Below are 57,671 nucleotides of genomic sequence, written 5' to 3' on the forward strand. Positions count from 1 at the left end.
AGCGGCGAGACCCGGCCACCAGCTCACAGCGGCATCGCCCCCGGCCGCGCAACGGCCGCGCCCCGGGCACGGACCCGACCGGCCCCCACCAGCCCGCCACCGCACGGACAGCAGGCCGCCGCCCACAGCCGTACGGCAGGCCCCCGCCGCTCCCTGCCCCGGGGCCCGCGCCTCCCCACGCCCGTACGTTCCACCACCCGCACCCGCCGCTCCCACGCGAAGCCGCGCCCCCAGCCCACCGGCACACGCCCGCCGCCACGACGACACCCGACCCCACGCCCCGTACACCCCACCGACAACCGCACACCCATACCATCTCCGCCCCTCCCCACCGGGCCACACCGGACGCCAGTACCCCTTTCGAGTTCGAATCGTTGGGCTCTTCGGCCGCCCCACCCGAAACCCGGGACAAGCTGGCATGTCCACCCCCGCGCACCCAAAGGACCCGCCCATGCCCACCCCGCCCCTCGCCGGAGGCACCGCAGGCCCCACCGCACTGCGCCCCCTCCTCGACACCGTCCTCACCGCCCTCCACGACGGCGCGGCCCGCCGCGGCGGCCCCCTCCCGGCCGGCGGACCCGACACCGTCACCCCCCGCACCCGCAGCGCCACCCACCCCCTCATCCCCGACCACGGCACCGGCCCCCACCAAGCCCTCCGCAACCTCGTCACCGCCCTCGCCGAAGGCGCCGCAGACCCCGCCCACCCCCACTGCGCCGCCCACCTCCACACCCCGCCCCTCGCCCTCGCCGCAGCAGCCGACCTCGCCGCCAGCGCCCTCAACCCCTCCATGGACTCCTGGGACCAAGCCCCCGCCGCCTCCACCCTCGAAGCCGACCTCACCACCGCACTCGCCACCGAGATCTACCCCCACACCCCCTCACCCGACGCCGTCATCACCACCGGCGGCACCGAAGCCAACCAACTCGCCCTGCTCCTCGCCCGCGAACGCCACGGACCCATCCAGACCATCTGCGCCACCAACACCCACCACAGCATCGCCCGCGCCACCTGGCTCCTCGGCCTCCCCGAACCCGTCGCCATCCCCGCCCCCACCGGCGTCATGGACCTCGCAGCCCTCGACGAAGCCCTCACCGAACTCCACCGCCCCCACCTCGTCGTCGCCACCGCCGGCACCACCGACACCGGCGAAATCGACCCCCTCGACGCCATCGCCGACCTCTGCGCCACCCACGGAGCCGAACTCCACATCGACGCCGCCTACGGCGGCCCCCTCCTCTTCAGCCCCACCCACCGCACCCGCCTCCACGGCCTCGACCGCGCCCACAGCGTCACCCTCGACCTCCACAAACTCGGCTGGCAACCCGCATCCGCAGGCATCCTCGCCGTCCCCGAACACCACCACCTCACCCCCCTCCACCACCACGCCCCCTACCTCAACGCCGACGACGACACCGAAGCCGGCCTCCCCGACCTCCTCGGCCGCTCCCTCCGCACCACCCGCCGCCCCGACGCACTCAAAATCGCCGTCACCCTCCAAGCACTCGGCCGCACCGGACTCGCCGACCTCATCGACCGCACCATCGCCACCGCCCACCACCTCGCCGACCTCATCACCCAACACCCCACCCTCGCCCTCTACGACCGCCCCACCATCAGCACCGTCCTCTTCCGCCCCACCCACGCCGACGACCACACCGTCGCCACCATCCGCCGCACCCTCCTCCACCGCGGCCACGCCGTCCTCGGCCGCGCCCACGCCGAAAACCGCCTCTGGCTCAAAGCCACTCTCCTCAACCCCCACACCACCCCCGAAGACCTCCACGCCCTCATCGACCTCGTCACCCGCACCACCACCAGCCTGCTCACCCACCCCACAGAAGGCGACACACCGCGATGACCGCCCGGCCCACCCCCGAACCCGACCAGCCCCACGACCTCGTCGGCATCGGCATCGGCCCCTTCAACCTCTCCCTCGCCGCCCTCGCCCACAACATCCCCGCCGCCCCCGACGACCCCCGCCCCCTCGCCGCCGCCTTCTACGAACAACGCCCCGCCTTCCACTGGCACCCCGGCCTCCTCCTCGACGGCGCCAGCCTCCAAGTCCCCTTCCTCGCCGACCTCGTCACCCTCGCCGACCCCGGCAACCCCTGGAGCTTCCTCAACTACCTCCGCACCCGCGACCGGCTCTTCCCCTTCTACTTCGCCGAGCGCTTCCACATCCAACGAGCCGAATACGACGCCTACTGCCGCTGGGTCAGCGAACAACTCCCCGGCCTCCACTTCGGCCACCAGGTCGACGCCGTCCGCTGGAACACCGACCGCGCCCTCTTCGAAGTCGACTTCACCCAACTCGACCCCGACGGCGAAGCCCAAGCCCTCGGCCGCACCCACACCCACCACATCGCCCTCGGCATCGGCACCGAACCCTTCGTCCCCGAACCCCTCAAACCCCTCGCCGACGACCCGACCGTCCCCGTCATCCACTCCGCCGACTACCTCAACCACCGCGAACGACTCCTCGCCGCACACCACATCACCGTCATCGGCTCAGGCCAGTCCGGCGCCGAAGTCTTCCTCGACCTCCTGCGCGCCCGCCCCGAAGGAACCGAAAAGATCCACTGGCTCGCCCGCACCCAGGCCTTCGCCCCCATGGAGTACTCCAAACTCGGCCTGGAACACTTCACCCCCGACTACAGCCGCTACTTCCACGCCCTCCCCGAAACCGCCCGCGACGAACTCGTCCCCCGCCAATGGCAACTCCACAAAGGCATCGACGCCGACACCATCGCCGCCATCCACGACGAGCTCTACCGCCGCACCCTCCACGGCGGCTGGCCCGACGCCGTCCTCACCCCCGGCGTCCGCGTCCGCACCGCAGGCCGCCTCACCGGCACCCGCGTCGAACTCCACCTCGAACACACCCAACAAAGCACCCGCTCCCGCCTCACCACCGACGCCGTCGTCCTCGCCACCGGCTACCGCGAACGCCCCCTCGACGCCATCCTCAGCGGCCTCGACCCCTACCTGAGCCGCGACACCTCCCGACGCCCCCGCATCGACGACCAATACCGCCTCGTCCTCGACCCCACCGTCACCGGACACGTCTACGTACAGAACGCCGAACGCCACACCCACGGAGTCGGCGCCCCCGACCTCGGCCTCGCCGCCTGGCGCAGCGCCACCATCCTCAACAACCTCACCCGCGCCACCCCCTACCCCCTCCCCGAACGCACCGCCTTCACCACCTTCGGCCTCACCCCCCAACCACAACGAGTCCCCGCCCAAGCCCAAGCCCCCCTCAGCCGCTCCCGCTGACCCACCCGCCCCGCCCACCGACCCCCAGCGGCCCGGGACACCCCAGAAACCCGGGCCCCACCACACCACCGCAGCGCCCCCGCCCGACCCACCCCACCCACCCCCGCCCCCTGACCCCCGAGAAACAACCAGCGCCCGACGCCACCCCCACCGGCCCCCCGCCGTGCCACAGTGAACACATGACCCCCACCCCCACGCACCAGCCCTACGGCACCCCCACCACCCCCCACCTCACCGTCCGCGGCGAAGCCCACCTCGAAGCCGACCCGGAAATCGCCCACATCACCATCACCCTCACCGCCCGCGGCACCGACCGCCGCACCACACTCGACGACCTCACCCGCCGCAACACCACCACCCTCGACCTCCTCAAGACCTACGGCGACACCATCGAAAAACTCGAAACCGGCGCCCTCGCCATCCACCCCCAACTCACCCGCCACGGCCGCACCGAACGCATCCGCGCCTACCACGGAACCATCCAACTCACCGCCACAATCAACGACTTCACGGCCCTCGGCGAACTCACCGCCCGCCTCGCCGACCACGACCTCACCCGCGTCGACGGCCCCTGGTGGGCCCTGCGCCCCACCTCGCCCGTCCACACCGCCGCCCGCCGCCAAGCCGTCCACGAAGCCCTGCAACGCGCCCGCACCTACGCCGAAGCCCTCAACACCCGCCTCGACGCCCTCCTCGAACTCAACGACACCGGCGTCGACACCGGACCCCACCTCGGCCGCTCGGCGTTCGCCGCCCACGCCATGCCCATCGGAGCCGCCGGCACCGAAGCCGCCCCCATCGACCTCGAACCCGTACGACAGACCGTCGACGCCCAGGTCGAGGCCTCCTTCACCCTGGCCCCCCCGGACCTCGGCTGAACGCTCATCGGAGCACCCAGCCGCACACATTCAACACTTGTCAACAGCCCTTCACCCAAAGGCCGTTGAGGTGTCACACCAAGCCGAATACCTACCCGTTGGTAAGGTTTACGCTCGAACCATGCGCCGAGCAAAAATCGTCTGCACCCTGGGACCCGCGACCGATACATACGACCAGATCAAAGCCCTGGTCGAAGCGGGAATGGACATCGCCCGCCTCAACCTCAGCCACGGCACCTACGCCGAACACGAAGCGCGCTACCACCACGTGCGCAGGGCCTCCGAAGAAGCCGGCCGCAGCGTCGGCGTCCTCGCCGACCTTCAAGGCCCGAAGATCCGCCTCGGACGCTTCCGCGAAGGCCCCGTACTCCTTGAACGCGGCGAAACCTTCACCATCACCGTCGAACCCCTCGAAGGCGACGACCACATCTGCGGCACCACCTACGACGGCCTCGCCGCCGACGTCACCACCGGCGAACGCATCCTCATCGACGACGGCCGCGTCACCCTCGAAGTCACCGACGTCGACGGCCCACGCGTCCACACCACCGTCATCGAAGGCGGCATGGTCTCCGACCACAAGGGACTCAACCTCCCCGGCGTCGCCGTCTCCGTCCCCGCACTCTCCGACAAGGACATCGACGACCTCCGCTGGGCCCTGCGCACCGGCGCCGACGTCATCGCCCTCTCCTTCGTCCGCACCGGACACGACATCCACGACGTCCACCGCATCATGGACGAGGAAGGACACCGCCTCCCCGTCATCGCCAAAGTGGAGAAACCCCAAGCCGTCGACAACATCGACGACATCGTCGCCGCCTTCGACGGCATCATGGTCGCCCGCGGCGACCTCGGCGTCGAAATGCCCCTCGAACAAGTCCCCCTCGTCCAGAAACGAGCCATCAAGCTCGCCAAACGCAACGCCAAACCCGTCATCGTCGCCACCCAGATGCTCGACTCGATGATCGACAACTCCCGCCCCACCCGCGCCGAGGCCTCCGACGTCGCCAACGCGATCATCGACGGCACCGACGCCGTCATGCTCTCCGGCGAGACAAGCATCGGCAAATACCCGATCGAGACCGTACGCACCATGTCCCGCATCGCCGAAGCCGCCGAAGAAGCCCTCCTCGCCAAGGGCCTCCCACCCCTCACCGAACGCAGCAAACCCCGCACCCAGGGCGGCGCCGTCGCACGCGCCGCCGCCGAGATGGGCGACTTCCTCGGCGCCAAATTCCTCGTCGCCTTCACCCAGAGCGGCGACACCGTCAAACGCCTCTCCCGCTACCGCTCACCCATCCCCCTCCTCGCCTTCACCCCCGACAAAGCCACCCGCGCCCAGCTCAACCTCACCTGGGGCGTCGAAACCTTCCTCGGCCCGCACGTCGACTCCACGGACGCGATGGTCGCCCAGGTCGACGAGGAACTGCTGCGCCTCGGTCGCTGCGAGAAGGGGGACATCGTGGTCATCACCGCCGGCTCCCCACCCGGCGTCGCGGGCTCCACGAACCTGGTCCGCGTCCACCACATCGGTGAGGACGACAGCCCGAAGTAGGGCGGCTCAGTATTTCGGCCCGACGTGAGCATCCATGAGCGCGACGGATGCCCGTCGGGCTACGGAGATGTTGAACGGGTCGCTGCCACGGGCCAAGGTCGTCCACTCGACCCCCACGGCGGTAAGCGTGTCGCTGAAGAGCTTGCGAATGTCGTCGGACTTGTTGCTGAAGAAATACCGGGGGTACTCGTAGCGCTTGCGCTCGCCCCGGACGAGGCGCGTGGTCCAGTTGATGACCCGGCAGCCGTCCGAGTGGATGAGGCCGCGGATGAATTCCCAAGGGCAGGCGTCCACGATCTCCTGCTGCCACGCTTCGAGGGAGATCTTCCGGTCGTGCTTCTTGCCGGGGCCGTGCTGGGGGAAGAGGCAGGGCCAGTGTTTGCTGAAGCAGGTGACGTACTGGCAGCCAGCACTCTTCACCCGGCTGATCCTGTTCTCGGGGCGTGCGATGTGTACGGCTTCGACGCAGGCATCGATGAGCCCCGGCCAGGCGTCGGCGCACGCGATGCGGAGGGAGTACACGCCTTGCTTGGTCGCGCTGATGCAGCCGTCCCCGAGGTAGAGCCCCAGCAAGTAGGCGTACGCGGAGGGGTCCTTGATCGCTGTGGGTGTGTCGGCGCACTTCGGGCATGGCTTGCCCCGATTCAGCTCCAGAGGTTCGAGGCGTGTCTGCCAGGATCGGATCGCGGCACGAGATATGCCGATCTGCTTGCTCACGGAATTGAGACTGCGCCCCTGTGCGACCAGAGCCAGCGCTTGCCGACGGGTCCCCCTGTCATACATGTCGTCGAGTTTGCTGCTCAGGCGACTGTCCGGAGTGGGATAAGCCCCCCGGTACTCAGATCAAGTGAAGTTCACCGACTGGCCTTACGCCTTGGAATCCAAGGAAAAGTGCCCCAGGTGGGATTCGAACCCACACTGTCCGCTGTTTGAGAGCGGCCTCTCTAACCAGTTGGAGTACTGGGGCCTTAGAAAGGAAGGGCCATTGCTGCCCTGCGCGTCACTACCTTACAGGAGCTAGGTAGGCTCGTGGGAGCAGCATCTGCCCATACCGAGGAGCCCCGTGACCACCCCCGAGTCGCCCCAGCCCGTAGACGCCGTCGACGACGACAAGTCGCACGTCCCGCCGCTGACGACCCGTGTCGTCATCGCCGAGGACGAGGCCCTCATCCGCCTCGACCTCAAGGAGATGCTGGAGGAGGAGGGCTACTCCGTCGTCGGTGAGGCGGGCGACGGGCAGCAGGCCGTCGAGCTGGCCCGGGAGCACCGGCCGGACCTCGTCATCCTCGATGTGAAGATGCCGGTCCTCGACGGGATCTCCGCCGCCGAGAAGATCGCGGAGGAGTCCATCGCGCCGGTTCTGATGCTCACCGCGTTCTCGCAGCGCGACCTGGTGGAGCGGGCCAGGGACGCCGGGGCGATGGCGTATCTGGTGAAGCCGTTCAGCAAGAGCGACGTGGTGCCGGCCATCGAGATGGCGGTGTCGCGCTTCGCGGAGCTGAAGGCGCTGGAGAGCGAGATCGCGGATCTTTCGCAGCGGCTGGAGACGCGGAAGCTGGTGGACCGGGCGAAGAGCATCCTTCAGACGGATTACGGGCTCTCCGAGCCGGCCGCGTTCCGGTGGATTCAGAAGACGTCGATGGATCGCCGGATGTCGATGCAGCAGTTGGCGGAGGCGCTGATCGCGGACGCCGAGGAGAAGAAGAAGGCGGAGTAGCCGCGTACCGCTGTGGGCGGTGTACGCGGAGGAGGCCCGTGCCCCGGGGTGACCGGGGCGCGGGCCTCCTGCACGTCGTGCGGGCGGTGGGTCAGTCCTCGCCGAGGTAGGCCTTGCGGACCGATTCGTCGTGGAGCAGGTCTTCTCCTGGGCCGGAGAGGACGATCTTGCCGACCTCCATGACGTGGCCCTGGTCGGCGAGGGAGAGGGCGGCCTGGGCGTTCTGCTCGACGAGCAGGATGGTGGTGCCCGCGGCCTTGAGCTCGACGATGGTTTCCATGATCTTCTGCATCATGATCGGGGAGAGGCCCATGGAGGGTTCGTCGAGCATGAGCAGTTTGGGCTGGGACATCAGGGCGCGTCCCATGGCGAGCATCTGCTGTTCGCCGCCGGAGAGGGTGCCCGCTGCTTGCTTTCGGCGTTCCCCGAGGATGGGGAAGAGGTCGTAGGCGCGTTGGACGTCTTTTTCGATGCCTGCTTTGTCGGTGCGGAGGTAGGCGCCGAGGAGGAGGTTCTCCGCGATCGTCAGCCGGGGGAAGATGTGGCGTCCCTCGGGGGAGTGGGCGATGCCCAGGGAGACGATCTTGTGGGCGGGGATGCCGGTGAGGGGCTTGCCTTCGAAGAGGATGTGGCCGCCGAGTGGTTTGAGCAGTCCGGAGAGGGTGCGCAGGGTGGTCGTCTTGCCGGCGCCGTTGGTGCCGATGAGGGTGACGACCTGGCCGGCTTCGACGGTGAAGGAGATGCCTTTGACGGCTTCGATCTTGCCGTAGGCGACGCGGAGGTCCTCGACTTCCAGCAGCGCGGTCATCGGGTGCCCTCCTCGTCGGTGCTGGGTGTGTCGGGTGTGGCGTCCGTGTCTGGGGTCCGGTCGGGGCGGGTGTGGGGGGTGGGGGCGTGTGCTTCGGCGGCTTCGACTTCGGCGGCTTCTTCGGCGCCGGGGGCGCCTTCGAAGGGGGTGCCGAGGTAGGCGGCGACGACGCGTTCGTCGGCTTGGACGTCTCCGGGGGTGCCTTCGACGAGTTTTTCGCCTTGGACGAGGCAGGCGACGCGGTCGCAGAGGTTGAAGATGAAGCGCATGTCGTGCTCGATGACGAGTACGGCGATGCCTTGGTCGCGGATGGCGAAGATGAGTTCTTCGGTGACGCGGGTTTCCTGGGGGTTCATGCCGGCGGTGGGCTCGTCCAGGAGGAGGAGGCCGGGGTCGCTGGCGAGTGCGCGGGCGATCTCCAGTTTGCGCTGGTCTCCGTAGGGGAGGTTGCGCGCGAGGTGGTCGGCCTTGTCCTGGAGTCCGATGAACGTCAGGAGTTCCATGGCGCGTTCGCGGCTGGCGTGTTCTGCCTTGTGGTAGCCGGGGAGGCGCAGGAGGGCTGACCAGAGGCCTTCTTTGGTCCGGGTGTGGCGTCCGACGAGGACGTTTTCGAGGACGGTCATGTTGGCGAAGAGCCGGATGTTCTGGAAGGTGCGGGCGATGCCGGCCTTGGTGACGAGGTGGGGTTTGGGCGGCAGGACGGTGCCTTGGTAGCTGACCTTGCCTTCGGTGGGGATGTAGAGGCCGGTGAGGCAGTTGAAGAAGGTGGTCTTGCCGGCGCCGTTGGGGCCGATGAGTCCGACGATCTCGCCGCTGTTGACGGTGAGGTCGACGCCTTTGACGGCGGTGAGTCCGCCGAAGCGCATGGTGACGCCGCTGGCGTCGAGGACTGTGGTGGTCTTGGTGGTGGTCATGTGGTCAGGCCCCCGCCTTCGTGGTGCCGGCGGTCTTCCGGGTGGGTGGGGTGTCCTCGGCCGGGACGTCGAGCTGGTCGTTCTCGTGGAATTCGAGCTGCTTCCTGCGGTCGGCGACGAGGCCTTCGGGGCGGAAGCGCATCAGGAGCATGAGCGCGAGTCCGAAGAGGAAGAGCTGGTAGTCCTGCATGAACTGGAGTTTGGCCGGGATGAGGTAGAGCAGGGCCGCGCCGACGAGGGGTCCGCTGAGGGTTCCCATGCCGCCGAGGATGACGGCGGCGAGGAGGAAGGCGGAGTTGGGGGGGACGGAGCCGGCGAACTGGTACTGCTCGGGCGTCACGGTGTAGGAGACGTGGGCCTGGACGGTGCCGGCGAGTCCGGCGAGGGTGGCGCCGAGGGCGAAGGCGAGCAGCTTGAGCCGGAAGGCGTTGATGCCCATGGCGGTGGCCGCGGTTTCGTCTTCGCGGATGGCGACCCAGGCGCGGCCGATGCGGGATTCTCCGGAGCGGCGGAAGACCAGGACGACGGCGGCGGTGAAGACGAGCATCAGCAGGTAGTAGTTGGCGGACCTGCCGAGGGTGAATCCGGCGATGTCGTGGCTGATGCCGAAGTCGAAGCCGAAGAGGTTGAGGTCGGGGATGCTGGGGATGCCCTGGGAGCCGTTGGTGAGGTCGGGGCCGCTGACGCCGTTGAGGGCGTTGACGGTGAGGCGGAAGATCTCGCCGAATCCGAGGGTGACGATGGCGAGGTAGTCGCCGCGGAGTCGGAGTGTGGGGGCTCCGATGACGACGCCGAAGACGAGTGATGCTGCGGCGCCGGTGAGGACGGCGGCCCAGAAGGGGAATTGGACGCCGACGGGGGAGAGGGGGGAGCCGGATACGAGGGCGGCGGCGTAGGCGCCGACGCCGAGGAAGGCGACGTATCCGAGGTCGAGGAGGCCGGCGAGGCCGACGACGACGTTGAGGCCGAGTGCGACGGTCGCGAAGATGAGGATGTTGGCCCCGATGAGGGCGTATTCCTCGTTCTGCTGGGTGAAGGGGAAGCAGAAGGCGGCGATGAGCGCGGCGGCGAGGGTGACGTTGCGGTGTTTGGCGGTGAGGTGGGTGATGCGGGCGATGAGGCCTGCGCGGGTGAGGGCGGTGAAGGCGAAGGCGACGCAGATGATGTAGCCGATGAACAGTTCGGCGTATTCGGTGTCGATGCCGTAGGTGAAGACGTGGAGGGCGACGCCGAAGGCTGCGGCGATGATGAGGATTTCGGCCCAGGAGGGGAGTTCCTTGGCGCGTTGGGGTGTGGGGGCGCGGAGGCTGTTGAGGAATCGGTTGAGTGGGGTGGGTCGGGTGGTGTGGGGGAGTTCTTGGTCGTGGGGGAGGCCGAGGGAGGCGGTGACGGCGATGAGTGCGCCGGTTGCGCTGATCCAGGCTCCGGGTTCGAGGTTGACGATGCCGCCGAGTTTGGCGGAGATGGCGCCGATGGTGAAGCCGGTGGTGCCGAGGGTGCCGAGTGAGGCGAGTCGTACGGGGCTGTTGGCGCCGCCGGGGGTGAGCCAGTGGAGGCCCTTGATTCCGTATCCGGAGAGGGTGAGGAGGAGGGTGAGGGCGGCGCTGATGAGGGTGAGGACCTGGAGGCCGCCGGGGTAGCCGGTGACGGTGAGGTTGCCGGGGAATTCGGCGGTCCAGGTCCAGGCGAGGAAGGTGCCGGCGAGGGCGATGGCGGCGCCGGTGGCGGTGGCGGCGCGGGCCGCGGGGGTGGGCAGGGGGAGGAGGGCGGTGTTGGTGGGTGTGGTGTTGGTGGTCATCCGTATCACGCCCGATCCGCGACGCGTTCGCCGAGTAGGCCTTGGGGGCGTACGAGGAGGACGATGATGAGGAGGGCGAAGGCCCATACGTCCTTCCAGGCGCCGCCGCCGAAGAGTTCCATGCCGGGGACTTCGCTCATGTAGCCGGTGGCGAGTGCTTCGGCGACGCCGAGGACGATGCCGCCGAGCATGGCGCCGTAGATGTTGCCGATGCCGCCGAGGACGGCTGCGGTGAAGGCTTTGAGGCCCATGATGAAGCCCATGCGGAAGCCGATCTGGCCGTTTTTGAGCCCGTAGGCGACGGCGGCGACGGCGGCGAACGCGGCGCCGATGGCGAAGGCCATGACGATGATGCGGTCGGTGTTGATGCCCATGAGCTTGGCTGTGTCGGGGTCTTGTGAGGTGGCTTGCATGCCGCGGCCGGCGCGGGTTTTGGAGACGAAGAGGCCGAGGGCGAGCATGCAGAGGGGGGCGACGAGGAGGACGAAGAGGTCGCCTCGTTGGATGTCGGCGCCGAGGACGGTGAGGGCTTCGCCTTCGAACTGGGGGAAGGAGCGGTCCTTGGTGGCGTCGGGGTACCACATCCAGACGGCTTGCTGGAGTGCGAGGGAGAGGCCGATGGCGGTGATGAGGGGGGCGAGTCGTGGTCCGCCGCGCAGGGGCCGGTAGGCGAAGCGTTCGGCGGCCATGCTGATGGCGACGGCGGCGATGATGCCGCCGACGATCATGAGGGGTATCGCGGCGATGAGGGAGAGTCCGGACGGAAGCCCGAGGTAGACCGTGAGGGCTCCGAAGCCTCCGATCATGAAGATCTCGCCGTGTGCGAAGTTGATGAGCTGGATGATTCCGTAGACCATCGTGTAGCCGATCGCGATGAGACCGTACATCGCGCCGAGGATGAGTCCGTTGGCCAGCTGTTGCGGCAGTTCGTTCACCGCAGGGCCTCCGTGGAGTGGTTCGGATATGGCACCGCGCGGGAGGGCTCGTAGCGCTCCCGCGCGGTCTGGTGGCTGTGTGTGGCGGTCGGCCGTGGGCCGGGCCGGGTGTTACTTGACGGCTTCGCTGACCTTGGAGACCCACTTGCCGTCGGTGACCTGGTAGGCGGTCATGAGGGTGTTGGTGGTGTCGCCGTATTCGTCGAAGGAGACGGGGCCGGTGACGCCGTCGAACTGGACCTTGGACATGGCTTCGAGGACCTTGGCGCGGGCGTCGTCGGGGAGCTTGCCGTCGTTCTCGGAGACGACGATCTTGACGGCCTCGATGATGGACCAGGTGGCGTCGTAGGTGCCGCCGCCGTAGGCCTCGTAGGCGTCCTTGTATCCGGCGGTCTTGTAGTCCGCGATGAACTTCTTGGCGGATTCGAGTTCTTCGACGGGCTTGCCGACGGAGGTGGAGATGTCGCCTTCGGCCTTCTTGTTGAGGGCGATGAAGTCGGCGCTGTACATGCCGTCGCCGCCCATGAGGGGGATGTTGACGCTGTCCTTGAGCTGCTGGCTCAGGGGGGCGCCGGCGGGGTATTCGCCGCCGTAGTAGACGGCCTTGGCCTTGGTGCCCTTGACCTTGGTGACGACGGAGTTGAAGTCGCGGTCGTCGGGGTTCACGTGGTCGGTGCCGACGATCTTGCCGCCGAGTTCGGTGAAGGTCGCCTTGAAGGAGGCGGCGAGGCCGGCGCCGTAGGGCTTCTGGTCGTCGATGAGGTAGACGTCCTTGATCTTGGCCGTCTTGAAGAGGTAGTTCGCCGCGAACGCGCCCTGGATCTGGTCCGTGGTGGAGGTGCGGAAGTAGGAGGCGTACGGGCGCTTCTTGTCGCCGGTCTTCCAGTTGTTGCCCTGGGTCAGTTCGGTGCCGGTGTTGGCCGGGGAGACCTGGGTCAGTTTGGCGTCGTTGAGGGGCTTCTGCATCGACTGGGCGACGCCGGAGTTCAGCGGGCCGACGACACCGAGGACTTCCTTGTCGCCTATGAGCTTGGCGGCGTTCTGCTGGCCGACGGAGGGCTGGGCCTGGTCGTCGAGGGCCTGGAGTTCGAAGGTGACGCCGGGGACCGTCTTGTCCTTGTTCGCCGTGTTGACGGCGAGGTCGGCGGAGTTCTTGATGCCGAGGCCGAGGGCGGAGAGGTCGCCGGTCAGGGGGGCGTCGAGGCCGATGACGACCGTCTGGTTGCCCTCGCCGCCGCCGCTGCTGCCCTTGCTGTCGTCACGCGATCCGCAGGCGGTGAGTGTGAGTGCTCCGGTGGTGAGCACTGCGGTGAGTATGAGCAAAGAACGGTGTCGCACGAAAAGTCCTTTCCCTGGCGCGGCCTCCTCTGCTTGAGGTGCCGTGGCGATCGCCGGGCCGTACTGGGGTGGTACAGGGCCGTGCAGCAGACGCGCCCGGCGGCGCGGTGACTGGCGGTGACTCTAAGCGCAGCTGGGGGCGTCCGGGATGGGTCGGCGACGGATGTGACTCTCTTGTTATGCCCTTGAGCAAGGCTTGAGGTTCCTGTGAGGACATGTGTGGTTTTAGGCCGGGCTGCGCTGTGACCACATGGTGAGAACGCGCAGCTCTGCTAAGGGGCTTGGGGTGATCTTGGTGCTGACGCGGCGGGGGGCGCGGGTGGGGGGCGTGGAGGGCGCGCCGAGGTGCCGCGGTGGTGTGGGGCCGGGGTGGGCGGCTGAAAATCCGCACCGGTTCGCTTATTACTCTGCGTTACTTCGGTGGGGGGGGTCCGCAGGGCGGGGTGGGGCTTGTGTGGCTGCTGAGTGGCTCACGAATGGCGCTGGCGGGTCAAGGGAGTTGACCGAGTGTGTTGCTCAACGTCGGTGTCAGGGTGGGGATATGGCGCTGCCCGGCCGGAACGCGAGGTGCGGTTTCCAGCCGGGCAGGGGGTGTGCGGGTGCGCCCCGGCGGGGGCGGCGGTCAGCTGGCGGCGTGTCAGCCGGCGTCGGGGCGGGGGGCGTTGCGCAGCATGCAGGTGAGGCGCGCGGTGCAGACCCGCTTGTCCCGTTCGTCGGTGATGACGATCTCGTAGGTGGCTGCGGTGCGGCCGAGGTATACGGGGGTGGCGACGCCGGTGACGAGGCCGCTGCGGACGCCGCGGTGGTGGGTGCAGTTGAGGTCGACGCCCACGGAGACCTTGGTGGCGCCTCCGTGGAGCATGGAGCCGATGGAGCCGAGGGTCTCGGCGAGTACGGCGGAGGCGCCGCCGTGCAGGAGGCCGTAGGGCTGGGTGTTGCCTTCGACGGGCATGGTGCCGACCACGCGGTCCGCCCGGGCCTCGACGATGGTCACGCCCATGCGTGAGCCGAGGTCGCCGGCGGAGAAGAGGGCGGGGAGGTCGACGCCGAGTGCGGCGTACTCGTCGATGACTTCCTTCGGGAACGTGGGTGCGGTGTGCTCGCCCATGGGGTCCGGCTCCGATCGTCTGCGCTGGTTCGTCGCTGTCTGCACTGTTCTTATCAGACGGCTGAGCGAACGCTTAGGGGATTGCCGGTACCGGGGCCGGGGCCGCTCGTCTGCGGTCGGTCGGCGGAGGGGGCGGGGGGTTGCGCGGTCTTGTCGGGGCGGGGGGCCGGGGCGTGTCAGCGGGTGTTCTCGAAGCGTACGACGACGGACTTGCTGGCGGGGGTGTTGCTGGTGTCCGCTGTGGAGTCCAGGGGGACCAGGACGTTGGTCTCCGGGTAGTAGGCGGCGGCGCAGCCGCGGGCGGTGGGGTAGTGGACGACGCGGAAGCCGTCCGCCCGGCGTTCGACGTCGTCCTTCCACTCGCTGACGAGGTCGGTGTACGCGCCGTCGGGGAGGCCGAGGGCGGCGGCGTCCTGGGGGTTGACCATGACGATGCGGCGGCCGTTCTTGATGCCCCGGTAGCGGTCGTCGAGGCCGTAGACGGTGGTGTTGTACTGGTCGTGGGAGCGCAGGGTCTGCAACAGGAGCCTGCCTTCGGGGAGCGCGGGGAACTCCACGGGGGCGGCGGTGAAGTTGGCGCGGCCGGTGGCGGTGGGGAACCGGCGTTCGTCTCGGGGGGCGTGGGGGAGGGCGAAGCCGCCGGGGCGGGCGATGCGGGCGTTGAAGTCCTCGAAGCCGGGGACCACGCGCGAGATGTGGTCGCGGATCGTGGCGTAGTCCCGTTCGCAGGCCTCCCAGTCGGTGCGGGAGGCGGGGCCGAGGACGGCGCGTGCGAGGCGTGCGACGATGGCCGGCTCGGAGAGGAGGTGGGGGCTCGCGGGGGTGAGGTTGCCGCGTGAGGCGTGGACCATGCCCATGGAGTCCTCGACGGTGACGAACTGCTTTCCGCTCGCTTGGACGTCCTTGTCGGTGCGGCCGAGCGTCGGCAGGATCAGGGCCCGGGCACCCGTGACGGCGTGGGAGCGGTTGAGCTTGGTCGACACATGGACGGTGAGGCGGGCGCGGCGCATGGCGGCTTCGGTCACGGCGGTGTCGGGTGTGGCGGCGACGAAGTTGCCGCCCATGGCGAAGAAGACCTTGGCGTCGCCGTCGCGCAGCGCCTGGATGGAGCGCACCACGTCGTAGCCGTGGCGCCGGGGCGAGGTGATGCCGAACTCCTTGTCGAGGGCGTCGAGGAAGGCCGGGGCGGGCCGCTCGAAGATGCCCATGGTGCGGTCGCCCTGGACGTTGGAGTGGCCGCGCACGGGGCAGACTCCGGCGCCGGGGCGGCCGATGTTTCCGCGCAGCAGGAGGAAGTTGACGACTTCGCGGATGGTGGGCACGGAGTGCTTGTGCTGGGTGAGTCCCATGGCCCAGCAGACGATGGTGCGCCGGGAGGCGAGGATCAGGGCGAGGGCCTCTTGGATCTCGGGCCGGGTGAGGCCGGTGGCCGCGAGGGTGGTGTCCCAGTCGGCGGCTTCGGCGGCCTGGGCGAACTCCTCGTAGCCGTGGGTGTGTTCGGTGACGAAGTCGTGGTCGACGGCGTCGTCGGCGGCGAGGATCAGCTTGTTCAGCAGGCGGAAGAGGGCTTGGTCGCCGCCGATGCGGATCTGGAGGAAGAGGTCGTTGAGCGCGGTGCCCTTGATCATGCCGTGGGCCGTCTGGGGGTTCTTGAAGCGCTCCATGCCTGCTTCGGGCAGCGGGTTCACCGAGATGATCTTCGCTCCGGCGGACTTGGCCTTCTCCAGGGCGGAGAGCATCCGGGGATGGTTGGTGCCGGGGTTCTGTCCGGCGACGATGATCAGGTCGGCCTGGTGCAGGTCCTCCAGGGAGACGCTGCCCTTGCCGACGCCGATGGTCTCGGTGAGTGCCGACCCGGACGACTCGTGGCACATGTTGGAGCAGTCCGGCAGGTTGTTGGTGCCGAACTCGCGGGCGAACAGCTGGAGCAGGAACGCCGCCTCGTTGCTGGTGCGACCCGAGGTGTAGAAGAGGGCTTCGTCGGGGGAGGAGAGGGCGGTCAGCTCCTCTGCGATGATGGCGAAGGCCCGCTCCCAGGTCACGGCCTCGTACCGGTCGCCGCCTTCGGGGAGGTACACCGGCTGGGTGATCCGGCCCTGCTGGCCCAGCCAGTAGCCGCTGCGCTCCGCGAGGTCCGCCAGGGGGTGGGCGGCGAAGAAGCCGGGCGTGACCCGGCGCAGGGTCGCCTCCTCCGCGACGGCCTTCGCCCCGTTCTCGCAGAACTCGGCGGTGTGCCGTTCGTCGCCTTCCGGCCAGGCGCAGCCGGGGCAGTCGAAGCCGTCCTTCTGGTTGACCTTGAGGAGGGTCCGCGCGGTGCGGCGCAGGCCCATCTGCTGCTGGGCGACGCGCAGGGAGTGGGCGACGGCGGGCAGCCCGGCGGCGGCGTGCGGAGCCGCCCGGACCTGCGGGGCGTCCTGGGCCGGGTCTTCGGCCGGAGGCTTGGTGGCCATGGTGCTGCTCCCCTTCGAGCGCTGCGTTCGCTGATCGTGCAGGCGTGGTGGAGTTCCTGTCGTCCCTGCCGTGCCGCCGATCGCCGTGCGGTCGATCCTGCCACGCGCCCCCGGCGTTCCACCCGGCCGGGCGCGTGCCGCGCGGGGCCGACGGCCGTGCCGGGCTGCGCCGGTCCGGATTGTCAGTGGTCCGTGGCAGGATCGGGGGCGTGGCTGAGACGGCATCGAAGAAGACGGCAGACAACCGACCGCGCCTGCTCCTCATGGATGGGCACTCCCTGGCGTACCGGGCGTTCTTCGCCCTGCCCGCGGAGAATTTCACGACCGGCGCGGGACAGCCGACGAATGCCGTGTACGGCTTCATGTCGATGCTGGCGAACACGCTGCGTGACGAGGCGCCGACACATTTCGCGGTGGCGTTCGACGTGTCGCGCAAGACGTGGCGTGCGCGGGAGTTCCCGGAGTACAAGGCGAACCGCTCCAAGACCCCCGACGAGTTCAAGGGGCAGGTCGAGCTGATCGGCGAGCTGCTCGACGCGATGCACGCGGACCGGTTCGCCGTCGACGGGTTCGAGGCGGACGACGTCATCGCGACGTTGGCGACCCAGGCGGAGGCGGCGGGTTTCGAGGTGCTGATCGTCACCGGCGACCGGGACTCCTTCCAGCTGATCACGGAGAACGTGACGGTGCTCTATCCGACCAAGGGGGTCTCCGAGCTGACCCGGTTCACCCCGGAGAAGGTCGTGGAGAAGTACGGGCTCACGCCCCAGCAGTATCCGGACTTCGCGGCGCTGCGCGGCGACCCGTCGGACAATCTTCCGGGCATCCCGGGGGTCGGTGAGAAGACGGCCGCGAAGTGGATCAACCAGTTCGGTTCGTTCGCGGAGCTGGTCGAGCGGGCCGAGGAGGTCAAGGGCAAGGCCGGACAGAACTTCCGGGACCATCTGGAGGCGGTGAAGATGAACCGCGTGCTGACCGAGATGGTCCGCGACGTGGAGCTGCCGAAGGCCCCGGCCGAGCTGGCGCGCGCCCCGTACGACCGCACGGCGGTCACGGGTGTCCTGGACGTCCTGGAGATCCGCAACCCGAGCCTGCGGGAGCGGCTGCTGGCCGTCGACCCGGGGGCGGCCGAGTCCGAGGCGCCCGCGCCCGCGGCGGGCATCGAGCTCGACGGCGTCGTCCTCGCCTCCGGGCAGGTCGCCCCGTGGCTGGAGGCGCGCGGTGCGCAGCCGCTCGGAGTGATGACGGTGGACACCTGGGCGCTGGGGAGCGGCACGGTCACCGAGGTCGCGCTCGCCGCCGCCGACGGCGCGGCCGCCTGGCTGGACCCGACCCAGCTCGACGAGGCAGACGAGCAGGCGTTCGCCGCCTGGGCCGCGGACCCGCGGCGGCCGAAGGTCCTGCACAACGCCAAGAACGTGATGCGGGTCTTCCCCGAGATGGGCTGGCGGCTCGAAGGCGTCACGATGGACACCGGGCTCGCCGCGTATCTGGTGAAGCCGGGGCGTCGTTCGTTCGCCCTGGACGCGCTGGCCGTGGAGTATCTGGGCCGGGAGCTGGCGCCTGCCGCCGCCTCCGACGGCCAGCTGGCCTTCGGTGCGGACGACCGGGCCGAGGCGGACGCGCTGATGGCGCAGGCCCGCGCCGTGCTCGACCTGGGGGAGGCGTTCACGACCCGGCTGAAGGAGGTGGGCGCGGCGGAGCTGCTGCATGACATGGAGCTGCCGACCTCGATCCTCCTGGCCCGTCTGGAGCGGCACGGGATCGCCGCGGACCGGGCGCATCTGGAGGGTATGGAGCAGCAGTTCGCCGGGACCGTCCAGCAGGCGGTCAAGGAGGCGCATGCCGCGGTGGGCCGTGAGTTCAACCTCGGTTCGCCCAAGCAGCTCCAGGAGATCCTCTTCGGCGAGCTGGGCCTGCCGAAGACGAAGAAGACCAAGACGGGATACACGACGGACGCGGACGCGTTGGCGTGGCTGGCCGCGCAGACCGAGCACGAGTTGCCGGTCCTGATGCTGCGCCACCGTGAGCAGGCGAAGCTGCGGGTCACCGTCGAGGGTCTGGTCAAGACGATCGCCGCCGACGGCCGTATCCACACCACGTTCAACCAGACGGTGGCGGCGACCGGCCGGCTCTCCTCCACCGAGCCGAACCTGCAGAACATCCCCGTCCGCACGGACGAGGGACGGGCGATCCGCCGGGGCTTCGTGGTCGGCGAGGGCTTCGAGTCGCTGATGACGGCGGACTACAGCCAGATCGAGCTGCGGGTGATGGCGCACCTCTCCGAGGACGCCGGGCTGATCCAGGCGTTCACCTCGGGTGAGGACCTGCACACCACGGTCGCCTCGCAGGTCTTCGGCGTGGGGAAGTCGGCCGTCGACGCGGAGATGCGCCGCAAGATCAAGGCCATGTCGTACGGCCTGGCGTACGGGTTGTCGGCGTTCGGGCTCTCCCAGCAGCTGAACATCGACCCGGCCGAGGCCCGGGTGCTGATGGACACCTACTTCGAGCGGTTCGGCGGGGTGCGGGACTATCTCCACCGGGTCGTCGAGGAGGCCAGGGCCACGGGGTACACCGAGACGATCCTGGGCCGCCGCCGCTATCTCCCCGACCTGAACAGCGACAACCGCCAGCGCCGCGAGGCGGCGGAGCGGATGGCGCTCAACGCGCCGATCCAGGGCACGGCCGCGGACATCGTGAAGGTGGCGATGCTGCGGGTGGACCGGGCGCTGACAGAGGCGGAGCTGACGTCGCGGATGCTGCTCCAGGTCCATGACGAAATCGTCCTGGAGATCGCTCGGGGGGAGCGGCAGCGCGTGGAGGAGATCCTGCGCCACGAGATGGCGCACGCGGTCGAGCTGCGCGCCCCGCTGGACGTGTCGGTCGGTGTCGGCCCGGACTGGGAGTCGGCCGCGCACTGAGTCACGGGGGAGGAGGCCGGAGCCGGGCGCGGCCTGCCCGCGCACGGGCCACGGGCGGGCCCCGCGGCACGTCACCGGCCCCGCAGGCGGGAAGGCGCGGCAGGTCCAGGACGGGGGCGGGGGCGCGGGGCGAGTCACGGGCGGGCCGCCACCGAGGGCGAGCCCGTGAGAGGGCGGCCCCGCGCCACGAACCGCCGGCGTAGGCGGCCTCCCGTCCCCCTCCGGGCGGGTGCCCCCGTCCTTCTCCGGGCGGGCGGGCGCGCCCCTTCTGGTCCCGGGTCGGCGGGTGCTTCCCTACCTCCGGTCGGCGGGCGCTTCGGCCCGCGCCTTCTCCCGCGGAGGCGTGGGCCGCTCAGGCGTCCCGCGCCCGCCCCGGAGCAGCCGCACCCACACCCCGTACAGCAGCAGCCCCGCCGCCAGTCCGGCGCCGGCGCCGAAGCAGGCGGTGGGGATGATGTCGAGGGGGGTGTCGATGCGCCCGAAGTGGGCGTACCAGCGGGCGCACCGGTGGCCGATGCCGAGCAGCACGCACAGGGTGAGCAGGCCGACCGCGCCCCGCCGCTCCCGGCGCCCGAGGGCCGGGACCGCCTGCGGCGGCGCGGCTGCCCCGGCCCGCCGCAGCCCGGTGACGAGGAACCAGCCGATGACCCCGAGGGCGAGTGCCGAACTGCCGTACTGGACCAGCTGGAACAGCGGGAAGCCGCCGACGCTCCGGCTGAGCACCGGCACCAGCTCCGTGCCCCACCGGCTGTGATGGGTGAACGCGTCCCACACCACGTGGGTGGCCGCGCCGAGCGCCGCCGAGACGGCGAAGCACAGCCAGGCGGACGGCCCGAACGAGGCGCGGGTCCATCGCCGGCCCCGCACGAAGGCGTGGGCCCGGCCCTGGGCACGGAGCGGCAGCAACGCCGTCAGCGGCTCGCGCAGCAGTGCCCACACCGCCACCAGCGCCGCGGTGATCAGTACGTTCACGGTGACCACGCCGAGAAAGGTGTGGGTGAAGGAGCCGAACTCCATCGCCCCGGGGATCGCCGTGTCCGCGAAGTAGGTGATGTCGGGTGCGAACGAACCTGCGACGAGCGCCGAGGGGTACAGCGGCAGGCGGGCGGTCCCGTCGCGGCGGATCGCCGGGAGCACAGCGGCGGCATGACTGAGCGTGAACGGCATGGCGGCAAGTATGCGGGACCGTTCGGGCACTGTTCCGCGACCGACCGGACACCTCGTCCCCGGCAATGTGAGAAAACAGTAAGAAGCGGTCAGGGGCCGGTGTTCGAAGGTCACAGGGCGCCGTAGGGTCGCGGGAGTCCTTGCGCTGGGGAGCGCGAGCAGCCTTCGAGGGGGAGGGACCGCAACGCATGACAGCGCACATTCGTCGACGTCTGCGCAAGGGGGCCACGACCACTGCCGTGGCGGCGGCCGCCGTGGCGGCGCTCGCGGCCTCGCAGGCCCCGGCGTCGCCCCTGACCGAGACGTCCGCGGGCGGCGGCGACCAGCAGGCGGCCGGTGACGGGACCGGCTCCGACGGCAGCGCCGCGACCGGCAACTCGCCGTACTACACCGATCTGCCGCCCCTGGTCACGCCCGACAAGCCCGGCTCCTCCAGCAATCTGCCGATGACCGGCGGGGCGGAAGCCGGCATACCGGCGTCGATCCTGGCCGCGTACAAGCAGGCCGAGCAGACCGTCGCGGGCACCGACCCCGCCTGCCGGCTGCCCTGGCAGCTCCTCGCGGCGATCGGCAAGGTGGAGTCCGGCCAGGCCCGCGGCGGGCGCGTCGACGCGAACGGCACCACCCTCTCCCCGATCCTCGGCCCGGCCCTCAACGGCCAGGGCTTCGCACTGATCAAGGACACCGACGGCGGGGCGTACGACCAGGACGCGGTCCACGACCGCGCGGTCGGCCCGATGCAGTTCATCCCGTCGACCTGGGCGGCCTGGGGCCAGGACGCGAACGCCGACGGCCGCAAGGACCCCAACAACATCCACGACGCCGCGCTCGCCGCCGGACGCTACCTCTGCGCCAACGACCGCGACCTGGCGGTGGCGGCCGACCTCGACCGGGCCGTGCTGAGCTACAACCGGTCGACGGAGTACCTGCGGACGGTCCGCTCCTGGCTCTCCTTCTACCAGCGCGGTACGCACGAGGTGCCCGACGGCACAGGTGTCCTGCCCACGGCCCCGAGCATCCCGTCCGGCCCCTCGCCGAGCCCGAACCCCGGCCCGAGCACCGAACCGACGCCCCGCCCGAAGCCGTCCCCGGCCAAGCCGGGCGGCACGAAGCCGAGCCCCGGCCCCACCGAGCCCGGCGACGGCTCCACGACCCCGCCCACGAAGCCGACCCCGCCCACCAAGCCGACCCCGCCCACGAAGCCGAAGCCCTCCGAGACCTTCGGCTCCCTGGAGAACGCGGGCACCGGCCCGCTGCGGGCCACCGCGGGCGAGACGTTCGACGAGCGGATCGCCGTCCGGGCCCGCAACGCCCTCGGCTCCCCGCTCGCCGGTGTGCCCGTGACCTTCACCGTCACCGGCGACACCGGGACCCGCTTCGCGGGCGGCGGGAAGACCGTCACGGTCACCACCGGAGCAGGCGGCACCGCCACGGCGCCGGAACTCCGGGCGGGCGAGAGGGCCGGCGAGTTCACGGTGACCGCCGTCGCGGGCGCCGTCAGGCCCCGCACCCTGACCTACGCGGCGACTGTCACCGCCCGCCGGGCCGACGCGATCGTCCGGACCGACCCCCAGGCGCTCGTCGCCGCGCCCGGCACCCGGTTCGCGGACGCCGTCACGGTCAGGGCGACGTACGAAGACGCCGCCGCGGCCGGAGTGGCGGTCACCGCCACCATGGTCACCGACGACCCGAAGCCCGCCGAGAACCAGAAGGGCCCGTACTTCAAGAAGGACGCGGCAGGCCAGCCCGTCCGCACGCTCACGGACCTGACGACGGACGACGACGGCCTGCTCCGGCTCCCGGCGATCTTCGCCGACGACACGGAGGGCACGTACAAGCTGCTCCTCACCACCATGGGCGGCGCCACCCTCCTCATCGAACTCACCGTTCAGGCGCCGGCCCCGGAAGAGACCGAACCTCCCGAGGAGACCGAGCGCCCGGAGGAGACGGAGTCCCCCCAGAAGCCGCAGAGCCCTGAGGCGACCGGTACCCCGGAAGGAAACGAGTCCTCGGCGCCGGCCCCGGGGAAGACCGGTGCTCCTGAGGCGACCGCGGCACCCAAGGAGACCGGGGCCTCCGCGGCCTGATCCGTACGCGTTCCGACAGCCCCCGCGACCGGCCGGCGCGGGGGCTGACCGCGTCGGCTCCGCCTCGCGCCCGCCCGGGCCGCTCCGCGTCCCTGTCGCCGGGCGCCTCTCAACCGCCGTCCCGCTTGAGCCGCGCCGAGGTGAACCGTGTCGCCGCCACGCTCGTCGGGTCCTCGGGCCAGGGGTGCTTCGGGTACCGGCCGCGCAGCTCCGCCCGCACGGCGCGGTAGCCCTCCTGCCAGAACGACGCCAGATCGGCGGTGACCGCCGCGGGCCGCCCGGCGGGGGAGAGCAGGTGCACCAGGACCGGCACCCCGGCCACCCGGGGCGTCTCCCGCAGCCCGAACAGCTCCTGGAGTTTCACCGCCAGCACGGGCTGCTCCCCGCCGTACTCCACCCGGACACGCGAACCGCTCGGCACCTCGATCCGCTCCGGCGCAAGCTCGTCCAGGCGCGCGGCCTCACCCGTCGCCCACGGCAGCAGCCGCCGCAGCGCTTGGCCCGCGTCGATCCGGCCCAGGTCCGACCGCCGCCGGGCCCGGGACAGCTCCGGCTCCAGCCAGGCCTCCGGCTCCGCTGCCAGCGCCTGTTCTGACACGTCCGGCCACGGCGGCCCCAGCACCCGGTGCAAGAACGCCAGCCGCAACCGCGTCTGCTCACCGTCGCGGGTCCAGCGCAGCAGCCCGAGCCCGTCGCGCCGGAGCCCTTCCACCAGGGCCCCGCGCACCAGCTCCGCGTCCGGCTGCCTCAACGGCCGCACCGCCAGCTCCACCGCCCCGAGCCGGTCCACCGACCGGGCCGCCACCTCGCCGTCCGCCCAGCGGACCTCCTCGCCCCGCACCCGCAGATGCCCGGCGGCCAGCCGCGCCGTGTCCTCGTCGATCACCGCCGCCCATCGCACCCGCGCGGAGGCGGAGTGCGCCGGCCGGTCCGCGACCGCCACGGCCAGCCACGGCGCACTGCGCAGCCGCGACCCGCCCCGCAGCTCCGCGCCCGTCCCCGACACCATCAGGAACGCACCGTCGCCCCGCGCCCGTGCCACCCGCTCCGGGAACGCCAGCGCGGCGACCAGGCCGACGACGGCATCGTCCGTGCCCGCCCCGCCGGCGGCGCGACCCCCGCCCTCCACCGCGGACGACAGCCGCCGCACCTCCTGCCGCCAGCGGCCCGCGTACCCGTCCTGGCCCCGGCGGGCGGTGCGCAGCGCCGCGGCCAGGTCGTCCCCGTACTCCCTCGGAGGTTCCTCGCTCAGCAACGCCACCGCCTCCGCGGCCCGCCGCGCCCCGGCCTCCCGGGCGCCGTCCAGGAGCGCCCGCGCCAGCCGGGGGTGCAGCCCGAGCCGCGCCATGCGTACGCCCCGGTCGGTGACCCGCCCGTCACCGCCGACGGCACCGATCGCCGTCAGCACCTCGCGGGCCGCGCCCATCGCACCGGCGGGCGGCGGGTCCAGCAGAGCGAGCGAGGAGGCATCCGGGTCGCCCCAGCACGCTGCCTGGAGCGCGAACGCCGCCAGGTCGGCGACCTTGATCTCCGGGGCCGGGAAGCGCGCGAGCCGTCCGTCCTCCGCCTGCTCCCAGCACCGGTACACGGTCCCCGGCCCCTCCCGCCCCGCCCGCCCGGCGCGCTGCCGGCCGGACGCTCGGGAGGCCCGTACCGTCGTCAGGGCGCTCAGGCCCCGGGCGTGGTCGGTACGGGGCTCCCTGGCGAGGCCCGCGTCGACGACGACCCGCACGCCCGGCACCGTCAGCGACGACTCCGCCACCGAGGTCGCCAGCACCACCCGGCGCTCCCCCGAGGAGCCGGCCAGCACCGCGTCCTGCACGGCGGCCGGGGCCCGCCCGTGCGCCTGGAGCACTTCGGCGGCGATCCCCGAGAGCTGCCCCGCCACCCGCGCGATCTCCCCGACGCCGGGAAGGAAGCACAGCACATCGCCCTCCCGTTCCGCGAGCGCCCGCCGCACCGTGGCCGCCACATGCGTCAGCAGCGCGGGGTCGACGCGCATCCCGTGCGGCGGGGCGACCGGCCGCGCGGGCGGCGCCCAGACCACCTCCACCGGATGGGACACCCCCTCGGCCTCGACCACCGGGGCGTCCCCGAGCAGCCGCGCCCAACCCTCCGCGTCCGTCGTCGCCGACGCCGCCACCAGCCGCAGGTCGGGCCGGATCGTCTCCCGTACGTCCAGGAGGAAGGCAGCGACCGTGTCCGCGTCCAGGTGCCGCTCGTGGCACTCGTCGATGATCACGGCGTCCACCCCGGCCAGTTCCTGGTCCCGCTGGAGCCGTTGGAGCAGCACCCCGGTGGTCACGACCTCCACCACCGTGTCCCGGCCCACCAGGCGTTCGCCGCGCACGGTGAAGCCGACCCGGCCGCCCGGCCGCTCGCCCAGCAGCCAGGCCATCCGCCGGGCCGCCGCCCGTGCGGCGATCCGGCGCGGCTCCGCGACCACGACGCGGCGCATCGGGCCCTGGCCGGTCAGCCCGGCCAGGACCAGCGGGACGAGAGTCGTCTTGCCGGTGCCGGGAGGGGCGCACAGGACGGCGACGCCCCGGTCGTCGAGAGCACGACGCAGAGCGGGCACGGCGGTGCGGACGGGCAGTCGGTCCAGGTCTTCGGTGCGGATCACGCCCCCAGTGTCGTACGGGTCCGGCGCGGCCCGGCCCCACGAGCGCGGCGGGGCCGGCTCAGTCCCGCTCGCACACGAAGATCGCCGTGCCCGGGATCAGGTTGCCGCGCAGCGGGGACCAGCCTCCCCACTCCTGGTCGTTCCAGGCGGGCCACTCCGGCTCCACCAGGTCGACCAGCCGGAAACCACCCGCCACCACGTCCCGCACCCGGTCCCCGAGGGTGCGGTGGTGCTCCACGTAGACGGCGTCGCCCCGCTCGTCCTGCTCGACGTAGGGGACGCGGTCGAAGTAGGAGGCGGCGACGGACAGGCCCTCCGGCCCCGGCTCGTCCGGGAAGGCCCAGCGGATCGGATGCGTCACGGAGAAGACCCAGCGCCCACCGGGCCGCAGCACCCGGTGCACCTCGCGGAAGACCCGCACGGGCTCGGCGACGAACGGCACCGCGCCGTACGCGGAGCAGGCGAGGTCGAAGGCCCCGTCCCGGAACGGGAGCCGCCCGGCGTCGGCCTCGACGAGCGGGATTCCCCCGCCGATGCGCAGCGCGTGCTGGAGCTGGCGGTGGGAGAGGTCGAGCGCCACCGGACGGGCCCCCCGCGCGGCCAGCCACCGCGAGCACTGGGCTGCCCCGGCGCCGATCTCCAGGACGTCACGGCCCACGAGGGAGCAGGCCGGTCCCAGCAGGGCGGCCTCCTCCTCGTCCAGACCCTCGGGGCCCCAGACGAAGCGGTCGTCCCCGAGGAAGCCGCCGTGGTCGAGCTGGTAGGCGTCGGCGTTCCGGTCCCACCAGCCGCGGCTGGCCCGGCTGCTCTCCGCGTCGTCCGCCGTGCGGCGGGTGGCCTCTGGCTCGGCCCCGGGGTCGAAGGGGTCGGTCCCGCTGATCTCTTGGCTCATCGTGCCCGCCGTTGTAGTTTGCCTTCACTCGCCGCACGCGGTACGTACCAAGGGGACGTGCCGCGGGGGTGCGGACGCGTGTCCGCGACGCCTTGCCGTATCGTATTCGGGCCGACAGGCCCTCGGTGAGCGTGAGTTGCGCCGGGTTCGGGGCGGTGTGCCCTGGGTGGGCGCGTTCGCGCATTGACCCTGTCCGGCTGCCCCCGTATGCTACAAGTTGCGCTGCGAGCCTGCGCGCCTCAGACCTAGCAGGCCGCGCTCGCGTCTGTTGCATGTCCCCTCGGTTGTCGAGGCGTTCTCCCGGAGATCCGGGCGGGGCGTTTTCCAGGCTGTCCGGCTTCTGCAGAGGCGATACGGGCTTTCGGCGTAGCAGTACCTACGACTCTCTGTCCGTACCGGAGCCCTTTCCCACATGACGAGCAGCACCGAGACCACCGCCACCACTCCGCAGGTTGCGGTCAACGACATCGGCGACGCGGACGCGTTCCTCGCGGCGATCGACGAGACGATCAAGTACTTCAACGACGGCGACATCGTTGACGGTGTCATCGTCAAGGTTGACCGGGACGAGGTTCTCCTCGACATCGGTTACAAGACCGAAGGCGTCATCCCGAGCCGCGAGCTCTCGATCAAGCACGACGTCGACCCGAACGAGGTCGTCAAGGTCGGCGACGAGATCGAGGCCCTGGTTCTCCAGAAGGAGGACAAGGAAGGCCGCCTGATCCTCTCGAAGAAGCGCGCTCAGTACGAGCGTGCCTGGGGCACCATCGAGAAGATCAAGGAAGAAGACGGCATCGTCACCGGTACCGTCATCGAGGTCGTCAAGGGTGGTCTCATCCTCGACATCGGCCTCCGCGGCTTCCTCCCGGCGTCGCTCGTCGAGATGCGTCGTGTCCGCGACCTCCAGCCCTACGTGGGCAAGGAGCTCGAGGCGAAGATCATCGAGCTGGACAAGAACCGCAACAACGTGGTCCTGTCCCGCCGCGCCTGGCTCGAGCAGACCCAGTCCGAGGTGCGCCAGACGTTCCTCACCACCCTGCAGAAGGGTCAGGTCCGCTCCGGCGTCGTCTCCTCGATCGTCAACTTCGGCGCCTTCGTGGATCTGGGCGGCGTCGACGGTCTCGTGCACGTCTCCGAGCTGTCCTGGAAGCACATCGACCACCCCTCCGAGGTCGTCGAGGTCGGTCAGGAAGTCACCGTCGAGGTCCTCGACGTCGACATGGACCGCGAGCGCGTCTCCCTGTCGCTCAAGGCGACGCAGGAAGACCCGTGGCAGCAGTTCGCCCGGACGCACCAGATCGGTCAGGTCGTCCCGGGTAAGGTCACCAAGCTCGTTCCGTTCGGTGCGTTCGTCCGCGTCGACGAGGGCATCGAGGGTCTGGTCCACATCTCCGAGCTGGCCGAGCGCCACGTGGAGATTCCGGAGCAGGTCGTCCAGGTCAACGACGAGATCTTCGTCAAGGTCATCGACATCGACCTCGAGCGCCGTCGCATCAGCCTCTCGCTGAAGCAGGCCAACGAGTCCTTCGGTGGCGACCCGGCCGCGGTCGAGTTCGACCCGACGCTGTACGGCATGGCCGCGTCGTACGACGACCAGGGCAACTACATCTACCCCGAGGGCTTCGACCCCGAGACCAACGACTGGCTCGAGGGCTACGAGGCACAGCGCGAGGTCTGGGAGACCCAGTACGCCGAGGCGCAGCAGCGCTTCGAGCAGCACCAGGCCCAGGTCATCAAGTCCCGCGAGGCCGACGAGGCTGCTGCTGCCGAGGGCGCTGCCGCCCCGGCCGGCGCTGCTCCGGCCGCCTCCGGCTCCAGCGGTGGCGGTGGCGGTGGCGGCTCGTACTCCTCGGAGTCGGCGGACAACTCCGGCGCCCTGGCGTCGGACGAGGCCCTGGCCGCGCTGCGTGAGAAGCTCGCGGGCGGCCAGAGCTGAGGCTCTGACCCCGGCGGCTCCTCGGCTGCGGTAGTTGTGGAGCGTTGACATGAGGCCCGTCCCCTTCGGGGGGCGGGCCTCATGCGTGGTCGCGGCCGGTCAGGGGGTGACGGCGATGTTGGTCAGCCCCTTGCCGCCGGTGACCGTGTTGCTCGCGTAAACCGTGGTGCGGCAGTCGGGGCTGTCGTTGGTGACGTTGATGGCGAGTTGTTTGCCGCCGGTGGCACCGGACAGGTCCGAGGCGTTGTCACGGAAGACGGTCCCGCAGCCCCACCCGCGCTGCTGGGTGTGGGTCTCGTAGCCGTTGGCGGTGGTGCGGGAGCCTTTGTTGCCCTCGACCAGGACGTCGTTGCCCTTCACATCGACCCAGGAGTCGTCGTAGTTGGCCCCGGTGAGCCCGCTGCCGTCGAACGTGTTGCCGATGACACGGGCGCCGGTGGTGCCCTCCTTGATGTCGATGTTCTCTCCGCCGACCCCGGGCCCGATGGTGTTGCCGATGATCAGGGCGTTGTCGCTCCGGTCGGAGAGGTCGCCGGCCGACCCGACGTACACCCCCTCGCCCATCCCGCGCCCGTTGCGCCCCGTGTCGTGGATGCGGGAGTTCTTCAGCACCCCGTTCCGGCTGGACCCGCGGAAGTGGACGCCCTCCATGTCCAGACCGTGCACGGTCACGGAGTCGATGACCACGCCGTCCGCCGCGTCGGTCATGATGCCCTTCTGGCCGCCCGTGACCGTGACGCCCCGGACCGTCCAGTACGAAGCCCCGTTGAGGTGCAGCCCGTAGCCGCCGCCCGCGGTCAGCACGGCCCCGCTGGAGCCGGTGAGCGTGATCCGGGCTTCGGCCGTGCCGGGCCTGGTGGCCTTGAAGTTCCCGCCGTACGTGCCGTCGGCGAGCCGGATCGTATCGCCGGGGGAGGCGGCGGCGAGCGCCGACTTCAGCTGGGACGCGGTGCGCACGTCGATGACGGCCGCCGCGTTCGCGGGCCCGGCGCCTGCCAGGGTCAGGCCTCCTGTGGCGAGCGCGGCGGCGAGCAGGGCGGTGAGAGGAGTGCGGGGGCGCATGGGGGGTGCCTTCCCGTCGAGAGGGGCGAGGGGTCCCGTATCCGCATACGGAGGGTGTCCCTGCGTGGGTCGCCCAGTGACGGTAGGGACGGCCGGGAGACGCGTCAAGGTCCAAACCAGGACGGCCGGGCGGCGGGGAGCGCGGCAGGAGAGACGGAGCGGGCGCCGTACGGAGAGACACGGGGCGGGGGTGCGGAGGCCTGACGTGCCGTGAAACCGCCGCGCCGGGAAAGTGCGGGCGGGGGAATGCCCGTGCGGCCAGGGACGTTCTTCCCTAGGAACACGAGGAGGAGCGGTAACCGTGCCTGATCCGCAGAGTTTGTACGAATGGGAGCCCAAGGGCCTGGCGGTCGTCGACATGGCGTTGGCCCAGGAGTCGGCCGGCCTGGTCATGCTCTACCACTTCGAGGGGTACATCGACGCGGGCGAGACCGGCGAGCAGATCGTCGACGGCCTGCTCGAAACCCTGCCCCACCAGGTCGTCGCCCGCTTCGACCACGACCGGCTCGTCGACTACCGCGCACGGCGTCCGCTGCTGACCTTCCGACGGGACCGCTGGGCCTCCTTCGAGGCGCCGACGCTGGAGGTCCGGGTCGTCCAGGACGCCACCGGGGCGCCGTTCCTGCTGCTGTCGGGCCCGGAGCCGGATGTGGAGTGGGAGCGGTTCGCCGCGGCCGTCGAGCAGATCGTCGAGCGTCTCGGCGTCCGCCTCGCGGTCAACTTCCACGGCATCCCGATGGGTGTCCCGCACACCCGCCCCGTCGGCATCACGCCGCACGGCAACCGCACGGACCTGATGCCGGGTCACCGCAGCCCGTTCGAGGAGGCGCAGGTGCCGGGTTCGGCCGAGGCGCTCATCGAGTACCGGCTGATGGAGTCCGGTCACGACGTCCTCGGGGTCGCCGCCCACGTGCCGCACTATGTCGCCCGGTCGTCCTACCCTGACGCGGCGCTGACCGCGCTGGAGGCGATCACCGCGGCGACCGGTCTCGTGCTGCCCGCCCTGGCGCACGCCCTGCGGACCGAGGCCCACCGCACCCAGACCGAGATCGACCGCCAGATCGGTCAGGGCGACGAGGAGCTGGTCTCTCTCGTCGAGGGCCTGGAGCACCAGTACGACGCGGTCGCCGGCTCCGAGACGCGGGGGAATCTCGTGGCGGAATCCGTCGACCTGCCGTCCGCCGACGAGATCGGCCAGGAGTTCGAACGCTTTCTCGCGGAGCGGGAGGGCGACGGCTGAACCGTGGGCCGTGCCGCGCGAGGTCCGGTGCGCGTCGATCGCACACCGGGGACGGGCCTCGGACGCCTCTCGGCGACGCGGAGAGCGCGTGTGCCGGACATCACGCGGTGGGCGGGCGCGGGCGGGAGTGGGGCGGCCCGGCCCCAGCCCGTAGGCTGCGGCCATGCTGAAGGTGGGCCTGACCGGCGGGATCGGCGCCGGCAAAAGCGAAGTGTCGCGGATGCTCGTGGAGTACGGCGCCGTGCTGATCGACTCCGATCGGATCGCCCGCGAGGTCGTCGAGCCGGGGACGCCCGGACTCGCAGCCGTCGTCGAGGAGTTCGGACCGGGCGTCCTGACCCCCGAGGGCGCCCTGGACCGCCCGGCGCTCGGCGCGCTCGTCTTCGCCGACGCGGACCGTCTGGCCGCGCTCAACGCGATCGTGCACCCCCTGGTCGGAGCCCGCGCGGCCGAGCGGGAGCGGGCCGCGTCGCCGGACGCCGTCGTCGTCCACGACGTCCCGCTCCTCACCGAGAACGGGCTCGCACCGCTGTACGACGTGGTCGTGGTCGTGGACGCCTCCGCCGAGACCCAGCTCGACCGGCTCGTACGGCTGCGCGGAATGACCGGGTCCGACGCCCGCGCCAGGATGGCGGCCCAGGCGACGCGAGAACAGCGCCGGGCGGTGGCGGATCTGATCGTGGACAACGACGGGCCGCTGGAGGCGCTGGAACCCCAGGTCCGCGAGGTCTGGCGGGAACTGGTCCGCAGGGCCGCCACCGACTGAACCGCCGTCGCCGGCCGTCTCGCCGCGTTCGCCGCTGACCGGCACCGCCCGCTGCCGGACGCCGACGGCGTCGCCGCGCCGTCCGTCCCTGCCGTGGACGCCGGGGGACGGGGCGAGCGGCGGAATACCAGGGCCCGGCACGGATGTTGGACACACGCGAGCGAGGGCAGGAGGCGCGCCGGCGAGGAAAGGGCGCGCGTGGACAGGAGAGGGACACGCGTGAGCAGGGGAAAGGCGCGCGTGAGCGAAGGAAGGACGCTGCTGTGCCCGAGAACAACCCCGAAACCCATGTCATCGATTTCCGCGCGGCCGAGCAACTGCTCGACGCCCGGGACCCGCAGGGCGCGGTCAAGCTGCTCGACTCGGTGATCGCCGCCCATCCCGAGAACACCGCGGCCCGGCTGCTGCGCGCCCGCGCCTTTTTCGCTGCCGCCCAACTCCGCCCGGCCGAGCTGGAGTTCGAGCTGGTGCTGGAGCGTGAGCCGGACAACGCGTTCGCCCACTTCGCGCTGGCCCGCACCTTCGAGCGGGCCGGACGCCCGGCGCAGGCGATCCGGCACTTCCGCCTCGCGGCGGCGCTCGACCCGAAGCCGGACTACCTCCGGGCGGCGAGATTCGACGAGGACGGCTGAGGCTCCGGCACCCGCGGCCCTCGGCCGGCCGGCCCGGGGAGCGACGGTCCTGTAGTGGCTCGGGCGCTGAAGAGGGGGGTGGCATGGGCGGGTTTCTGAAGCGACGGCCTGTACGGGGCAGGCTCGTGATCGCGGCGCTCTGTCTGACGACGCTCGCCGCGGCGAGCTGGTGCCTGGGCGAGCTGGTCGGCGCCGACGCGCCGCGGCCTCCGCTGTGGGATCTCGGAAGCGCGGGCCCCCGGGTGGCTTCGTACGCGTACGCCGCGGCTGCCGGGTCCTGGGGGGCCGCGCGTGTCTGCCTCGCGCTGGTCGGCCTGCTCCTGGCAGGAGAATGTGCCGCGCACGTCATGGCGGCCCTCCGCAGAGGCGTCCGGCGGGGCGGCAGCCCGGCGTCCTGAGGCCGTGGAACGCGGTCCGCGGCGGCCCTCCCGCACGCGACCCGTCGGAGCCCCCGCGGGCGGGGCCCGCGCGGCGGCAAAGTTCGCCCCGCGTCTCGTGGCGGCCGGGATGTCGGCGGACCGCGTCCCCACCGGCGGCGGCGCCTGGGCGCCGGCCCCGTGGCAGCCCGACCGTCCGGCCACCGACCGCTCGTCGGGCCGGTCGCTCGCCGTGTTGCCGGGTCGACGCCGCGCAAGTCGCCCGGCTGTCCGGCGTGAGTCGCGCACGCCGCTCAGTGCACGAAGCGGTAACTGCGCCACGGCTCGCCGCTCTCGGGCACCACATCGCTGAACGAGGTCGCGACGTACGTCGTACCGCCGCCGCTGCAGTCGCGTGTGGGGTACAGGACGATGTCGACGAGCGTCCCGTTCTCGATCTCGTGGGCCCCGGCCGGCGCCAGCTGGTGGCAGCCGCGCACCGACGGGCTGTGCACCGTCGTCTCCGCCTCCTGCTCCGTCGTGTACGTCACCGGCCCGACCGCCGTGCGGCCGAGCCCGGAGCAGCCCGCGACGGCGAGGGCGAGGAGCGAAGCTCCGGCGGCGGTGCCCAGACGTCGTCGTCGGCGGTGAACGGTCGCGGTCACGGACATGGGCGGGGTCCTCGTCTGCTCGTCCGGCTCATCGGTACGTCGGGGAGACGTGCTGGCGCTGGCCACCCTGCCCGCTCGGGTCCGTACCGGCATTCCCTGCGCGGCCGACCGGGCGAGGGCCCGAGCCGCAGAAGGTTCACCCTACCGCCAAACGGGGCATAACCTATTAAAGGTGCCTAGAGTGCTCATCTGTTTTCCGCTCCCACTCCTGTCAGGGGGCTGTGATGGTTCAGGAGCTAGTGACCGCAGCGATCGTGGTGGCCTGCCTCGGAGGGGTGTACCTGGCCGCGGCGGCACGCGTGATCCGGCAGTACGAGCGAGGCGTCGTGCTGCGACTGGGCAGACTGCGGGACGAGATCCGCCGTCCGGGCTTCACCCTGGTCGTTCCGGCGGTGGACCGATTGCACAAGGTCAACATGCAGATCGTCACCATGCCGGTGCCCGCCCAGGACGGCATCACCCGCGACAACGTCACGGTGCGGGTCGACGCGGTCATCTACTTCAAGGTGGTCGACCCGACCAGCGCCGTCATCGCGGTGGAGGACTACCGGTTCGCCGTGTCGCAGATGGCCCAGACCTCGCTCCGGTCGATCATCGGCAAGAGCGACCTCGACGACCTGCTGTCCAACCGCGAGAAGCTGAACCAGGGGCTGGAGGTGATGATCGACAGCCCGGCGGTCAGCTGGGGCGTGCAGATCGACCGGGTGGAGATCAAGGACGTCTCGCTTCCGGAGACGATGAAACGTTCCATGGCCCGCCAGGCGGAGGCCGACCGGGAACGGCGCGCCAGGGTGATCAACGCCGACGCCGAGCTCCAGGCTTCCAAGAAGCTGGCCCAGGCGGCGGGCGAGATGTCCGCGCAGCCCTCGGCGCTCCAACTGCGGCTGTTGCAGACCGTGGTCGCCGTCGCGGCGGAGAAGAACTCCACTCTGGTCCTGCCCTTCCCCGTGGAGCTGCTCCGGTTCCTGGAACGGGCGCAGCAGCCGGCGGACCGGGAGGCGGCGACGGGCCGGGTCCGGCAGCCGCCGCCGGCGGACGACGCCGGAGCGGGGCCGACTCCCCGGGGGACCCCGCCGGAGATCGCCGGAGGACAGACGTCTCCCGACGAGCCGGCCCCGCAGGCGCCGGGCCCGGTAGGGCGAGCCCCCGGCGCGGCGGCTGCCGACGGTCGGCCTGCGGCGGAGCCGCCCCCCGGGGACGCGCGACCCGCCGAGCAGCGGCCTCCGCGGACAGGGGCTTCGCGGACGCGGGTCTCGGAGGACCAATCCGCGTCACCACCGTTCGCCCGTCACTGAGCGTGGTGGCGGGTTACCCGTCATGTGCCCTCTCCCCGGCGACAGCGGCGTCTCGCCCGGCCCTGAGCTGGGGCGACGCTGCCGCCGCGGGCGTTGTCAGACCTCCCGCCTAGACTCACCGGGCCAGCACATTCCGTGCTGGAGGACTCGACCCGTCGGGCGGAAGGGGGTGGCGGACATGACAGCAGGCCCGCGGCAGGGCCAGGAGCCGGTGCGTGGGACGCCGGCCCCGGACACCGAGCAGCCGGTGGGCCGAGCGCCCGACGCCGGCGGGCGGCATGCGGACATCGGCCGTCTGCTGCGGTGCGCGGCCCTCTTCCTGCCCGGACGGGTGCCCCGGGAGGGGCACGTCGCCTTCTGGGACCCGCATGCGGACGGCGACCGGCCACGAGGCGACGCGCCGGGGCGGGAGGGCAGTTCCTTCGTCTACGCCGACACCTCCGGGCAGCCCGACACCGTGTCCTGCACCGCCACCGAGCTCACGGTCGTCCGGCCGGACGCGGCGGGGGGCCCGCGGGGCGTCCGCGGCACGATGACGCCGGCCATGCTGGTGCCCGTGGCCGACGCGCTGCCCGTGCTCCTCAGAGCACGCCACCAGGCGTCCGCCCACCCCGCCGCCCGCGCGTGGGGTGCGGCCGCGGCCCACGCCCTCCACCTCGTCGCCCGCGGCAGGCTGCTGCCCGGACTCACGGCGGAGGGACACGACGCCTGGCGGGCGGGCCCGCGGGACGCCGAGGACGTCGCCCATCTGCGCGCCGTCGCCGCCGCCCTGCCGCCCGAGGGCCACGCGGTCCCCGTCCCGGCCTCCGACCCGCCGAGGCTTCCCGATCCTGAGGCCCTCGTCGGCGCCTTCCTGGACGCCGTCGCCGACGCCCTGCCGCGCACCCCCGCCGCCGGCTTCGCGATGGGCAGGCCGTTCGCCGCCCAAGAGGTCCAGCACCTGCCGCACGCCGCCGCCTGGGCCGTCGAGGTGGCCTCCGGGCTGGACGCGGGCGTGCGGATCTCGTTGCGCCTGGACCTCTCGGCGTACGAGCTGTTCGACACCGCCGACACCTACGCCGTCACGGCGGCCCGCGCGGACGCGCCTGGCGCCGGGGCTCCCCGGGCGTCCGGCGCTTCGGAGCCGGCGGGGCGTCCGGACGACCCGGCGGTCCGCCATGCCGCCGCGGCCGTCGTGCAGGTGCACAGCCTCGCCGACCCGACGTATGTGGTGGACGCCGCCGCGCTGTGGAGCGGCGGGGCCGGCGAGCCCTTCGGCCCGCGCGCCCGGGTCGACGCCGTGCTGGCGCTGCGCCGCGCCGCCCGCCTCTGGGCCCCGCTGGAGCGGCTGCTGGAACAGCCGGTCCCCGACGTGCTCGCGATCACGGAGGACGAGCTGTACGAGCTGCTGAGCGACGCCGGAGCCCGGCTGGCCGCCGCCGGCGTCGGTGTGCACTGGCCGCGGGAGCTGGCCCGTTCGCTCACCGCCGCCGCCGTCGTGCGGCCCGCCCCCGGATCGGCCACCGACGGCACCTCGTTCTTCGACGCCGAGCAGCTCTTCACCTTCGACTGGCAGCTGTCCCTGGGGGAGGAGCGGCTGACCGAGGCCGAGATGGACGTCCTGGCCGAGGCCCACCGGCCGGTGGTACGGCTGCGCGACCAGTGGGTCGTCGTCGACCCCGACCTCGTGCGCAAGGCACGCAAGCGGGAGCTGGGGCTCCTCGATCCGGTGGACGCGCTGGCCGTGGCCCTCACCGGCACCGCCGAGGTGGACGGCGAGCAGGTGGACGCCGTCCCGGCCGGGGCCCTCGCCGCCCTTCGGACACGCGTCCTCGCCGACGACACGACCATCGCGCCGCCGCCCGGACTCGCCGCGACCCTGCGCGACTACCAACTGCGCGGCCTGGCCTGGCTGGACCGGATGACCTCCCTCGGCCTCGGCGGATGCCTCGCCGACGACATGGGCCTCGGCAAGACCATCACCCTCATCGCCCTCCATCTGCACCGTGCGCACCCCTCGCCGACCCTGGTGGTCTGCCCCGCGTCCCTCCTCGGCAACTGGCACCGCGAGATCAACCGCTTCGCCCCCGGCGTCCCGGTGCGCCGCTTCCACGGCACGGACCGGACCCTGAGCGACCTCGACGCAGGCTTCGTCCTGACGACGTACGGCACGATGCGCTCCAGCGCCGCCCAGCTCGCGGAGCAGAGCTGGGGCCTGGTCGTCGCGGACGAGGCCCAGCACGTCAAGAACCCGTACTCCTCCACGGCGAAGGCGCTGCGCACCCTGCCCTCCCCGGCCCGGGTCGCCCTCACAGGCACCCCGGTCGAGAACAACCTCTCCGAGCTGTGGGCGCTGCTCGACTGGACCACGCCCGGACTGCTCGGCCCGCTCAAGGCGTTCCGGGCGCGGCACGCCCGGGTCGTGGAGAACACCGGCACGGCCGCGGGCCTGGGCAACGAGGAAGCGGCGCTGCGGCTGGCCCGGCTGGTCCGCCCGTTCCTCCTGCGGCGCAAGAAGTCCGACCCCGGCATCGCCCCCGAGCTGCCGCCCAAGACGGAGACCGACCACCCCGTCGCCCTCACCCGCGAGCAGGCCACGCTGTACGAGGCCGCCGTCCGCGAGACGATGGCGCGGATCGAGGAGGCGGAGGGCATCGCCCGCCGGGGGCTGGTGATGAAGCTGCTGTCCTCCCTCAAGCAGATCTGCAACCACCCCGCCCAGTATCTGAAGGAGGAGCCCACCCGGCTCACGGGCCGCTCCGGCAAGCTCGCCCTGCTGGACGAGCTCCTCGACACGATCCTGTCGGAGGACGGTTCCGTCCTGATCTTCACCCAGTACGTGACGATGGCGAAGCTTCTCTCCGCCCACCTCACCTCCCGCGCGATCCCCTCCCAGCTCCTGCACGGCGGTACGCCGGTACCCGAGCGGGAGCGGATGGTGGACCGCTTCCAGTCCGCCGAGGTCCCCGTCTTCCTGCTCTCCCTCAAGGCGGCGGGCACCGGGCTGAACCTGACCCGTGCCGCCCACGTCATCCACTACGACCGCTGGTGGAACCCGGCCGTCGAGGAGCAGGCCACCGACCGCGCCTACCGGATCGGCCAGACCCAGCCCGTGCAGGTCCACCGGATCGTCGCGGAGGGCACGGTCGAGGACCGGATCGCCGAGCTGCTGGAGTCCAAGCGGGCCCTGGCGGACGCGGTGCTGGGCGGCGGGGAGAGCGCCCTGACCGAGCTCAGCGACCGTGACCTCGCCGACCTCGTCTCCCTGCGGAGGCCCGCATGAGTCCGCGCACCGCGCCCCGTCCGGCCCCACGCCCGCGGCCGGGCCCCGACGACCTGCGGCGTACCTTCGAAGCGGTGCCCGCCCGCACGTCGGCCGAGGGGGAGCCCTTCGCGGACAGCTGGTGGGGCCGGGCCTGGGTGGGCGCCCTGGAGTCGCTCTCTGCGGACGAGGCGCGGCTGGCCCGGGGCCGCGCGTACGCGGACGGCGGCCATGTCGCCGCGGTCACCGTCACCCCCGGCCGTGTCGTCGCCTATGTGCACGGCAGCCGCGCCCGCCCCTACCGCGCCGAACTCCGTCTGCGCCCGCTCACCGACGCCGGCTGGGACGCCCTGCTCGACGCGGTGGCCGCCCGGCCCGGCCACCTCTCCGCGCTGCTGGCGAAGGAGATGCCGCACTCGCTGGCGGCGACCGCGGAGCAGGTCGGCGCCCGGCTGCTCCCCGCCGCGGGCGATCTCGACCCCAGCTGCTCCTGCCCCGACCACGGGCGGCCCTGCAAACACGTCGCCGCCCTCTGCTTCCAAGCCGCCCGGCTGCTCGACAGCGACCCTTTCGTCCTGCTCCTCATGCGCGGCAGGGGCGAGCGCGAGCTGCTGGACGAGCTGGGCCGGCGCAACGCCGAGCTCTCCGCCCTGGAGCGCCCCGCCGCCCCCGCGGCCCCGTCGGTCGCGGCCGACGACGCCTACGCCCGGCGCTTCCTGCCCCCGCTGCCGCCGCCCCTGCCCGTACCGCCGCACCCCGGCCAGCCGCCGTCGTACCCGGATCTGCCCGGTGCCCGCGACCCGCTGGGCCTGGACCACCTCGCCACCGACGCGGCCGCCCGCGCCCACGCCCTGCTGACCACGGGCCGGGACCCGCTGGCCGGGCTCACCGCGTGGCAGGACGCGGTCCGGCTCGCCGCCTCGCGCCCGACCGCCGGGCTCACCGCCACCACCCGCGCGCTCTACCGGGAGCTGGCCTACGCCACCGGCCGCACCACCACCGACCTCGCCCGCGCCGTCGCCGCCTGGCGTCAGGGCGGCGCCGCGGGGCTCGCGGTGCTGGAGACCCCGTGGGAGCCGCCCGCCGGCCCCTTCGACCGGGCCCGGCCCGCACTGGCCGCCGCGGGCTTCCCGCGCTTCACGCCCGGGCACAACCGGCTCACCCATCCGACCGGTTCACTCCAGCTCCGCTTCGGCCACGACGGCCGGTGGTACGGCTACGAGTCCGACCGCGGAGCCGACGACTGGTGGCCGCGCGCCGCGCCGGACCCCGACCCGGTGGCCGTCCTCGAAGCGCTGCTGGCCCAGGACGCCGCCGCGTCCGCGACCTGCCCGGACCCTCCCTACGTCAGGTAGGCCTCAGGACGCCGCCGGGCGCCCGGGACCGGCCCCCCGGCGCCCCGTGGACGCTCGGTGAACCTGCGGCAGCAAGGTGGTGGGCACTGCGGGCGTCCGGCCGCCGCCAAGGGGTCGAGGGGCCACGCCGGGGGCCCGCTCCCGAGGCCGGGGCCGTGCGGTGCGGGTCACTGGCGGTACCCGCTCAGGAAGCGGCCGATGCGGCTGATCGCCGCGTCGAGGTCGTCCGCGTGCGGAAGCGTGAGGATGCGGAAGTGGTCCGGGCGGGGCCAGCTGAAGCCGGTGCCCTGGACCACCTGGATCTTCTCCCGCAGCAACAGGTCCAGCACGAACCTCTCGTCGTCGACGATCGGGTGCGCCTTGAGGTCGATGCGCGGGAACGCGTACAGCGCCCCCTTCGGCTTCACGCACGAGACCCCGGGAATCTCGTTCAGCCGCTCCCACGCCCGGTCGCGCTGCTCGTGCAGCCGTCCGCCCGGCGCGACCAGCTCGCGGATGGTCTGCCGCCCGCCCAGCGCGGCCTGGATGGCGTACTGGGCGGGGGCGTTGGGGCACAGCCGCATGGAGGCCAGCATGGTGAGGCCCTCCAGATAGCTGCGGGCGTGCTGCTGCGGGCCGGACACCACCATCCAGCCGGAGCGGAACCCGGCCACCCGGTACGTCTTCGACAACCCGCTGAACGTCAGGCAGACCAGGTCCGGGGCGAGGACGGCCGCACTGTGGTGCTCGGCGCCGTCGTACAGGATCTGGTCGTAGATCTCGTCGGCGAACACCATCAGCCCGTGCCTGCGGGCCAGGTCGAGGATGCCTTCGAGGACCTCGCGCGGATAGACCGCGCCGGTGGGGTTGTTGGGGTTGATGATCACCACGGCCCTGGTCCGGTCGGTGATCTTCGCCGCCATGTCGGCGAGGTCCGGGTTCCACTCCGAGGCCTCGTCGCAGACGTAGTGCACGGCCCGGCCGCCCGCGAGGGTGGTGACGGCTGTCCACAGGGGGAAGTCCGGGGCCGGGATCAGCACCTCGTCGCCGTCCTCCAACAGGGCCTGCACGGCCATGGAGATCAGCTCGGAGACCCCGTTGCCGAGGAAGACGTCGTCCACCCCGACCTCGGTCAGCCCCATGGCCTGGTAGCGCTGGGCCACCGCCCGCCGGGCTGTGAGGATGCCGCGCGAGTCGGTGTAGCCGTGCGCCCGCGGCAGCATCCGGATCATGTCCTGGACGATCTCCTCCGGCGCCTCGAAACCGAAGAGCGCCGGATTGCCGGTGTTGAGCCGGAGCACGCTGTGGCCCGCCTCCTCCAGGGCGTTGGCCTGCTCGATGACCGGGCCCCGGATCTCGTAACAGACCTCGTTGAGCTTGCTGGACTGCCGGAACTCCATGCGGTGCCTCCCGAGCCGATTGCGGTACTTGGTTTTACCAAGCTTGGACTTGGAATGTCCAACAACATGTCTAGACTGCGTCGCATGCCACGTCAGCAGCAGCCAGCAGCACGCCCCGCCCGCCGCCGGAGCTACGACCAGTTCTGCGCCACCGCCCGCGCCCTCGACTCCGTCGGCGACCGGTGGACCCTGCTTATCGTCCGTGAACTGCTGGGCGGGCCACGCCGGTACACGGACCTGCACGCCGACCTGCCCGGTGTCAGCACCGATGTGCTGGCCTCCCGCCTGAGGGACATGGAACAGGCGGGGCTGGCCGTGCGCCGCAGGCTTCCGCCCCCGGCCGCGGCATCGGTGTACGAGCTGACCGAGCGCGGCCGCGGGCTCCTGCCCGTCCTGACCGTCCTCGCCGACTGGGGCGTCCCCGCCCTGGCCGAACGGCGCCCCACCGACGCGGTGCGGGCCCACTGGTTCGCCCTGCCGCTGCTGCGCGCCCTGTCGGGGCTCACCCAGGAGGGCGTCCTGGAAGTCCGACTCGACGAAGGCGAGTTCCACGTGCGCACGGGCGGGCCCGCCACGCGGAGCGCCGAGGCGGACGGGCCGCCGTCCCCCGATGTGTACGGGTACGGGCCGGCCGCCTGCCCCGATGCCCGCATCACCCTGGACGCCGCACTGTGCCTGGAGCTGGCGCGGGGGACGGTGACGCTCACGGAAGCGGTGGAGGACGGTCGGGTCCAGGTGTCCGGCGAGAGCCCGCTCGCCACCGGGCTGCGAGGCCTTTGACGACGCGGCCCCCACCGTCCGACGGCTCCGCTCCCGCCCCGCCCCGCCGGGCGGGAGCGCCCCACGCCGCTGCGGGGATGGATGATGGAGGGGTGCGACTCGAAGCGATCACCTGGGAGCGGCTGGCCGGTGAACTCGCCCGGCACGGCGACGGGCTGTCCGCCGCCGACGGCGGACTCCGGCTCGCGCTCGGCATCGACGGCGCTCCGGCCGCCCGCACCGGTGAACTCGCCGAGCGCCTGGCCCAGGAGCTGAGAGTGCGCGGCCGGGCGGTGCTCGTGGTGTCCACGGAGGGCTTCCTGCGCCCGGCGAGCCTGCGGTTCGAATACGGCAAGCGCGATCCGGACGCGTACGCCGACAGCTGGTTCGACACCGGGGCGCTCTGGCGTGAGGTGTTCGGACCGCTGGAGGCGGGCGGTTCCGGCCGGGTGCTGCCCGACCTCTGGGACCCCGCGACCGACCGGGCCACCCGCACGCCGTACCACCCGCTGCCGGAGGGCGGGGTCGTCATCGTGCACGGCCCGTTCCTGCTGGGGCACTGGTTCCCGTTGGCGCTGAGCGTCCATCTCAGCCTGTCGCCGGGGGCGTTGCGGCGACGTACGGAGGAGGCGGAGCAGTGGACCCTGCCCGCGTTCGCCCGGTACGAGGACGAGGTGGCGCCCGCCGACCGGGCGGACGTGGTCGTACGGGCGGACGACCCGTCACGCCCCGCCTGGTCGGGGCTGCCGGGGGCGGGCGGTCCCCGCAGACCGTGACGGCCGGCCGCGGGGGAGGCGGCGGCTGTCTGGGCGTGCTCCCGCTCGGCGGAGGCGTCGCCGGTGAGGCCGGTGCCGGCGGCCGAGGAGTGGGGGTCAGGCCGGGTGGCCGGCGTCGGGGGCTCCGGGGCAGGTGCGCGGCCGCCAAGGAGCGCGGGCCGTGCCTGCCGGGGGCGGTCGACGTTCGCGTGTCGGGCGCGGCGGCTCGGGCCGGGGCTCACGTGTCGGTCCGGGGGCCGGCGGCGGGAGGCTGCCGGGCGGAGGCCGGCCGCCCACCGTGGTCACGGCCGTCGCCGCCGCCCGGCAGCCCAGGGCCGCGGCGGTCGCGTGGTCGGCCCCGGCGAGCAGGGCGGCGAGCAGCCCGCCGGTGAACGCGTCGCCCGCGCCCGTCGAGTCGACCGGCTCGGTGACCGGCAGGGCGGGGACGCGGCAGGTCACAGAGCCCCCGGCGGCCAGCACAGCCCCCCGCGCCCCGGCCGTCACGGCGACCCGCGGGAAGCGCCGGCTCAACGCGGCGGCCGCGGCCTCCGGTTCGGACAACCCGGTGAGCAGCCGCGCCTCGTCCTGGTTCGGCAGCAGCAGCTCCGCGCCCCCGACGAAGTCCAGGAACCGCCCAGGGCCCAGCTCGGCGAGGAACCCGGCCGACGCCGGGTCCACGCTCACCGGAACACCCCTTTCCACGGCGGTGCGCAGGGCTCGGAGAGCCGTGGCGCGGCTCGTCGCGGCGAACAGGAGGTACCCGGAGATGTGCAGCCGCCCGACGCCGTCGAGCATCGAGGGCGAGAAGTCCTCGACGGCGAGCCGCGGCGCCGCCCCGCTGTCGGTGAGGAACGTCCGCTCGGCGGCCGCGTCCACCAGGGCGATGACGGTCGCCGTCGGCACGTCCCGGTCCACCGCCAGGAGGGCCCGCACCCCCGCACGCTCCAACGCCTCCCGGTGCCACTCGGCGGACTCCGCCCCGGCCCGGGCGAGCAGCCGCACGTCCGCGCACCCGCACAGCGCCGCCCAGCACGCGACATTGGCCCCCGCACCGCCCGGCAGGGTCCGAATCCGTGCCGCGGTGTCCGTCCCGTGGGCGAGCGCTGAGGCGTGCCGTGCCACCACGTCGGTGACCACGTCCCCCAGGACCAGCAACCCGCCGCCCGAGCCAGGGCGGCTCACCGTACGGCCGCCGCGACGGCGATCCGGGCCGCGAGGCGTACGTTCGCGCGTACGGCCGCGAGGTTCGCCTCCAGCGACGCGCCCGCGGTCCGCTGTGCCAGCCGGTCCAGCAGGAACGGCGTGACGTCCTGCCCGAAGACGCCGCGCTCCCGGCACGCGCCGAGCGCCTCGGCGAGCACCCGGTCGTGCAGCGCGGGATTCAACTGCTCCTGTTCCGGGACGGGGTTGGCGACGATCAGCGCCGCCTGGGGGCCGCCCAGCGCGTCCTTCGCCCGCATCACCGCCGCCACCTCCTCCGGGCTGTTCACCGTCCAGTCGACCGGTTCGCCGGAGCTGTGCAGATAGAAGCCGGGGAAGTGCGCGGTGCGGTAGCCGACGATGCCGACGCCGAGGGTCTCCAGCCGCTGAAGGGTCGCCGGGACGTCGAGGATCGACTTCACGCCCGCGCAGACCACCGTGATCCCGGTCTGGGCGAGCAGCCGCAGGTCGGCCGATTCGTCCTGGTCGTGGACCCACTCCCGGTGGACGCCGCCGAGCCCGCCCGTGGCGAAGACGCGCAGCCCCGCCCGTGCGGCCAGGAAGGCCGTCGCGGAGACCGTCGTCGCCCCGCTCGCACCGGCGGCGAGCGCGGGAGCGAGATCGCGGTGGCCCAGTTTCCGTACCCCCCGGTCCTCGGCGATCCGCCGCACCTGTGCCCCGTCCAGACCGACCCGGGCCCGCCCGTCGAGGACGGCGACGGTGGCCGGTACGGCGCCGAGGGAGCGGACGATCCCCTCCAGCTCCAGGGCGACGGCGAGGTTCCGGGGGCGCGGCAGACCGTGCGCGATGATCGTCGACTCCAGCGCCACGACGGGCAGCCGGGCGTCGAGGGCGGCGCGTACCTCCGCCGAGAGCACCGGCCCGCCACAGCCGCGCTCCGCCGTGCCGTTCGGCGCTTCGTCGGCCGTCCCGGCCCCGGGGCTGTCAGCAGGCCCGGCGGCCGGGCCGCTCGTGGTACTCCCGGCCATGGCGCGGGGCTCGGTGGCGTCCCGGTCCGCAGGGCGCTGTTCCGGTGGGTTCTGTGGCATGCCTCATCCCTGTCGCGGGCCGGGCGGAAGCAAACCACGGGCCAAGGCCCTCCGGCCGGTCCTGGCCTCGGATCGGCCGGAACCGGTCGCCGGGGTGAGGGGCCATGACGACGCGCGGCCTCGCCCCTGTCCCGAGGCGGGCGCCGCCCGGTCCGCGTCCTTCGAGGCGTGCCCGCTCAGCTGGTCGCGTCGCGCACCACGTCGGGGTAGTCGGTGATGATGCCGTCGACCCCGTACGCCTGGGCCTTCGCCGCCTTCGCCGCGTCGTTGACGGTCCAGGTGTTGACGCGCAGGCGCTTGCCGTGCGGCCCCTTGAGCCGCTGCACGGCCGCCACGTAGTCGGCGCCGATCGTCGCGTACGAGGGGTTGATCTGATCGGTGAACGCGGCGTACGCGGGCAGGTCGGCCACCGCGGGAGTGCCCAGGTAGCCGGTCGTGATGTCGGGGCGCAGGGCGTGGATCGTCTTCAGGCTGTCGGCGCCGAAGCTCTGGACGACCAGCCGGCTCCGCACGTGGGAGCGGTCCAGCCACCCCTTCTCGCGCAGCACGCCGACGATGTCCCGCTCGATGCCCGGGTAGGTCTTGGGACTCTTGATCTCCAGGAGCAGCTTCTGCCGGTTGCGCTCCAGGCGGTCCAGGAACTGGGCGAGCGTCGGCACCCGCGCGCCGGCGAACTGCTTTCCGAACCAACTGCCCGCGTCCAGTCGCGCCAGCTCCGCCGCGGTGAAGTCCTTGACCGCCCACGGCGCGCGGTCGGGAAAGACCTGCTCGACGTCCGTGGTGCGCTTCAGACCCGTGTCGTGCAGCACGACGAGTACACCGTCGCGGGTGCGCTGGACGTCGTTCTCCACCCACTCGACGCCGAGCGCGTCCGCCGCGTCGACGGCGGCGAGCGTGTTCTCCGGCGCGTAGCCCGACGCCCCGCGGTGGGCCACGACGGCCGGGCTCTCCCGCTGGTCGGACGCCTGGGGCTGGGCGGCGGGCAGCAACAGGGCGCCGGCGCCGAGCAGGGCGGCGGCGGTGGAGGTGGTTGCGGTGCGTACGAACACGGAGACTCCTCGCATCGGAGTGTGCGGACACGCCGAGACTGGCAGCGGCCGGCCAACGCCGGGCGGGGAGGCGGTGGCCGTGGCATGAACGGAACGTCCGGGCCGGAGCCCCACCGGAGCGCACCCCTCGGCGGGCCCCGGCGCACGCCGTCGGAGCGCGCCGGAGCACACCAGGAGGCCGGGGCGGGGACCGTGCCGATAAAATGCACTTCCGCAATCTGCCTGCCGGGACCCGCCCCACGAGGGACTCCCTCTGCCCCGGGCTCTGGGAAGGGAGTGCCAGCATGCAGGGAACAGTCGACGGATTCACCTACGGTCTGGTGACCCCGGTCGCCGCTTTTCTCATGGCCTGCCTGGGGGCCGCCCTCGGACTTCGCTGCATCACCAGGTCCCTGTCCACGCCACGCTCCTTCAAGGCTGTCTGGCTGGCACTCGGCGCACTGTCCATCGGCTTCGGCGTCTGGACCGTGCACTTCGTGGCCATGACGGGCTTCACCGTCGCGGAGGCGCCGTTCGCCTACGACATGCCTCTCACCTTCGCCGGCCTCGTCATGGCCGTCGGCATGGTCGGCATCGGCGTCTTCATTGTCGGCTACCGGGGCCCGACCCGCATGGCACTGATCACCGGGGGCTCCGTCACCGGCCTGGGTGTCGCCTCGATGCACTACCTCGGCATGGCGGGCATGCGCATGCAGGGGTATTTCACGTACGACCTCCTCGGCGTGGTCCTCTCCGCGCTGGTCCCCGCGATCGCCGCCACGGTCGCCCTGTGGGCCGCCGTCGCCGTCCGCGGCCTTCTCGCCAGCCTCGGCGCGAGCGTCGTGATGGCCGTCGCGGTGACCGGGATGCACTACACCGGCATGGACGCCCTGAACGTGCACCTCCACCCCGCCGCGTCCACCGTCGTCGACGGCGGCCATGGCGGGGTGGGCGGCGGCCACACCTTCGCGGAGGGCGCCGGCTCGGTCGCCCCGATCGTGCCGATGCTGATCGGGCCCGCCTGCTTCCTGCTGCTGGCCGCCGTGGCGGTCCTGATCCGCCGAGGAACCGGGACGGGCGCAGCGGGCCCGCGCCACCGGGAGCACGACCGGGCGGATGGCCGACGGCTCCGGACGGACGGCCGGCAGGCCTGGGCGGACGGCCGGCGGCCCTGAGCGCCGCCCGGCCGCGGCCTGGCCCCCGCGGCGTACCGGACCGCAACGGGCGCGAGAAGGGACGAAAGGCGGTCCGCGGGAGCGCCGGGACCTGCCGGTGCCCCTGATCCGAGGCCGTTGTCAGTGGGGAGCCGTACGGTGGATGCATGCGGCCCGTTTCCAAGATCGAACGTTCGGTGGCGCCCTTCGAGGTCGTCAGTCCCTACCAGCCCAGCGGCGACCAGCCCGCGGCCATCGCCGAGCTGGAGCGGCGTATTCGCGCCGATGAGAAGGACGTCGTCCTGCTCGGCGCCACCGGCACGGGCAAGTCGGCGACCACGGCCTGGATGATCGAGAAGTTGCAGCGCCCCACCCTGGTCATGGCGCCGAACAAGACGCTCGCCGCCCAGCTCGCCAACGAGTTCCGCGAGCTCCTCCCGAACAACGCCGTCGAGTATTTCGTCTCGTACTACGACTACTACCAGCCCGAGGCGTATGTCCCGCAGTCGGACACCTACATCGAGAAGGACTCCTCCATCAACGAGGAGGTCGAGAGGCTGCGCCACTCCGCGACGAATTCCCTGCTCACCCGGCGCGACGTCGTCGTGGTCGCCTCGGTCTCCTGCATCTACGGCCTCGGCACGCCCCAGGAGTACGTGGACCGCATGGTCCAGCTCAAGGTCGGCGACGAGGTCGACCGGGACCAGCTGCTGCGCCGCTTCGTCGAGATGCAGTACGCCCGCAACGACCTCGCGTTCACCCGGGGCACCTTCCGGGTCCGCGGCGACACCATCGAGATCTTCCCGGTCTACGAGGAGCTCGCCGTCCGCATCGAGATGTTCGGCGACGAGATCGAGGCCCTGTCCACGCTCCACCCGCTGACCGGCGAGGTCATCAGCGAGGACGAGAGCCTCTACGTCTTCCCCGCCAGCCACTACGTCGCCGGCCCCGAGCGCCTGCAGAAGGCCGTCGGCGGGATCGAGCGGGAGCTGGAACAGCGGCTGGCAGAGCTGGAGAAGCAGGGCAAGATGCTGGAGGCGCAGCGGCTGCGCATGCGCACGACGTACGACATCGAGATGCTCCACCAGATCGGCACCTGCTCCGGTGTGGAGAACTACTCGATGCACTTCGACGACCGCGCCCCCGGCACCGCGCCCAACACCCTCCTCGACTACTTCCCGGAGGACTTCCTGCTCGTCCTGGACGAGTCCCACGTCACCGTTCCGCAGATCGGGGCGATGTACGAGGGCGACGCCTCCCGCAAGCGGACCCTCGTCGACCACGGCTTCCGGCTGCCCTCCGCCATGGACAACCGGCCGCTGAAGTGGGAGGAGTTCCTGAAGCGGATCGACCAGACGGTCTACCTCTCCGCGACCCCGGGGAAGTACGAGCTCTCGCGCGGCGACGGCTTCGTGGAACAGATCATCCGCCCCACCGGCCTGGTCGACCCCGAGGTCGTGGTCAAGCCCACCGAGGGCCAGATCGACGATCTGGTGCACGAGATCCGCAAGCGCACCGAGCGCGACGAGCGCGTCCTGGTCACCACCCTCACCAAGAAGATGTCGGAGGACCTCACCGACTACTTCCTGGAGCTCGGCATCCAGGTCCGCTATCTGCACAGCGACGTCGACACCCTGCGCCGCATCGAGCTGCTGCGCGAGCTGCGCTCCGGCGAGTACGACGTGCTGGTCGGCATCAACCTCCTGCGCGAGGGTCTGGACCTCCCCGAGGTCTCCCTGGTGGCCATCCTCGACGCCGACAAGCAGGGCTTCCTGCGCTCCGGCACCTCTCTCATCCAGACCATCGGCCGCGCCGCCCGAAACGTGTCGGGCCAGGTCCACATGTACGCCGACAAGATCACGCCCGCCATGGCGCAGGCGATCGACGAGACGAACCGTCGCCGCGAGAAGCAGATCGCGTACAACACCGAGCGCGGCATCGACCCGCAGCCGCTGCGCAAGAAGATCAACGACATCGTCGCGACCATCGCCCGCGAGGAGGTCGACACCGAGCAGCTTCTCGGCACCGGCTTCCGCCAGGGCAAGGAGGCCAAGACCCCCGTCCCCGCCCTCGGCGGCAGCGCGGCGAAGGGCGGGGCCAAGGGCCGGGCCGCCTCGCCCGGCGCCGTCGTGAGCGACCGGCCCGCGACCGAGCTGGCCGGGATCATCGAGGAGATGACCGAGCGGATGCGGGCCGCCGCCGCCGACCTGCAGTTCGAGGTGGCCGCGCGGTTGCGCGACGAGGTCGGCGAACTGAAGAAGGAGCTGCGCCAGATGAAGGAGGCGGGCCTCGCCTGACCCCGCCGCCGGGGGCGGGGGGACGGCTCCGACCCACCGGTGGCGGCGCGCCGGAGGTGTGTTGCAAGACCGACACAAAAGGGGGCCGGGCCTGCTGCCGCCCCGAGGCGCGTGCATAGGGTGCGGGGAATCCGCACACGGACGGTTGCGGGGCAATGCCGAGAGGGGACAGCGCGTGACGGTCAACATGACCAAGGGTCAGGCCATCAGCCTGCAGAAGAGCGACGGGGGGACCCTGACCGCGGTACGGATGGGGCTCGGCTGGCAGGCGGCGCCGCGCCGCGGCCTTTTCGGCTCGCGCACCCGGGAGATCGACCTGGACGCCTCGGCGGTGCTCTTCGCCGACAAGCAGCCGGTCGACGTCGTGTTCTTCCGCCATCTCGTCAGCGACGACGGCTCGGTCAAGCACACCGGCGACAACCTGGTCGGCGGTGCCGGCTCCGGTGGGGACGACGAGGCGATCCTCGTCGACCTCCAGCGCGTGCCGGTCCACATCGACCAGATCGTCTTCACGGTGAACTCCTTCACCGGTCAGACGTTCCAGGAGGTGCGCCACGCCTTCTGCCGCATCGTGGACGAGTCCAACGGCCAGGAGCTCGCCCGGTACACGCTGGACGGCGGCGGCCAGTACACGGCCCAGATCATGGCGAAGGTGCACCGCGCGGGCGGCGGATGGCAGATGACGGCCCTCGGGAACCCGGCCAACGGGCGCACCTTCCAGGACCTGATGCCGTCCATCCTCCCGCACCTGTAGGCGGAGTCGGCCGCCGCCGGCAGCCGGGCCCGTCCGGCCTGCCCCTGGCCGGGGCCCGCCCGGACCGGCCCCGGCGCCGGCTCGGTCCCGGTGCCGGGAAGAGCGGGTCCCGGGGGAGCGCGGCGGTGGGCCGCCCCGGGTGCACGGGGCACCGCGGCCGCACGGGTGCCGAGGCCGGCCAGCACTTCGCCGCGGTACGGACGCACCGCGGCGAACACACCGGGCGCGGCACCGCGCGCACGCGGCGCCGTGGGGCGCCGCACGGCCCACGCCCGCAGGCGCGGGCCATCGTCGAGGGGGAGGGCACGGCAATGACGGCCGAACTGGTCCGGGGGCAGAACCACGCCTTGCCCCTGACCCGACTGGAGATCCGGGTCTCCGCGGGCACGCCCGTCATGGCCGGGGCCACCCTCGGTGACGAGCACGGCAGGGTGCGGGGCGTCGAGTGGGTCGCCCACCCCGGCTGCCCCCGGCTTCCCGGACTCAAGGTCTCCCAGCAGGCCGCGGCCGACCACCGGATCGCCGTGGACCTGGAGGCCCTGCCCGCCGGAGCGCACCGGGTCACCGTGCTGTTCGCCCTGCTGCCGGGGATCGGCGGCCCGGCCCGGTTCGGAGCCGTCCCCGCGCCCTTCGTCGCCGTCACCGGGCTCGACGGCGACGAGATCGCCACCTTCACCCTGACCGGTCTCGACGTCGAGTCCGCGGTCAGCGCCCTGGAGCTCTACCGCCGCCAGGGCGGCTGGAAGGTCCGCGCCGTCGGCCAGGGGTACGCGGCGGGGCTGGCCGAGATGCTCGCCGACCAGGGCCTGGCCGAAGCCGCCGCCCTGGCCGGGGCCGTCCACGAGGCCCTCGCCCGTGGCGGGGTGCGCTCCGTCGTCGCGTCTCCACCGCGGCCCCGGACCCCGGAGGACGACCGCGTACGGCGTGCCCCGGGCCATCGGGCACCCGCCGCCGGCCCCCCGGGCGGCCCGGCTCCCAGGGACTGCCCGGCCCCCGCCCCGTCTCCGGCGCCGGCGTCCGTGCCGCTTCCACCCCCGGCGTCGCCCGCCGGGGCGGGACCGGCGGACGACGGCCGAGCGCCCTCCACCCCCGGCTCCGCCGGCCCGGCCCCCGGCCCCGTCGGCGGGCCCGTCGACTACGCACATCCGCTCCGGCGGCGCACGCCCCCTGCGCCCCCGCCCGCCGCACCCACCGCCCGGGTCGCCCGATCCGAAGAGGCCGCCCCGCCGGTGGCCGGGGACGCCACGGGCTGGACGATGGACGAGCGCCTCTACAACCAGGTCCGGGGCATGTTCGAGGACCTGGCACGGGCCGTCGCGGCCTACCGCAGCGCGGCGGACTTCGCCGAGTCCCGGATGAGCCGGGAGCTCGACCGGGCCCTGTCCGATCCGCGCGACCGGATGGGGAGCGCTGGCGACCGTGCCCGCGAGGAGGCCCGCGCCCGGCGCGACGAACTGACGTCCCGCGCCCGGGAGGTCCTCGACCGCGACCTCGGCCGCCTGGCCGCCGAAGCGGCCGTCGTCGAGCCGGCGCTCCCCGCCGCGTACGCGGGCTGGGACAACGCCGTCTGGCACGCCCACCGGACACCGCTGGAGGGGCCGATGGCCCTGCGTCTCGGCGACCTCCACCTGCCCGAGCGCGCCGACCTGCGGGTCCCCTTGCTGGTCCGGCTGCCGCTGGAACGCGGGATCTGGGTGGACAGCGGCCGGACGGGGCTGGAGGCCGCCGCTGTGACGGACCCGGACCGGTTGCGCCGACTGGCCGTGGAGAGCGCGGTCGCCCATGCCGCCCGGCTGCTCGCGGTGTATCCGCCGGGTGAGTTCGCGGTGCACGTCATCGACGCGGCGGGCGCGGCGGCCGCGTCGCTCGCCCCGCTCGTCGGCGCGGGCGTCCTGGCCGCCCCACCGGCTGCCGGGCCCGGGGGAGTGGCCTCGGTCCTGGCCCGCCTCACCCGGCGGGTGGACCTGGTGCAGATGGCGGCCCGGGCCGGGGCGGCCGACTCGCTCCCGCCGGACCTGGACACCGGCGAGCAGCTCCTCGTGGTCAACGACTTCCCGCACGGCTTCGACGACCGGGCCGTCACCCAGCTGCGTTATCTCGCCGACGAGGGGCCCGCGGCCGGGGTCCACCTCCTGATGGTCGCGGACCGGGACGACGCGCGTGCGTACGGGCCGGTGCTCGACCCCCTGTGGCGTTCGCTGCTGCGGCTCACCCCGGTCGCCGACAGCCACCTCGCGGACCCCTGGGTCGGGCACGCCTGGACGTACGAGCCGCTGACGGTCCCCCCGGGCAGCGGTGTGCTGGAGCGGGTGCTCGCCCAGGTGGCCGCTGCCCGCCGGGCCGGGGGCCGTTGACGGCCGGACCGCCCCCGACCGCGCCCACCTGGGGATTTGGTGCGCGCTTTACTCGACTCTTTACCTTTTCTTGGTAATGCCTGTAGTGTTCGTGCAACGGAGGGGAGTACTCCTTACGCGACGTCCCGTCAATACGGACCTTCACCGGTCCCGGGGCGTCGGCCCAGGCATGTACATGTGCATGGGTGGAAGAGACCTCCGGCAGCGACGACGCTGATCAGTAGCCGTAGCGAACTGCCGGAGGCGCAGTGGACGTTTCATGGACCCTTTGGGTGCTGACCATTCTCGGTCTGTCAGCCCTGATCGCCGTCGACTTCTTCATCGGGCGCAAGCCCCATGACGTGTCGACCAAGGAAGCCGGGATCTGGACGGTCGTCTGGATCGCGCTGGCGGTCATCTTCGGCATCGGCCTGCTGGTCTTCGGCGAGACCAAGGCCTCCGGCGAGTTCTTCGCCGGTTTCATCACCGAGAAGTCACTGAGCGTCGACAACCTCTTCGTCTTCGTTCTGATCATGGCGAAGTTCTCGGTGCCCTCCCACCTCCAGCAGCGAGTGCTGCTCATCGGCGTGCTCATCGCCCTGGTTCTCCGGGCGATCTTCATCGCCGCCGGCGCCGCCGTGATCGCGAACTTCTCCTGGGTGTTCTACATCTTCGGCGCGTTCCTGATCTACACCGCCTGGAAGCTCATCCAGGAGGCGCGGGCCGACGAGGAGGAAGAGGAGTTCGAGGAGAACCGCCTCCTCAAGTCGATCGAGCACCGCTTCGGCGTCGCGGACAAGTACCACGGCACGAAGCTCTTCATCCAGAACAACGGCAAGCGCGTCCTGACCCCGCTCATGGTGGTCATGCTCGCCATCGGCACCACCGACGTGCTGTTCGCGCTGGACTCGATCCCGGCGATCTTCGGCCTGACCCAGGACCCGTACATCGTCTTCACGGCCAACGCGTTCGCGTTGATGGGTCTGCGCCAGCTGTACTTCCTCATCGGCGGTCTGCTGAAGAAGCTGGTCCACCTCAGCTACGGCCTGTCCGTGATCCTCGGCTTCATCGGCGTCAAGCTGGTGCTGCACGCCCTGCACGAGTCCGGGGTGCACGTGCCCGAGATCTCCATTCCGTTCTCCCTCTCCGTCATCTGCGGCGTCCTGGTGATCACGACGGTCACCAGCCTCATCGCCAGCAAGAAGCAGGCGGCGGCCGAGGCCGGGGAGACGAAGACGGCGGGCTCGGCCGACGAGGAGAGCAAGAGCATCAGCGGCTGACCCCCGGCCGCCAGGGGCGGCGCAGGGCGATACCGGCAACGGCCGGGGTGGGATCGGCGAAAGCCGCCCGCCCCGGCCGTTGTGCACGGTCCGGACGGCGAGTGGGGGACACGGCGCTAAGGAGGCCAGGGGCGTCCGAGGGCCGCCCCGGCCGGGGACGGCGACCGCCCGGCCCCCGCCCGCCGCGTGTTCCGCCCGCGGCGGCTACCAGCCGCGGGCGCGCCACTCCGGCAGACGGGGCCGCTCGGCGCCGAGCGTCGTGTCATTCCCGTGGCCCGGGTAGACCCAGGTCTCGTCGGGCAGCCGGTCGAACAGCTTCGTCTCGACGTCGTGCAGGAGGCTCGCGAAGGCCTCGGGGTCCTGCCAGGTGTTCCCCACGCCGCCGGGGAAGAGGCAGTCCCCGGTGAACACGTGCGGGGCGCCGTGCGGGTCGTCGTAGACCAGGGCGATGGAGCCCGGGGTGTGGCCGGTCAGACGGCGCGCGGTCAGCTCGACCCGGCCCACCGTGATGGTGTCGCCGTCCTCGACGGGGACGTCGGTGGGGACCGGGATGCCCTCGGCGTCGTACCGGCCGGCGTACGTCCGGGCTCCGGTGGCCGCGACCACCTCTCCCAGCGCCTGCCAGTGGTCCCCGTGCCGGTGGGTGGTGACGACGGAGGCGATGCCGTCGTCACCGATCAGCGCGAGCAGGGTCTCGGGCTCGGCGGCCGCGTCGATCAGCAGCTGCTCGCCGGTGGCCCGGCACCGCAGCAGGTAGGCGTTGTTGTCCGTCCCGCCGACGGCGACCTTGGAGATCATCAGGTCCGTCAGCTCGTGCACGCTCGCCGGTCCGCCTGCCTTCACCGCTCCGCTGTACGTCATGTGGCCCAGCCTATAGCGGCGGCAGGGCGGGGAGCGGGCCTCCGGCGGCCGTCAGAGCGGAGCCGTCACGGCGGCCGGCGAGCCAGCCGAGCAGATCGGCGGCCGTCCCCTGCACCGTCACCAGGGCGCTCGGCGGGCCGCCGCCCGTGCTCCAGGTGCGGCCGTCCTCGTCGGTCAGCGCGGTGGCGGGCACGTCCGGATGCCCGGTGAAACGCTCGGCGAGGAAGTCGATCTCCCGGGGCACGAATGACCCGGGCAGATCCTCCAGCTCGTAGCCCACGTCGAGATCGACGTGGTGCAGCTCCACCTCGACCAGGCGGCGGAAGGGGACCCGGGAGGCGGAGTCTGTCACCCCGTTGCGCAGGGCGACGGTACGGGACCAGTCGGCCGGCTCCGCGGCGGTCGAGAGGAAGCGACCCGTGCTGTCCCGCAGGTCGGCGAGGTGCTCGTCCAGCGGTCGCGCGCTGCCCCGGGCGATGTCGTCCTCCCGGCTTTCGCTGTTCGCGTACATCGGGAGCCCTCGGAGAACATTTTCGAGCGCTTCGGCGTTACGTGACAGGTGGGCCATGATGTGGCCCCGGCTCCATCCGGGCAGCCGTGACGGTTCGAGGACCGCGGCGTTGTCCAGTTCGGCGGCTGCGTCGAGCAGTCGTTCGGTCGCATCGCGTACAGCTTCCAGGTCGTGCGCGTGATCCATCATGCGGCTGAGCCTAGCTTCGCCACCCATTCGGGTGAAGGAGTCCCAGGGCGGCCGGAAATCGAATGTGCGTGCTATACGCTCGGAGTCGAAAGCCTTCTACATCGCTGTGGCACCCCCCATACCCTGGGACGGGGGCTCAGTTCCCCCGCTCTCTCTAGAAAGGTGCGGACCGGCGTGGCCGACCGTCTCATCGTCCGTGGCGCGCGCGAGCACAACCTGAAGAACGTCTCGCTCGACCTGCCCCGCGACTCCCTCATCGTCTTCACCGGGCTCTCCGGGTCGGGCAAGTCGTCCCTCGCGTTCGACACGATCTTCGCCGAGGGGCAGCGCCGCTACGTGGAGTCGCTCTCCTCGTACGCCCGGCAGTTCCTCGGCCAGATGGACAAGCCGGACGTGGACTTCATCGAGGGGCTCTCCCCCGCGGTCTCCATCGACCAGAAGTCGACCTCGCGCAACCCGCGCTCGACGGTCGGCACCATCACGGAGGTCTACGACTACCTCAGGCTGCTCTTCGCCCGGATCGGAAAGCCGCACTGCCCCGAGTGCCGGCGCCCCATCTCCCGCCAGTCGCCGCAGGCCATCGTCGACCGGGTCCTCGGTCTCCCCGAGGGCAGCCGTTTCCAGGTCCTCTCGCCGCTGGTGCGCGAGCGCAAGGGCGAGTTCGTCGACCTCTTCGCCGACCTCCAGACCAAGGGGTACAGCCGGGCCAGGGTCGACGGCGTCACTGCCCAGCTCTCCGAGCCCCCCGCGCTCAAGAAGCAGGAGAAGCACACCATCGAGGTGGTCGTCGACCGCCTCACCGTCAAGGACAGCGCCAAGCGCCGGCTGACCGACTCGGTCGAGACGGCGCTCGGTCTCTCCGGCGGCATGGTCGTACTCGACTTCGTCGACCTCCCCGAGGACGACCCCGAGCGCGAGCGGATGTTCTCCGAGCACCTCTACTGCCCGTACGACGACCTCTCCTTCGAGGAGCTGGAACCGCGCTCCTTCTCCTTCAACTCGCCCTTCGGCGCCTGCCCCGACTGCACGGGCATCGGGACGCGCATGGAGGTCGACCCGGAGCTGATCGTTCCGGACGAGGAGAAGTCCCTCGACGAGGGCGCGATCCACCCCTGGTCGCACGGCCACACCAAGGAGTACTTCGGGCGGTTGATCGGGGCGCTCTCCGAAGCGCTCGGCTTCCGCACGGACATCCCCTGGGCCGGTCTGCCGCAGCGGGCCAGGAAGGCTCTGCTCTTCGGCCACAAGATCCAGACCGAGGTGCGCTACCGCAACCGGTACGGGCGGGAGCGCGCCTACACCACCCCCGCGTTCGAGGGCGCGGTCCAGTTCGTGAAGCGGCGCCACACCGAGGCCGAGAGCGACTCCAGCCGGGAGCGCTTCGAGGGCTACATGCGCGAGGTGCCCTGCCCGACCTGTGAGGGCACCCGGCTCAAGCCGATCGTGCTCGCGGTGACGGTGATGGAGAAGTCCATCGCCGAGGTCTCCGCGATGTCGATCAGCGAGTGCGCCGAGTTCCTGGGCCGGCTCACGCTGAACGCCCGCGACAAGAAGATCGCCGAGCGGGTCCTCAAGGAGGTCAACGAGCGGCTGAGGTTCCTCGTCGACGTCGGTCTGGACTACCTCTCGTTGAACCGCGCGGCCGGCACCCTGTCCGGCGGCGAAGCCCAGCGCATCCGGCTGGCGACACAGATCGGCTCCGGTCTCGTCGGCGTGCTGTACGTCCTGGACGAGCCGTCCATCGGTCTGCACCAGCGCGACAACCACCGCCTCATCGAGACCCTGGTCAGGCTCCGCGACATGGGCAACACGCTCATCGTCGTCGAGCACGACGAGGACACCATCAAGGTCGCCGACTGGGTCGTCGACATCGGCCCCGGCGCCGGCGAGCACGGTGGCGAGGTCGTCCACTCCGGCTCGCTCAAGGAGCTGCTGGCCAACAAGGAGTCGATCACCGGCCAGTACCTCTCGGGCAAGCGGGCGATCCCGACCCCCGACGCCCGGCGCCCGGTCGACCCGGCCCGCAGCCTCACCGTGCACGGCGCCCGGGAGAACAACCTCCAGGACATCGACGTCTCCTTCCCGCTCGGCGTCCTCACCGCCGTCACGGGCGTCTCGGGCTCCGGCAAGTCGACCCTGGTCAACGACATCCTCTACACCCACCTGGCCCGCGAGCTGAACGGCGCCAAGTCGGTCCCCGGCCGGCACACCCGGGTCGACGGGGACGACCTCGTCGACAAGGTGGTCCACGTCGACCAGTCGCCGATCGGCCGTACGCCCCGGTCGAACCCGGCCACGTACACCGGGGTCTTCGACCATGTCCGCCGGCTGTTCGCCGAGACGATGGAGGCGAAGGTGCGCGGCTACCTGCCGGGCCGCTTCTCCTTCAACGTCAAGGGCGGTCGTTGCGAGAACTGCTCCGGCGACGGCACGATCAAGATCGAGATGAACTTCCTGCCCGACGTGTACGTCCCGTGCGAGGTCTGCCACGGAGCGCGCTACAACCGGGAGACGCTGGAGGTCCACTACAAGGGCAAGTCCATCGCCGAGGTGCTGGACATGCCGATCGAGGAGGGCCTGGAGTTCTTCGAGGCCGTCCCGACGATCGCCCGCCACCTCCGGACGCTCAACGAGGTGGGCCTGGGGTACGTGCGGCTCGGGCAGTCCGCGCCGACCCTCTCCGGCGGTGAGGCGCAGCGCGTCAAGCTGGCGAGCGAGCTCCAGAAGCGCTCCACCGGCCGCACGGTCTACGTCCTGGACGAACCGACCACCGGTCTGCACTTCGAGGACATCAGCAAGCTGATCACCGTGCTCTCCGGCCTGGTCGACAAGGGGAACTCGGTGATCGTCATCGAGCACAACCTGGATGTCATCAAGACCGCTGACTGGGTCGTCGACATGGGCCCCGAGGGGGGCAGCGGCGGCGGTCTGGTCGTCGCGGAGGGGACCCCGGAGCAGGTCGCCTCGGTCCCCGCCAGCCACACCGGCAAGTTCCTCCAGTCCATCCTGGACGCGGACCGGATCAGCGAGGCCGCCGTGCCCTCGGGACGGGGGGCGGGCCGCAAGACGGCCGCGCGCCGGACAGCCCCGGCGAAGAA

42 protein-coding genes and 1 tRNA gene (1 of these 43 only partly in view) are annotated in these 57,671 nt (G+C 72.0%); 23 read left to right on the plus strand and 20 right to left on the minus strand.

Annotation, left to right across the window (positions count from 1 at the left end; translation table 11 throughout):
• Nucleotides 1–451: 451 nt before the first annotated feature.
• The 4 genes from V9U70_RS02990 to pyk all read left to right on the plus strand — a co-directional run bounded on the left by V9U70_RS02990 (nt 452) and on the right by pyk (nt 5,712).
• On the plus strand, nt 452–1,861 hold the full coding sequence (locus V9U70_RS02990) for a pyridoxal phosphate-dependent decarboxylase family protein (protein WP_336672843.1): 1,410 nt from the start codon (nt 452–454) through the stop codon (nt 1,859–1,861).
• The gene (locus tag V9U70_RS02995) at nt 1,858–3,279 is read left to right on the plus strand and encodes a lysine N(6)-hydroxylase/L-ornithine N(5)-oxygenase family protein (RefSeq protein ID WP_336672844.1); all 1,422 of its coding nucleotides are present in this window, start codon (nt 1,858–1,860) and stop codon (nt 3,277–3,279) included. The genes V9U70_RS02990 and V9U70_RS02995 overlap by 4 nt, the downstream gene beginning before the upstream one ends.
• A gap of 179 nt (nt 3,280–3,458) precedes the next feature.
• Entirely contained in the window at nt 3,459–4,157 is a 699-nt protein-coding gene (locus tag V9U70_RS03000) for an SIMPL domain-containing protein (protein WP_336672845.1), read from the plus strand.
• A 121-nt stretch (nt 4,158–4,278) separates the two neighbouring features.
• Complete coding sequence (gene pyk / locus V9U70_RS03005; protein WP_336672846.1) at nt 4,279–5,712, plus strand: pyruvate kinase; 1,434 nt, start codon at nt 4,279–4,281, stop codon at nt 5,710–5,712.
• Between the two features lie 6 nt (nt 5,713–5,718).
• On the opposite strand, the gene V9U70_RS03010 is transcribed toward pyk, so the two are convergent.
• Both V9U70_RS03010 and V9U70_RS03015 read right to left on the minus strand, forming a co-directional pair.
• Entirely contained in the window at nt 5,719–6,495 is a 777-nt protein-coding gene (locus V9U70_RS03010) for a helix-turn-helix domain-containing protein (protein WP_336672847.1), read from the minus strand.
• Nucleotides 6,496–6,604: 109 nt separating this feature from the next.
• A tRNA-Leu gene (locus V9U70_RS03015) sits at nt 6,605–6,679 on the minus strand.
• 96 nt (nt 6,680–6,775) lie between these two features.
• Between V9U70_RS03015 and V9U70_RS03020 the strand changes: the two genes are divergently transcribed.
• Entirely contained in the window at nt 6,776–7,429 is a 654-nt protein-coding gene (locus V9U70_RS03020) for an ANTAR domain-containing response regulator (protein WP_336672848.1), read from the plus strand.
• Nucleotides 7,430–7,520: 91 nt separating this feature from the next.
• On the opposite strand, the gene V9U70_RS03025 is transcribed toward V9U70_RS03020, so the two are convergent.
• The 7 genes from V9U70_RS03025 to V9U70_RS03055 form a co-directional block, all read right to left on the minus strand.
• Nucleotides 7,521–8,237 (minus strand): ABC transporter ATP-binding protein, encoded by a 717-nt coding sequence (locus V9U70_RS03025; protein ID WP_336672849.1) that lies wholly within the window; start codon nt 8,235–8,237, stop codon nt 7,521–7,523.
• Complete coding sequence (locus tag V9U70_RS03030) at nt 8,234–9,151, minus strand: ABC transporter ATP-binding protein (RefSeq protein ID WP_336672850.1); 918 nt, start codon at nt 9,149–9,151, stop codon at nt 8,234–8,236. The genes V9U70_RS03025 and V9U70_RS03030 overlap by 4 nt, the downstream gene beginning before the upstream one ends.
• Before the next feature lie 4 nt (nt 9,152–9,155).
• Nucleotides 9,156–10,949, minus strand: coding sequence for a branched-chain amino acid ABC transporter permease (locus V9U70_RS03035; protein WP_336672851.1), 1,794 nt, complete (start codon nt 10,947–10,949; stop codon nt 9,156–9,158).
• Between the two features lie 5 nt (nt 10,950–10,954).
• A complete protein-coding gene (locus V9U70_RS03040) occupies nt 10,955–11,884 on the minus strand; it encodes a branched-chain amino acid ABC transporter permease (RefSeq protein ID WP_336672852.1) in 930 nt (309 codons plus the stop codon).
• 111 nt (nt 11,885–11,995) lie between these two features.
• A complete protein-coding gene (locus V9U70_RS03045) occupies nt 11,996–13,207 on the minus strand; it encodes a branched-chain amino acid ABC transporter substrate-binding protein (protein WP_336672907.1) in 1,212 nt (403 codons plus the stop codon).
• Nucleotides 13,208–13,859: 652 nt separating this feature from the next.
• Nucleotides 13,860–14,330 carry a hotdog fold thioesterase gene (locus tag V9U70_RS03050; RefSeq protein ID WP_336672908.1) on the minus strand — a complete coding sequence of 157 codons (471 nt, stop codon included), beginning with the start codon at nt 14,328–14,330 and terminating at the stop codon, nt 13,860–13,862.
• A gap of 176 nt (nt 14,331–14,506) precedes the next feature.
• Nucleotides 14,507–16,780, minus strand: a complete 2,274-nt coding sequence (locus V9U70_RS03055) for an FdhF/YdeP family oxidoreductase (protein WP_336672853.1) — start codon at nt 16,778–16,780, stop codon at nt 14,507–14,509.
• A gap of 209 nt (nt 16,781–16,989) precedes the next feature.
• On the opposite strand from V9U70_RS03055, the gene polA reads away from it, so the two are divergent.
• Nucleotides 16,990–19,701: a DNA polymerase I gene (gene polA / locus V9U70_RS03060; RefSeq protein WP_336672854.1), complete on the plus strand. Its 2,712-nt coding sequence runs from the start codon at nt 16,990–16,992 to the stop codon at nt 19,699–19,701.
• Between the two features lie 294 nt (nt 19,702–19,995).
• On the opposite strand, the gene V9U70_RS03065 is transcribed toward polA, so the two are convergent.
• The gene (locus V9U70_RS03065; RefSeq protein WP_336672855.1) at nt 19,996–20,868 is read right to left on the minus strand and encodes a DUF4184 family protein; all 873 of its coding nucleotides are present in this window, start codon (nt 20,866–20,868) and stop codon (nt 19,996–19,998) included.
• A 188-nt stretch (nt 20,869–21,056) separates the two neighbouring features.
• Here V9U70_RS03065 and V9U70_RS03070 point away from each other — a divergent pair, with 188 nt between their 5' ends.
• Entirely contained in the window at nt 21,057–22,955 is a 1,899-nt protein-coding gene (locus tag V9U70_RS03070) for a lytic transglycosylase domain-containing protein (protein WP_336672856.1), read from the plus strand.
• A gap of 109 nt (nt 22,956–23,064) precedes the next feature.
• On the opposite strand, the gene hrpB is transcribed toward V9U70_RS03070, so the two are convergent.
• Together hrpB and V9U70_RS03080 are read right to left on the minus strand one after the other, a co-directional pair.
• Nucleotides 23,065–25,578 carry an ATP-dependent helicase HrpB gene (hrpB, locus tag V9U70_RS03075; protein WP_336672857.1) on the minus strand — a complete coding sequence of 838 codons (2,514 nt, stop codon included), beginning with the start codon at nt 25,576–25,578 and terminating at the stop codon, nt 23,065–23,067.
• Nucleotides 25,579–25,636: 58 nt separating this feature from the next.
• Nucleotides 25,637–26,470, minus strand: a complete 834-nt coding sequence (locus V9U70_RS03080) for a class I SAM-dependent methyltransferase (protein WP_336672858.1) — start codon at nt 26,468–26,470, stop codon at nt 25,637–25,639.
• 412 nt (nt 26,471–26,882) lie between these two features.
• Here V9U70_RS03080 and rpsA point away from each other — a divergent pair, with 412 nt between their 5' ends.
• Nucleotides 26,883–28,406: a 30S ribosomal protein S1 gene (rpsA, locus tag V9U70_RS03085; RefSeq protein ID WP_336672859.1), complete on the plus strand. Its 1,524-nt coding sequence runs from the start codon at nt 26,883–26,885 to the stop codon at nt 28,404–28,406.
• 99 nt (nt 28,407–28,505) lie between these two features.
• On the opposite strand, the gene V9U70_RS03090 is transcribed toward rpsA, so the two are convergent.
• Nucleotides 28,506–29,468, minus strand: coding sequence for a right-handed parallel beta-helix repeat-containing protein (locus V9U70_RS03090; RefSeq protein WP_336672860.1), 963 nt, complete (start codon nt 29,466–29,468; stop codon nt 28,506–28,508).
• 301 nt (nt 29,469–29,769) lie between these two features.
• Between V9U70_RS03090 and V9U70_RS03095 the strand changes: the two genes are divergently transcribed.
• The 4 genes from V9U70_RS03095 to V9U70_RS03110 all read left to right on the plus strand — a co-directional run bounded on the left by V9U70_RS03095 (nt 29,770) and on the right by V9U70_RS03110 (nt 32,504).
• A complete protein-coding gene (locus tag V9U70_RS03095) occupies nt 29,770–30,708 on the plus strand; it encodes a PAC2 family protein (protein WP_336672861.1) in 939 nt (312 codons plus the stop codon).
• Nucleotides 30,709–30,871: 163 nt separating this feature from the next.
• Nucleotides 30,872–31,474, plus strand: coding sequence for a dephospho-CoA kinase (gene coaE, locus V9U70_RS03100; RefSeq protein WP_336672862.1), 603 nt, complete (start codon nt 30,872–30,874; stop codon nt 31,472–31,474).
• A 263-nt stretch (nt 31,475–31,737) separates the two neighbouring features.
• Nucleotides 31,738–32,106 (plus strand): tetratricopeptide repeat protein, encoded by a 369-nt coding sequence (locus V9U70_RS03105; protein WP_336672863.1) that lies wholly within the window; start codon nt 31,738–31,740, stop codon nt 32,104–32,106.
• 83 nt (nt 32,107–32,189) lie between these two features.
• Complete coding sequence (locus V9U70_RS03110; protein WP_336672864.1) at nt 32,190–32,504, plus strand: hypothetical protein; 315 nt, start codon at nt 32,190–32,192, stop codon at nt 32,502–32,504.
• A gap of 272 nt (nt 32,505–32,776) precedes the next feature.
• On the opposite strand, the gene V9U70_RS03115 is transcribed toward V9U70_RS03110, so the two are convergent.
• Complete coding sequence (locus V9U70_RS03115) at nt 32,777–33,133, minus strand: hypothetical protein (protein WP_336672865.1); 357 nt, start codon at nt 33,131–33,133, stop codon at nt 32,777–32,779.
• Nucleotides 33,134–33,357: 224 nt separating this feature from the next.
• Between V9U70_RS03115 and V9U70_RS03120 the strand changes: the two genes are divergently transcribed.
• The 3 genes from V9U70_RS03120 to V9U70_RS03130 all read left to right on the plus strand — a co-directional run bounded on the left by V9U70_RS03120 (nt 33,358) and on the right by V9U70_RS03130 (nt 39,024).
• Entirely contained in the window at nt 33,358–34,428 is a 1,071-nt protein-coding gene (locus tag V9U70_RS03120) for an SPFH domain-containing protein (RefSeq protein ID WP_336672866.1), read from the plus strand.
• A gap of 178 nt (nt 34,429–34,606) precedes the next feature.
• Entirely contained in the window at nt 34,607–37,690 is a 3,084-nt protein-coding gene (locus V9U70_RS03125; protein ID WP_336672867.1) for a DEAD/DEAH box helicase, read from the plus strand.
• Complete coding sequence (locus tag V9U70_RS03130; RefSeq protein WP_336672868.1) at nt 37,687–39,024, plus strand: SWIM zinc finger family protein; 1,338 nt, start codon at nt 37,687–37,689, stop codon at nt 39,022–39,024. Before V9U70_RS03125 ends, V9U70_RS03130 begins: the two co-directional genes overlap by 4 nt.
• Before the next feature lie 167 nt (nt 39,025–39,191).
• On the opposite strand, the gene V9U70_RS03135 is transcribed toward V9U70_RS03130, so the two are convergent.
• Nucleotides 39,192–40,403, minus strand: coding sequence for a pyridoxal phosphate-dependent aminotransferase (locus V9U70_RS03135; protein WP_336672869.1), 1,212 nt, complete (start codon nt 40,401–40,403; stop codon nt 39,192–39,194).
• An 84-nt stretch (nt 40,404–40,487) separates the two neighbouring features.
• Here V9U70_RS03135 and V9U70_RS03140 point away from each other — a divergent pair, with 84 nt between their 5' ends.
• Both V9U70_RS03140 and V9U70_RS03145 read left to right on the plus strand, forming a co-directional pair.
• Nucleotides 40,488–41,183 (plus strand): helix-turn-helix domain-containing protein, encoded by a 696-nt coding sequence (locus V9U70_RS03140; protein ID WP_336672870.1) that lies wholly within the window; start codon nt 40,488–40,490, stop codon nt 41,181–41,183.
• Nucleotides 41,184–41,275: 92 nt separating this feature from the next.
• Entirely contained in the window at nt 41,276–41,938 is a 663-nt protein-coding gene (locus V9U70_RS03145) for a nucleoside/nucleotide kinase family protein (protein WP_336672871.1), read from the plus strand.
• A 96-nt stretch (nt 41,939–42,034) separates the two neighbouring features.
• Here the strand turns inward: V9U70_RS03145 and V9U70_RS03150 are convergent, their stop codons facing one another.
• The 3 genes from V9U70_RS03150 to V9U70_RS03160 all read right to left on the minus strand — a co-directional run bounded on the left by V9U70_RS03150 (nt 42,035) and on the right by V9U70_RS03160 (nt 45,215).
• On the minus strand, nt 42,035–43,099 hold the full coding sequence (locus V9U70_RS03150) for a carbohydrate kinase family protein (protein WP_336672872.1): 1,065 nt from the start codon (nt 43,097–43,099) through the stop codon (nt 42,035–42,037).
• On the minus strand, nt 43,096–44,166 hold the full coding sequence (locus tag V9U70_RS03155; RefSeq protein WP_336672873.1) for a pseudouridine-5'-phosphate glycosidase: 1,071 nt from the start codon (nt 44,164–44,166) through the stop codon (nt 43,096–43,098). Before V9U70_RS03155 ends, V9U70_RS03150 begins: the two co-directional genes overlap by 4 nt.
• A 176-nt stretch (nt 44,167–44,342) precedes the next feature.
• A complete protein-coding gene (locus tag V9U70_RS03160) occupies nt 44,343–45,215 on the minus strand; it encodes a glycerophosphodiester phosphodiesterase family protein (RefSeq protein WP_336672874.1) in 873 nt (290 codons plus the stop codon).
• A 284-nt stretch (nt 45,216–45,499) separates the two neighbouring features.
• Between V9U70_RS03160 and V9U70_RS03165 the strand changes: the two genes are divergently transcribed.
• The 5 genes from V9U70_RS03165 to V9U70_RS03185 all read left to right on the plus strand — a co-directional run bounded on the left by V9U70_RS03165 (nt 45,500) and on the right by V9U70_RS03185 (nt 53,012).
• Nucleotides 45,500–46,369, plus strand: a complete 870-nt coding sequence (locus V9U70_RS03165) for an MHYT domain-containing protein (protein WP_336672875.1) — start codon at nt 45,500–45,502, stop codon at nt 46,367–46,369.
• A gap of 146 nt (nt 46,370–46,515) precedes the next feature.
• Complete coding sequence (gene uvrB, locus V9U70_RS03170) at nt 46,516–48,645, plus strand: excinuclease ABC subunit UvrB (protein ID WP_336672876.1); 2,130 nt, start codon at nt 46,516–46,518, stop codon at nt 48,643–48,645.
• Between the two features lie 175 nt (nt 48,646–48,820).
• Nucleotides 48,821–49,399: a TerD family protein gene (locus V9U70_RS03175; RefSeq protein ID WP_336672877.1), complete on the plus strand. Its 579-nt coding sequence runs from the start codon at nt 48,821–48,823 to the stop codon at nt 49,397–49,399.
• A gap of 311 nt (nt 49,400–49,710) precedes the next feature.
• Nucleotides 49,711–51,753 carry a TerD family protein gene (locus V9U70_RS03180; RefSeq protein WP_336672878.1) on the plus strand — a complete coding sequence of 681 codons (2,043 nt, stop codon included), beginning with the start codon at nt 49,711–49,713 and terminating at the stop codon, nt 51,751–51,753.
• Between the two features lie 248 nt (nt 51,754–52,001).
• A complete protein-coding gene (locus V9U70_RS03185) occupies nt 52,002–53,012 on the plus strand; it encodes a TerC family protein (protein ID WP_336672879.1) in 1,011 nt (336 codons plus the stop codon).
• Between the two features lie 204 nt (nt 53,013–53,216).
• Here V9U70_RS03185 and V9U70_RS03190 read toward each other — a convergent pair whose 3' ends face one another.
• Together V9U70_RS03190 and V9U70_RS03195 are read right to left on the minus strand one after the other, a co-directional pair.
• A complete protein-coding gene (locus tag V9U70_RS03190) occupies nt 53,217–53,873 on the minus strand; it encodes an MBL fold metallo-hydrolase (RefSeq protein ID WP_336672880.1) in 657 nt (218 codons plus the stop codon).
• A 10-nt stretch (nt 53,874–53,883) separates the two neighbouring features.
• Nucleotides 53,884–54,573 carry a maleylpyruvate isomerase family mycothiol-dependent enzyme gene (locus V9U70_RS03195; protein WP_336672881.1) on the minus strand — a complete coding sequence of 230 codons (690 nt, stop codon included), beginning with the start codon at nt 54,571–54,573 and terminating at the stop codon, nt 53,884–53,886.
• Nucleotides 54,574–54,747: 174 nt separating this feature from the next.
• On the opposite strand from V9U70_RS03195, the gene uvrA reads away from it, so the two are divergent.
• Nucleotides 54,748–57,671: the 5' portion of an excinuclease ABC subunit UvrA gene (uvrA, locus tag V9U70_RS03200; RefSeq protein ID WP_336672882.1), read on the plus strand. It continues 154 nt past the right edge of the window; the window shows 2,924 of its 3,078 coding nt (coding positions 1–2,924); its start codon is at nt 54,748–54,750; its stop codon lies off the right edge, out of view.

Origin of the sequence: Streptomyces pratensis (assembly GCF_037137275.1) — a bacterium.
GTDB lineage: Bacteria > Actinomycetota > Actinomycetes > Streptomycetales > Streptomycetaceae > Streptomyces > Streptomyces pratensis_B.

Excerpts from the sequence above, each read along its gene's own strand:
- V9U70_RS02990 (WP_336672843.1), top strand. The coding sequence starts at position 452 with ATGCCCACCCCGCCCCTCGCCGGAGGCACCGCAGGCCCCACCGCACTG.
- V9U70_RS02995 (WP_336672844.1), top strand. The coding sequence starts at position 1,858 with ATGACCGCCCGGCCCACCCCCGAACCCGACCAGCCCCACGACCTCGTC.
- V9U70_RS03000 (WP_336672845.1), top strand. The coding sequence starts at position 3,459 with ATGACCCCCACCCCCACGCACCAGCCCTACGGCACCCCCACCACCCCC.
- pyk (WP_336672846.1), top strand. The coding sequence starts at position 4,279 with ATGCGCCGAGCAAAAATCGTCTGCACCCTGGGACCCGCGACCGATACA.
- V9U70_RS03010 (WP_336672847.1), bottom strand. The coding sequence starts at position 6,495 with ATGTATGACAGGGGGACCCGTCGGCAAGCGCTGGCTCTGGTCGCACAG.
- V9U70_RS03025 (WP_336672849.1), bottom strand. The coding sequence starts at position 8,237 with ATGACCGCGCTGCTGGAAGTCGAGGACCTCCGCGTCGCCTACGGCAAG.
- V9U70_RS03030 (WP_336672850.1), bottom strand. The coding sequence starts at position 9,151 with ATGACCACCACCAAGACCACCACAGTCCTCGACGCCAGCGGCGTCACC.
- V9U70_RS03035 (WP_336672851.1), bottom strand. The coding sequence starts at position 10,949 with ATGACCACCAACACCACACCCACCAACACCGCCCTCCTCCCCCTGCCC.
- V9U70_RS03050 (WP_336672908.1), bottom strand. The coding sequence starts at position 14,330 with ATGGGCGAGCACACCGCACCCACGTTCCCGAAGGAAGTCATCGACGAG.
- V9U70_RS03055 (WP_336672853.1), bottom strand. The coding sequence starts at position 16,780 with ATGGCCACCAAGCCTCCGGCCGAAGACCCGGCCCAGGACGCCCCGCAG.
- V9U70_RS03065 (WP_336672855.1), bottom strand. The coding sequence starts at position 20,868 with ATGCCGTTCACGCTCAGTCATGCCGCCGCTGTGCTCCCGGCGATCCGC.
- V9U70_RS03070 (WP_336672856.1), top strand. The coding sequence starts at position 21,057 with ATGACAGCGCACATTCGTCGACGTCTGCGCAAGGGGGCCACGACCACT.
- V9U70_RS03080 (WP_336672858.1), bottom strand. The coding sequence starts at position 26,470 with ATGAGCCAAGAGATCAGCGGGACCGACCCCTTCGACCCCGGGGCCGAG.
- rpsA (WP_336672859.1), top strand. The coding sequence starts at position 26,883 with ATGACGAGCAGCACCGAGACCACCGCCACCACTCCGCAGGTTGCGGTC.
- V9U70_RS03090 (WP_336672860.1), bottom strand. The coding sequence starts at position 29,468 with ATGCGCCCCCGCACTCCTCTCACCGCCCTGCTCGCCGCCGCGCTCGCC.
- coaE (WP_336672862.1), top strand. The coding sequence starts at position 30,872 with ATGCTGAAGGTGGGCCTGACCGGCGGGATCGGCGCCGGCAAAAGCGAA.
- V9U70_RS03110 (WP_336672864.1), top strand. The coding sequence starts at position 32,190 with ATGGGCGGGTTTCTGAAGCGACGGCCTGTACGGGGCAGGCTCGTGATC.
- V9U70_RS03115 (WP_336672865.1), bottom strand. The coding sequence starts at position 33,133 with ATGTCCGTGACCGCGACCGTTCACCGCCGACGACGACGTCTGGGCACC.
- V9U70_RS03120 (WP_336672866.1), top strand. The coding sequence starts at position 33,358 with ATGGTTCAGGAGCTAGTGACCGCAGCGATCGTGGTGGCCTGCCTCGGA.
- V9U70_RS03125 (WP_336672867.1), top strand. The coding sequence starts at position 34,607 with ATGACAGCAGGCCCGCGGCAGGGCCAGGAGCCGGTGCGTGGGACGCCG.
- V9U70_RS03130 (WP_336672868.1), top strand. The coding sequence starts at position 37,687 with ATGAGTCCGCGCACCGCGCCCCGTCCGGCCCCACGCCCGCGGCCGGGC.
- V9U70_RS03135 (WP_336672869.1), bottom strand. The coding sequence starts at position 40,403 with ATGGAGTTCCGGCAGTCCAGCAAGCTCAACGAGGTCTGTTACGAGATC.
- V9U70_RS03140 (WP_336672870.1), top strand. The coding sequence starts at position 40,488 with ATGCCACGTCAGCAGCAGCCAGCAGCACGCCCCGCCCGCCGCCGGAGC.
- V9U70_RS03155 (WP_336672873.1), bottom strand. The coding sequence starts at position 44,166 with ATGCCACAGAACCCACCGGAACAGCGCCCTGCGGACCGGGACGCCACC.
- V9U70_RS03165 (WP_336672875.1), top strand. The coding sequence starts at position 45,500 with ATGCAGGGAACAGTCGACGGATTCACCTACGGTCTGGTGACCCCGGTC.
- uvrB (WP_336672876.1), top strand. The coding sequence starts at position 46,516 with ATGCGGCCCGTTTCCAAGATCGAACGTTCGGTGGCGCCCTTCGAGGTC.
- V9U70_RS03180 (WP_336672878.1), top strand. The coding sequence starts at position 49,711 with ATGACGGCCGAACTGGTCCGGGGGCAGAACCACGCCTTGCCCCTGACC.
- V9U70_RS03190 (WP_336672880.1), bottom strand. The coding sequence starts at position 53,873 with ATGACGTACAGCGGAGCGGTGAAGGCAGGCGGACCGGCGAGCGTGCAC.
- V9U70_RS03195 (WP_336672881.1), bottom strand. The coding sequence starts at position 54,573 with ATGATGGATCACGCGCACGACCTGGAAGCTGTACGCGATGCGACCGAA.